Genomic DNA, 42,987 nt, shown 5'->3' with positions numbered 1-42,987 from the left:
ACCTGGGCCACCACCGACAGCTTAAAAGCCAGACTGTAGTCCCGCTGCGTCCGCTTGATCCCTTGCTCCATTTGGCACCTCTTCGCGTCAGCGAAAAAGTGTCAACCTATTTCAGGACGGGTCACGGGCAATAAAAAAGCCGCTCCGAAGAGCGGCTTTTCGATGCGCGTGCGGCGCGTGCCGGCGTTACTTGACCGTTGCCTGCTGGCGCAGACCTTCCTCGAACGCCTGCAACTTCTGCTGCACGAGCTGCTGCGCGATCTGCTGCTTCACCTGCTCGAGCGGCGGCGGGGCGATGTCGCGGATGTCGTCGACGCGGATGATGTGCCAGCCGAACTGCGTCTTCACCGGCGTGTCGGTCATCTGGCCTTTCTGCAGCTTCTGCGCGGCCGCCGCGAATTCCGGCACGTACGCCTTCGGGTCGGACCAGTCGAGATCGCCGCCGTTCTTGCCCGAACCCGGATCCTTCGAGAACTGCTTCGCGAGATCCTCGAACTTCGCGCCGGCCTTGATCTTCGCGATCAGGTCCTTCGCCTGCTGCTCGTCGCTGACGAGGATGTGGTGCAGGTGGTATTCGCGATTGCCGCCGGCGCCCTTGACGAGGTCGTCGTAGCGCGCCTTCACTTCGGCGTCGGTCGGCTGGTTCTTCTTCAGGAAGCTCTCGATCATCGAGCGCAGCACGACGGTCTGCTGCGCGACGGCGACCTGCGCCTTCACGTCCGGACGGTTCGGGATGCCTTCACGGATCGCTTCCTGCATCAGGATTTCGCGGTTCACGAGTTCCTGGCGGACGGCCTGCTGCAGTTGCGGGCTGTCGGTCTGGCCTTGCTGGACGAGCTGAGCCACCATCGCGTCGGCGCGCGACTTCGGAATCGGCGTGCCGTTGACGACGGCGATGTTCTGGGCAAATGCCGGTGCCGCTGCAAAAGCAGCCGCCGCGACCCACAGGCGGGGGGATTTCAGGATCATCGGGAATTCCTAATGAGACTAGATTGAAGATTCGTTGAATTCTTCGGGCGTGTAAGCCACGATCGCGAGCGCGTGAATGCCGCGCTGCATCGCATCAGCGAGCGCATCATACACCAGCCGGTGCCGCGCGACGCGCGGCTTGCCCGTGAAGGCGGCCGACACGATCGTGACCGTGAAATGGCCGCCGGCGGACGCGCCGGCGTGGCCCGCGTGCTGCGCGCTGTCGTCGCGCACGGTGAGCGACAGCGGGGCGAGCGCGGCGGTGAGGCGCGCTTCGATCAGCGCGATGCGTTCGTCGGGCGACGCGTGGAGAAAGGCGTCCGTCATGTCACTCGTCCTTCAGGTATTTCGTGAGCCACAGGCTCTGCAGGATGATGAATACGACCATCGCGCCCGTCGTGCCGAACAGCTTGAAGTTCACCCATTGCGATTCGGTGAAGTTGTGCACCACGTACAGGTTCGCGACACCGAGCACCGCGAAGAACAGCGCCCAGGCGACGTTCAGCTTGTCCCACACGGGGTGCGGCAGCGTGAGCTGCTTGCCCATCATCTTCTCGATCAGGTTGTTGCCGAACGCATAGCGCGCGGCGAGCAGCCCGATCGCAAACAGCCAGTACAGCACAGTCGGTTTCCATTGAATGAATTTCTCGTCATGCAGGACGAGGGTGGCGCCACCGAAAACGACGATCACGCCAAGGCTGACCCACAGCATCGTGTCGACCTTCCGGTGCCGGAAGGCAACCCAGGCGACCTGGGCCAGCGTCGCGACGATCGCGACGGCGGTGGCGGTAAAGATGCCCCAGACCTTGAAGGCGGCAAAAAACAGGATGATCGGAAACAGATCGAACAGGAATTTCATGGCGCTCGCAGCTGCGTGAAAGGCCGCTTGCGCGGCCTTTCACCGTTGTAGGGACCCGCCAGGCACCGCCGGAGCGGATCGGGGCGGCGGCGCGAGGGGCGCCCCGCGGATCCGCCCGGCGCCGCTCATTCGTTTTCGGGTCGGGACTCGAAGTTTAACGCAGCCGAATTGATGCAGTACCGCAAACCGGTCTTGTCGCGCGGGCCGTCCTCGAAGACGTGGCCGAGATGCGCGCCGCAGTGGTTGCAGCGCACCTCGACGCGCACCATCCCGTGCGAGTAGTCGACCTTTTCGTCGATCACCTCGCCGTTGAGCGGCTTGAAGTAGCTGGGCCAGCCGCAGCCCGAGTGGAACTTGGCGCCGGATTCGAACAGCGGCGTGCTGCAGACGACGCATTTGTAGATGCCGTCGTCTTCGGTGTCGGTGTATTCGCCGGTGAAGGCGCGCTCGGTTGCCGCATGCTGCGTGACTTCGTACTGCATCGGCGTGAGCCGGCGGCGCAGCTCGGCGTCGTCCTTCTGGTACGGGAAGGTCTTGTCGTCGGAATCGTGGGACATGTGGGGTTCTCCTGATCGGTCGGTCGAGTCGCGCGGGTCGGGGCTCAGGACGAGCAGCTCACTTCGAGCGACCCGGCCCAGTCGGGCGGCAACGCCGCGTACGCTTCATGCTCCGGTTGTTCGTCGAACGGGCGGCGCAGGATCTGCGCGAGCCGCTCGACCTCCGAAAAATCCTTCTCCTTCGCGCGCCGGATCGCGACTTCGGCCAGATGGTTGCGCAACACGTATTTCGGGTTCGCGCGATTCATCGCGGCGGCACGTGCCGCGTCGTCGCGTGTTTCCTCGGACAGCCGCGCGCGGTAGAGGTTCGCCCACGCATCGAACGCGTCGCGGTCGATGAACAGGTCGCGCACGGGCGCGTCGCGGCTCGCGTCGTGCTTCGAGATCTGCGCGAGCCGGCGGAACGTCAGCGTGAAATCCGCGTGGCTCGCATGCATCGTCTCGAGCAGCTTGTTGGCGAGCTCGGCATCGTTCTCGCGTTCGAGCGCCAGGCCGAGCTTCGCGCGCATCGCACGTTCGAGCGCGGGGCCGAAACGTTCCGGAAATTTTGCGAGCACGGCCTGCGCGTCCTCCACCGCACGCTCGGCGCGCGCATCGTCGTCGGCGATGCCGTGCTGCAGGCCGATCAGCGGCAGCAGCGCCTGCGCGAGGCAATAGCAGTTCCAGTGCGCGATGCGCGGCTGCATCCGATATGCGTAGCGGCCGCTCGTATCCGAGTGGTTGCAGATGTGGTTCGCGTCGAACGCATCGACGAAGCCGAACGGGCCGTAGTCGATCGTCACGCCGAGGATCGACATGTTGTCGGTGTTCATCACGCCGTGGCAGAAACCGACGGCCTGCCACTGTGCGACGAGGTCGGCCGTGCGCAGCGTCGCGGCCTCGAGCAGCGCGAGGTACGGATCGTCGGCGTGGCGGCAATCCGGATAGAAGCGATCGATCACGTGATCGGCGAGCTGGCGCAGCAGGTCGGGGCGATCGTTCGAGAAGAAGTGCTCGAAGTGGCCGAAGCGCACGAAGCTCTCCGACACGCGCGTGACGACGGCCGACGTCTCGATCTCCTCGCGCACCACCGGCTGGTCGGAGCCGATCACCGTCAGTGCGCGCGTGGTCGGGATGCCGAGGTGATGCATCGCTTCCGAGCACAGGAATTCGCGGATCGACGAGCGCAGCACCGCGCGGCCGTCACCCATCCGCGAGTAAGGCGTGCGGCCGCTGCCTTTCAGCTGCAGCTCGTAGCGGCGGCCGTCCGTGCCGGTGCGCTCGCCGATCGTCAGCGCGCGGCCGTCGCCGAGCTGGCCGGCCCACACGCCGAACTGGTGGCCGGAATACACCGCCGCATACGGCATCGCGTGCGCGGGCCAGTCGCGCGTCGGATTGCCGGCGAACAGCTCGGCGAAGCCGGGCTGCGCGGCGATCGATGGCGGCAGGTCGAGCAGTTGCGCGACTTCGTCGGAAAAGCCGACGACATACGGCGCGGCAAGCGGCGCGGCCGGCAGCCGCGTATGAAACGCGTCGCCGAGCGTGACGAACGCGCCAGTGGCGGGCTCGCCGAGCGTGGCGGCGAGGTCGGGGAGGGTGTCAGCCGGATCGGCTGCGCTTCGGGAAAACGACATGTTGAGCGCCTCTGGGTAAGCCGATATTGTAAGGCGGCGCCGCGCCGCCCGCATGGTGGTCCGCGCACCGTGCGCCACGCCCGTCCGGGGCCGCTGACGGGCGCGCCGCAGAGGCACCGATTCGCATCCTCACGGAGAACAAGACGATGGGTAAGCCGTTGCTGGGCCAGATGATGGACATGCCGTTGCTGGTGTCCTCGCTGATTTCGCATGCCGCGCGGCACGCCGGCGATACGGAGATCGTGTCGAAGCGCGTGGAAGGCGACCTGCATCGCTACACGTACCGCGATTGCGAACGCCGCGCGAAGCAACTGGCGCAGGCGCTCACGCGGCTCGGCGTCGAAGCCGGCGATCGCGTCGGCACGCTGGCGTGGAACGGCTACCGGCATCTGGAAGCCTATTACGGGATCGGCGGGATGGGTGCCGTGTGCCACACGATCAACCCGCGCCTGTTCCCCGAGCAGATCGCGTACATCGTCAATCATGCGGAAGACCGCTACGTCTTCTTCGACATCAATTTCGCGCCGCTCGTCGAGGCCATTGCGCCGCAATGCCCGCACGTGAAGGGCTGGGTCGCGATGACGGACGCCGCGCACCTGCCGTCCGGCACGACACCGTTCCTCTGCTACGAAACGCTCGTCGAAGCGGAGGATGGCCGCTACGACTGGCCGCGCCTCGACGAGCAGCAGGCGTCGGGGCTCTGCTACACGTCGGGCACGACCGGCAACCCGAAGGGCGTGCTGTATTCGCACCGTTCGACCGTGCTGCACGCGTACGGCGCCGCGCTGCCCGACGCGATGAACCTGTCCGCGATGGACGCCGTGCTGCCCGTCGTGCCGATGTTCCACGTCAACGCATGGGGGCTGCCGTACGCGGTGCCGCTCACGGGCGGCAAGCTGGTGCTGCCCGGCAAGGATCTCGACGGAAAATCGCTGTACCAGCTGATGGAGACCGAGCGCGTGACGTTTTCCGCGGGCGTGCCGACCGTGTGGCTCGGCCTGCTCAACTACATGCGCGAGGCCGGCGTGCGCTTCTCGACGCTGAACCGCACGGTGATCGGCGGCTCCGCGTGCCCGCCCGCGATGCTGCGCACCTTCGAGGACGAATACGGCGTGCGCGTGATTCACGCATGGGGCATGACCGAACTGTCGCCGCTCGGCACGCTCGCGAAGCTCAACTGGGCGCAGTCGCAGCGGCCGCTCGACGCGCAGCGCAAGCTGCTCGAGAAGCAGGGGCGCGTGATCTGCGGCGTCGACATACGGATCGTCGGCGAGGACGGCCGCGAACTGCCGTGGGACGGCGTCGCGTTCGGCGAACTGCAGGTGCGTGGCCCGTGGGTGATCGATCACTACTTTCGCGGCGAATCGTCGCCGCTGTCGGACGGCTGGTTCCCGACCGGTGACGTCGCGACGATCGACCCCGACGGCTTCCTGCAGATCACCGATCGTAGCAAGGACGTGATCAAGTCGGGCGGCGAGTGGATCAGCTCGATCGACATCGAGAACGTCGCGATCGCGCACCCGGGCGTGGCCGAGGCCGCCTGCATCGCCTGTGCGCACCCGAAATGGACCGAGCGCCCGCTGCTCGTCGTGGTGCCGCGCGAAGGGGCGAACCTGAGCCGCGACGCGCTGCTCGCGTTCTACGAAGGCAAGGTCGCGAAATGGTGGATTCCCGACGACGTCGTGTTCGTCGAATCGCTGCCGCACACCGCGACCGGCAAGCTGCAGAAGCTGAAGCTGCGCGAGACGTTCCGCGACTACGTGTTGCCGACGGCGGTCTGCGAGCCGTAACTCGAGTCCGGGCCGGAAGCGGCTCGTGAGCCGGTCGCCCGATCCGTCCCCGGATCGGGCGACCGGCATCGGGAACAAAATTCAAATTGAACGACCGTGCTTTTTCGTTGTATGCTGCCTCCGTTCATCAGGACATGCGGCTGTTCGACCGCGCACAATGAAGCGCAGCCACCCCGGCGCGCGATGCATGGAGGCAGGCAGATGGCAGTGGATTACTCGACTCGCGACGGCGTGGCCGTCCTTACGCTCAACAATCCGCCCGTCAACGGGCTCGGCCTGTCGACCCGTCAGGGCGTCATGGACGCGCTCGATCGCGCCGCGCAGGACCCGTCGGTGACAGCCATCGTGCTGACCGGCGCGGGACGCGCATTCTCGGGCGGCGCCGACATCACCGAATTCAATACGCCGAAGGCGCTGCAGGAGCCGACGCTGCACACCGTGATCCGCGCGGTGGAGACGAGCGCGAAGCCCGTCGTCGCGGCGCTGCACAGCGTCGTGATGGGCGGTGGCCTCGAGCTCGCGCTCGGCGCGCACTATCGCGTCGCGGCACCGGGCGCGCAGGTCGCGCTGCCCGAAGTGAAGCTCGGCCTGCTGCCGGGCGCGGGCGGCACGCAGCGCCTGCCGCGTGCGGTGGGGCTCGAAACCGCGCTGAACATGATCGTGTCGGGCGCACCCGTGCCGTCGGAGCAGCTGGCGAAGAGCGGGCTGTTCGATGAAATGGCCGATGGCGACCTGCTCGGCGCGGCCGTCGCATTCGCCCGCAAGGTCGGCGCGCAGAAGGGGCCGCATCCGCGTGTGCGCGATCGCAAGATTGTCCATGAGAACGCCGCCGGCTTCATCCAGTTCGCGCGCAATTCCGCGAAGGCTGCCGCCCCGAATTTCCCCGCGCCGCACAAGTGCATCGACGCGATCGAGGCCGGCGTGCTGCACGGCTTCGACAAGGGCAGCGTGGCCGAGCGCGAGGGTTTCGTCGCGCTGATGATGACGCCGGAAAGCCGCGCGCTGCGGCACGCGTTCTTCGGCGAGCGTGCCGCGAGCAAGATTCCCGACGTGCCGGCCGATACGCCGCTGCGCGAGATCCGCCGCGTCGGCGTGATCGGCGCGGGCACGATGGGCGGCGGGATCGCGATGAACTTCGTCAACGCGGGGCTGCCCGTCACGCTGCTCGAGACGAAACCGGAAGCGCTCGAGCGCGGCGTTGCGACGATCCGCAAGAACTACGATGCGCAGGTGAAGAAGGGCAAGCTCTCGCAGGAGAAGCTCGACGCACGCATGGCGCTGATCACGCCTACGCTGTCCTATGACGATCTGAAGGACGCCGACCTGATCGTCGAGGCCGTGTTCGAGGAACTCGGCGTGAAGGAGCAGGTGTTCAAGAAGCTCGACGAAGTCGCGAAAGCGGGCGCGATCCTCGCGTCGAACACGTCGACGCTCGACGTCGACAAGATCGCGGCGTTCACGAAGCGTCCGCAGGACGTCGTCGGCATGCACTTCTTCAGCCCGGCGAACGTGATGAAGCTGCTCGAGGTCGTGCGCGGCGCGCAGACCGCGAAGGACGTGCTCGCCACCGTGATGGCCGTCGCGAAGAAGATCCGCAAGACGGCGGTCGTGTCGGGCGTGTGCGACGGCTTCATCGGCAACCGGATGATCGAGCAGTACATCCGCCAGGCGCTCTTCATGCTCGAGGAAGGCGCGCTGCCCGCGCAGGTCGATCGTGCGATCGAGAAATTCGGTTTCGCGATGGGACCGTTCCGGATGAGCGACCTCGCCGGCAACGACATCGGCTGGGCAATCCGCAAGCGCCGCTACGTCGAGCAGCCCGAGCTCCACTACTCGAAGATCGCCGACCGCCTGTGCGAACAGGGCCGCTTCGGCCAGAAGACGGGCGCCGGCTGGTACGACTACGTGCCGGGCGATCGCAAGGCGAAGCCGTCGTCGCTCGTCGACGAGATGGTCGTCGCGTATTCGAAGGAGCGCGGTGTCGAGCGTCGCAAGATCGGCGACGACGAGATCGTCGAACGGCTCGTGTTCGCGCTCGTCAACGAAGGCGCGAAGATCCTCGAGGAGAAGATCGCGTCGAAGGCGTCCGACATCGACATGGTCTACCTGACCGGCTATGGCTTCCCGCTGTGGCGCGGCGGCCCGATGTTGTACGCGGACGTGGTCGGCCTCTACAACGTCGAGCGCGCGATTCGCCGCTATGCGGCGGCACCGAACGGCGACGCATGGCAACTCGCACCGTCGATCGCGGAACTCGCGAAGGCCGGCCGCGGGTTCAACGGCTGACGCGCCGGATCGCGGCGCCACGCACACCCGGAGAAACGCAATGAAACGCACCGACGACGTCCTGCTCGTGATCGACGTGCAATACGACTTCATGCCGGGCGGCGCGCTCGCGGTGCCCGACGGCGACGCGGTCGTGCCGGTGATCAATGCGCTCGCGCAACGCTTCGACCAGGTCGTGCTGACGCAGGACTGGCACCTGCGCGAGCACGTGTCGTTCGCGGCGAATCACCCGGGCCGCGAACCGTTCTCCACGCTCGCGCTGCCGTACGGCGAGCAGGTGCTGTGGCCCGTGCACTGCGTGCAGGACACCGACGGCGCGGCGTTGCATCGCGATCTCGATATCCCGCATGCGCGGCTCGTGATCCGCAAGGGCGGCGACGCGCAGGTCGACAGCTACTCCGCGTTCGTCGAAGCCGACCGCACGACGCGCACCGGGCTCGCGGGCTATCTGCGCGAGCTCGGCGCGAAGCGTGTGTGGTGCTGCGGGCTCGCGACCGACTATTGCGTCGCGTGGTCGGCGCTCGATGCGCGCGCGGCCGGTTTCGAAGCCGCGGTGATCAACGATGCGTGCCGCGCGATCGACCTGAACGGGTCGCTCGCCCACGCATGGCAGCAGATGCAGGCAGCGGGCGTCGCGCATGTGACGTCCGCGGGCGCGCGCCCGGCGGCGTAGCGCAATTCCCCATCCGATTCAGGTGAAGCAGGACCGAAGGAGACTCGCATGACCGAAGCCGTAATCGTATCGACCGCCCGCACGCCGCTGGCGAAATCCTGGCGCGGTGCGTTCAACATGACGCACGGCGCGACGCTCGGCGGCCACGCGGTCGCGGCCGCTGTCGAACGCGCGAAGCTCGACCCCGCACGCGTCGAGGACGTGATCATGGGGTGCGCGAACCCCGAAGGCGCGACCGGCGCGAACATCGCGCGGCAGATCGCACTGCGCGCGGGGCTGCCCGTGACGGTGCCGGGGATGACGGTGAACCGTTTCTGCTCGTCCGGGCTGCAGACCATCGCGCTGGCCGCGCAGCGGATCATCGCGGGCGAAGGCGAAGTGTATGTCGCGGGCGGCGTCGAATCGATCTCGTGCGTGCAGAACGAGATGAACCACCACATGATCCAGGAAGGCTGGCTCGTCCAGCACAAGCCCGAGATCTACTGGAACATGCTGCAGACGGCCGAGAACGTCGCGAAGCGCTACGGCATCTCGAAGGAGCGGCAAGACGAGTACGGCGTGCAGTCGCAACTGCGCGCGGCGGCCGCGCAGGAAGCCGGGCGTTTCCGTGACGAGATCGTGCCGATCACCGTGCTCGCGGGCGTGGCCGACAAGGCGACGGGCCGTCTGTTCACGAAGGAAGTGACGGTCTCGGCGGACGAAGGGATTCGCCCCGACACGACGCTCGAAGGCGTATCGAAGATCCGGTCGGCCGTGCCGGGTGGCGTGATCACCGCGGGCAACGCGAGCCAGTTCTCGGACGGCGCGTCGGCCTGCGTCGTGATGAGCGCCGACGCCGCGCAGCGCGAAGGGCTGCAGCCGCTCGGCGTGTTCCGCGGGTTCGCGGTGGCCGGTTGCGAGCCGGACGAGATGGGCATCGGCCCCGTGTTCGCGGTGCCCAAGCTGCTGAAGCAGGCAGGGCTGAAGGTCGACGATATCGGCCTGTGGGAGCTGAACGAAGCGTTCGCGGTGCAGGTGCTGTACTGCCGCGACACGCTCGGGATTCCTGAGGATCGTCTGAACGTGAACGGCGGCGCGATCGCGGTCGGCCATCCGTACGGCGTATCGGGCGCACGCCTGACCGGCCATGCGCTGATCGAAGGCAAGCGGCGCGGCGTGAAGTACGCGGTCGTCACGATGTGCATCGGCGGCGGGCAGGGCGCGGCCGGCCTGTTCGAAATCCTCTGATCTTTGGCACGGAGCGGCCGCGGTTTCGCTTCGGCGAGACAGGCGGCCGCGACGCGAATCGGCGCGACTGATCCGCCATTCGAAACAATCGGGAAGCAAAAGGCATGCGCCCGGCAATGCCGTTTCCCCTTACTTGTCAAACGAATTGCCCCACCTATACTTGCTCTGACATTTGCCTTTCGGCACGATGGGCCGGATCGTGCGTCGTGCGATCCGTGCCGCGAAGGTTCGAACCAACGCAGCAGACCGACCGGGGACCGAATGAGTACGACCTATGCAGCCGGGGAACCGCCGCGCGTCGTCAGCGCGGCCGCAAGGCTCTACGCGAAATGCCTGCTGGTCGGATTCGCGTTGCTGCCCGCCTATCTGATCGCCTATCTGTGGTTCTTCAGCGACCCGCACGTCGTGTTCGAGAACCACGCGTTCCATGAAATCGCGATCGCCGCCGCGACCCTCGAAGGCGCGTTCGTCACCTACGTGACGTGGGTCTGCTACCGGTCGTCCGGCGAGCCGCTGTTGCGCTGGCTGACACTGGGCTTTCTCGGCTTCGCGATGATCTATGCGCTGCACGGTGCGTTCACCGGAATGGCGCATCACAACATCTGGCTGTTCCTGCTGTACGGACCCGCGTCGCGGCTCGTGATGTCGATCCTGCTGCTCACGGGCCTGCTGTCGTATTCGCGTCCGCCCGATCGCCTCGAGAAGCGCACGAGCGTGCGCACGTGGCTGCCGTGGATCGTGTTCTTCGTGATCGTCAACGTGGCCGTGGCGTACATCGCGTATTCGCCGGTCGCGGGCGCGCCGGGCACGCGGCTGTCGATGGAAGGCGGCGCGCTCGTGTTCTCGCTGCTGAACGTCGCCGTGCTGCTCGCGCGACGGATCCGCTCGCCGCTGATGGTGATCTACGGCGTGTCGATCATGGCGTTCGCGCTGTCGTCGCTCGCGTTCATTCTCGGCAAGCCGTGGAATCACATGTGGTGGCTCGCGCATGCGATTTTTGCCGGCGGCTTCTTCCTGCTCAGCTACGGTGTCGTGCAGGCGCTGCAGACGACGCGCTCGTTCTCGGCGATCTACAGCCAGGAGGACCTGATGAGCCGGCTGTCGGAATCGATGGCGCGCACCGAGAGCGCGTTGCAGGAACTGCGGCGTACGAACCAGAAGCTCGAATACATGGCCGCGACCGATCCGATGACGGGCGCGTCGAACCGGCGGCAGTTCATCGCGCAGGTCGAGCGCGAGATGGTGCGGGCCGAGCGCGACGGCACACCGTTCTGCCTGCTCGCGCTCGATCTCGACAATTTCAAGAACATCAACGATGCGTACGGGCATCAGATCGGCGACGAGGTGCTGCGCGGCGTCGTGCGCCAGTGCCTCGATGCGATCCGGCCCGCGGGCGGCCTGGCGCGGGTCGGCGGCGAGGAGTTCATGGCGCTGCTGCCGGACATGCCGCTCGAAGGCGCGCGGATGACGGCCGAACGCGTACGCTCGTCGATCGCGAGTTCGCCGTTCGGGCTCGATTTCAAGCGCGTGCAGGTGACGGTCAGTGTCGGTGTCGCGCAATACGGGGCCGACGGCAGCACGGTCGATGCGTTGCTGCGCGTGGTCGACGAACGGTTGTACCAGGCGAAGCGGGAAGGGCGGAACCGGGTCGTGGCGCGGTGATACGGGTTGGCGCGGCACACGGGCGCGGGTGAACGGACGCAGAACATTCGGCCGCCCGGGCGTACAGAAGCTGTGTCCAGCGCCTCGATTTCTGACGAAGCCCCGGAGGCGGTCACGCCCCGGGGCTTTTGCATGCCCGGTCGGCACGCGACTGGCGACGCGCTACCGCGCTGCCAGCGCCGCCGCGCTCAGCTTCGGCTGCGCATCCTGCATCCGCTGCGACGCCTGCCACCAGTACTTGCCCGCGCGCTGCTGCGGGTCGCGGATCGCGAGATACGTCGTACTCCAGAGCTGCGCCGCGTTCGCCTCGGTGGCGTCCGCGCTGCGCGTGCCGAATGCATCGGTCTGGTACTTGCCGTTCACGTACGACCACGTCCACATCTCCGACGTGCGCATGTCGCGCCCGTTCGAGATCACCTGCCAGATCGTCTGCCGTGCCTGCGTGAGCAGCGTGCGTGTCGCGGCCGACAGGTCCTGGCGCGCGAGCTGGCGATCGAGCCCGGCCACCCACATCGCCTGCTGCCAAGACCAGATCACCGTGCCGTGATACGCGGAACTGGTGAACTTCGGCCACAGCGCCTGGCTTGCATACGCCGGATTCGCGATCAGCATCCCGGCATCGGTCACGAGCCCGGTCGGGAACGGCCGCGTGACGTCGGTGACGATCCGCTGAAGCTCGTCGTCCGGCGGCGTGCCGAACAGCAGCGCGAAGCCGCCGTCCGAATTCATCACCGGAACCGGATTGCCCTGCTGATCGAGCGACAGCGCGTAGAACGCCAGCGGTGTGCCCGGCGCGGCGCCGGCCGGCACGCCGGCGGACGGCGCATAGGCCGACACGTCGGTGGCTGCCTGTGTGGCCGGCACGCTGACCTGGAACAGCGGCGGTGCCTGGGTTTCCCACGTGGCCGCCTGGTTAGCCGTGTTGGCGAGCGTCGCGCGCTGCCCGGCATCCAGATACGGATCGAGCAGGCCGCGCGCGAGGAATGCGTTCGCCGCGCGCAACGCGGCCGGCACGAGCACCGCGTTGACGTCGTACGGATAGACGCCGCCGCCGAGCCCGTCGGTGCTGTCGCGCCAGTTGCCGACGATTTCGCCGGGCCGCAAGTGGATCAGGTTCGCGACCGTCGGCTGTTGCGCGAACGGCTGAGCGGTCGTCGCGACGTGCAGCAGGTTGACGACCAGGCGGCTGCCATTGGTCTGCCCGTCGCTGCCGCGCTGGGCGAGATAGGCGGCCGCGCGGGCCTGGCCGCGCGTATCGTCGATCAGCCACGCGGCCGCGATCGGCGCGAGCAGGTAGTCGCTGTCGATCATCTTGTAGTCGTAGGTCGGCGTCGGATCGTTCGGCCGGCCGTTCTTCTGGTTGTCGACGAGGGCGAATTCGCCGATCCCTTCCTCGTGCGCGACCTTGCCGTCGGTCGACAGCCGGCTCAGCACCGACGACAGGCCGGCCTCGATCGCCGCGGGTTCGAGCACCGGCATCAGCATGCGCACCGAGATCAGCGTGTCGCGGCCGAAGTAGGTGTCGTACTGCCACGAGCCGGCCAGCAGCTTGTCGTGGAAACTCAGGAACTCGAGCACGTTCTGGCTCACCGGGTCGGGGTTCACCGAGGGCCCGAGCAGGTCGGCGCGCGTGATCGGCGACAACGGCGTCTCGCCCGACAGTGCATCGACATGCAGCCGCAGCGTGTGCGAGCCCGCCGGTGCGCTCAGGACGAGCTTGCCGCCCACTGCCGGCGCGATGCTGCCGCCGTCGCGCAGCGTGATGCGCAGTGAATAGCCGGGCGCGCCGTCGATCCGGTCGCGTTGCCATTGCGCGGCGCTGCCCTGAACCGTCGGCGCGGCGAGGATCTCCTGCGGAATCGTGGCGCCGCCGTTGAAGTCGCGCAGGAATCGCACGTTGCTGAGCACGCCCTGCCGGATCGTCAGCGTGTTGGTGTCCACCGACACGTCGGCGCCGATGCCGTACAGCGGACGGCCGTGCGTGTCGGGTGCCGATAGCGCGGACGGCGGCGTGTCGAGGCTCCAGTTCACCGGCTGCGCGGTGTCGTCGAACCACAGCCCGGTGCCGCTGTTGCCGGCGGGGAAGACCACGAGCAGACGCGGCTTCGTCGACGAGCGCGCGAGCAGGTGTGCGGCGACGTTGTCCTGCCGATAGAACGCGTTGATCTGGCCGCCGGTGTCCATGCGGAACGACAGTGCGGCGTTGTTCGACGGCGGGTTGCTCGATTTGACGTCGTCGTCATTGCAGGCCGCGAGCAGGCCGGCGCAGATGAATCCGAGACACAGCGACTTCGCAAGGCGATGCATGTTGATGTCCCTCCTGATGACTGGCGATTTTTATGAGAATTATCGAATGAGTGGGTACTCGATCTGCTTCGTCCGGTATTGCGGAATTCCTGGTAAATTCGGAATTAATCCGGGCATGCTTTTGAGGTGAATTGAATGGGAAATAACCGATTGATGGTTAATGCCGGAATTGAAGGCAAAAGGAGGCGCTGCCCCGGCAGGCATGAAAGACTTCTCTGCTGATGTTCCAGTGCCGTGCCGACATGGGTGCGTGCGCGGCGTGAAAAACGAAACGTAAGCTATCGTAGGCGATTCTAAAGTTCGGATAAAGTCGAAGTCAATAATGATTTTATGGTTTCAGAATAATGTTCTGGAGTGAGGTCGCAATTATTGCTTGTCGGGTCGGTAAAATGTGCGGTTTTGCCAAAATAGAGATGTGCTGATTATCGAGTTTGGTGAAAAATGGATTGGCAATCGATGTTGGTATTGGTGATTGATTCCGAACCGGGATCGAATCGTGGCGGTTGGCCTGTCGGCGTGTCTCGGGCTGTGCAAACGAAGGAGCGGAATGCGGAGAATTCGGCGATACGGAGCGCGGAGCAACCGGCATTCCTGCGACCGGACCGGTAGATGATCGCGAGAACCAGACTCCATGCGATCACGTCAATGGCGTCGGGAAGTTTGGTAGGCTTGAGCATCGCTTCCGTTTACCGAATTGGCGCAGTCGGTCATTGATGCGATTCGATATCCGTCTTTTGCGGGACTGACGATCTTGCGACAGAGCGACTCTCCATCGATGGCCGATGGGGGTGACGTCGCCTTCACTCCGGAGAATGCGCCGTGCTGCACGTGCCCGACGATTCAGTGGTCGTATTGGTTGATTTTCAGACGCGGCTGATGCCGGTGATCCACGATGGGGTGTCCGTCGTCACGCAGGCTGTCCGACTTGCCCGTATTGCGCAGATACTCGCGGTGCCGGTGATGGGTACCGAGCAGAGCCCCGTCCAGCTGGGCCGGAACGTACCGGAGATCTCGGATCTGTGCTCCAGCACCGTCGTCAAGGATCATTTCGATGCGTGCGCGGAGGGTCTGGTCGAGGCCTTGCCGGACGGGCGCAACAGCGTCATCGTCGCCGGTTGCGAGGCGCACGTGTGCGTGTTGCAAACGGCGTTCGGGCTGTTGCGCAGCGGCCGCAAAGTGACGGTGGTCAGCGATGCCGTGGGGTCGCGCAGGACGATCGACCGGGACGCGGGGATCGCCCGGCTCGCGGCGGCGGGAGTGCAAATCGCGACGGTCGAGATGATCGGATTCGAATGGCTGGGTTCCAGCCGGCATCCGCGTTTTCGCGATGTGCTGCTCCTGATCAAGTGAGCCGCGGCGCTCGTGCGCTGACGGGAACAGCGTTCCTGGAGTCGGATGCGTGAATCTCGGGATGTCGGCGCATTGGCGCCGTCAGGTTTGGCCGGCTGGCTGCCGGCGGTCGCGGGCGGGACCGTCGCGTTGGTGGGCGAGACGGAGAAAAATTGGGCATCGTGCGCGAGTGCCCGGTCGTGAACTTCCGACAGCGCGACGACAGTCCTTGTTGAACTGTCGCGCCGGCTCGAAACCTCGCCGTTGCGGGGCGGCGAGGTTTCTCGGTCGCCGCCGGCGTTCAGGCCGCTGCCGCCTGATGCGCCGAGTCGCGCTGCTCGCCACCCAGGATATCGATGAGGCTGGCCAACATCCGCGCCAATTCACCGGTCATCAGCGTGACATCCGAGTCGAAGCGTTCATCGTCGTTCTGCGCGGTCGGATCCGCCGCTTCCTTGATCACGTCGAGCGGCGTCACGCGCTTGATCGTCAGCGACGGCGTCAGCACGAAGGAGATCCGGTTGTCCCAGGTCATCGCCAGGCGCATGCATTGTTTGCCGGCCTCGATGTGCCGGCGCATGTCGTTCGCTTCCAGCGCGTGGCCGACGTATCGCACCGTGGCGCCGCCTTCGCCGCTCGAGCGCAATTCGGCGTCCTGGTCCACGGTGAATCCGCCCGGCGCCTCGCCGGACAACAGCCAATCCGTCATCGCGGCGACCGGCGAACGCACCACCTGAACACCGGCAAGCGGCAACTGATCGATCGATTTGACGAGCAGGCCGCGAACGTCGTCGGCAACAGCCTGTGAAGCCGCATCGATGACGAGCCAGCCGTTCACCGTATCGATCCACACGCGGGTATCGCGCTGAATGGTGAACGCGCGCGGGAGCAGTTCGTCGGTCACCTGCTCCTTGAGTTCGCGCAGCTGCTTTCGTCCGACCTTGAAGCCCTGCTGCTCCTCGATTTCAAGCGCGCGGGCCTTGGTCACCTGGGTGACGACCGACGCCGGAAGCAGCTTCTTCTCGGCACGAAACGTCAGCAACATCTGCCGGTTGATCGAATACACGAGTGCGCCGTTGTCACGCGGCGACGCCCATCCATGGCTCTGCATCTCGACGCTGGTGCCCGGCTGAAACGCATGGGGCGCCAGCCATTTTTCCATCTGATCGGGGGTAACGGCCCAAGGTGCCGGAAGACGATGAAGCTGAAGGTTCTTGAACCACATAGGAGTACGGGCAAAGCGCACCATTCTATATGACGGTGATGCTTCGGGTGCGGATTCGCTCGTGCGATTTGACGGTCCGATCGTTGATGATGTAGTGCCGGGTAGGTGGGCATCGCTCACCAAATTCGCCACGGAACGGAAGTCACGCCCTGCTCGAAAAGTTGCTTTTCCTTCGCCGATGGCAAGGAGATTCTCCTTCCCGGCAATTCTGTACTTGTACGGCCACCGCCTGGAGCCGGACGGATGGTGCCCGATTGGCAAGGGTGACAGGCAAGTCGCCGAACCGGAACGAACAGGAGCAACCGAAGTGCTCCGACATATCGTCATGTGGAAGTTGCATTGAAATATCAACGATTAATCTATTGATATTTGAGGAAATTCAACTTCCATTGATCGATTGATACCCCCCGTCGATTCCCCCTTTTTCCTCGCTGGAGCAGAAGCCGGGAGGGATGAATTTCCGTACCTCCAGTGGTCTTCTTCAGTTTCTTGGAATACCGCCGATAACCCTCTTGGACCGTCTCGTGCCAGAGGTGTCCGTTTCAATTACCGCCCTCACTTTCCCCCCGAGGGCGGGATTTTTTGCATGTAGGGCGTGTCCGTCAAAGTCGCTTTGGTCCCAAATATTGATCAGCTATATTGAAAGTGTCTCGGGGATGGGACACAGGACGGGGGGCAAAATGAAATACACGCACAATGAGAACGCAGGCCCCATCTGGGGTGTTGTCGGGGGTCTTCTTTTGACCGCAGTTGGGCTAAGCATGGGACTCTTTCCCAAGCTCCTGGATAGCACCGGCTCGCTGAACGATTTCGTCTCATCCGGCGTTACGATGCTTGGAATCTTTCTATGCGTTTACGCTGTCCGCGAGACGCTGCGGCAGCATCATCGCTGAAGGCTAATGCAGGCACTGGATGTGTCGACGAGTAGGTCGTCCACGATGATCTCGCCTGCAGAACGGCCGGCGCGCAACGCATCGAGGCTGTCGGCAAACGGCTTGCCTTGATCGTCAGCCAAGCGAATCGGCGCTAGGAAAAAAGATCGTGTGTTTGCTGCGCGCACCTGGACTATTGCGAGGTAGCCGGGCGGTGTCTCGCAAGTGGCCGAAGATTCTCGAGACACTTCGGTCTTATGTTCGCAATGAACGTCGATCGTATATCCACGGTAGGTGTATGAGCTGGTCATGTTCGCCTCGCTGCGGGTAGAGCGACGTCCGAAGGTTTGCACGCGGAAGTATAGCTACGTGCCCTCGAAAAGCGACATGAATCTTGCCTATGGGCGCCAGTCGTTGCCGTAGGCCAACTCGATGATTTTCTTCGTAGGAATGCTCGCCCGCAATTTTGCGACGTCATCGTGACGGAACAGTTTGCAGCGGGCGATTTCGTTGTTTGGTTGCGGCTTCAGGTCGGCGCTGAGTTCACCAATAAACACGTGGTGCAGCTTTGAGAGACCGCCGAAGTGCATGGCATACGTAAGGTCCAAGCCGACCAAGCCGGTCTCTTCCTGCAACTCTCGATGCGCCGCTTCTAGAGGCGTCTCGCTGGCTTTAATTGTCCCGCCTGGCAGTGCCCATCGGGATGCCGCGCGCGCGACCAGCAACACACGGTCCCCTTGGAGGCACACTACTGTTGCGCGTTCTTTTATGGGTACATCGACGCAATCTTGGACGCTCATGACGGCTGCGGCTTGAGTATTTTTAGTATTCTAGCGCGGTGGTCCTGATTGCCTGTCCGATGTCTGCCGTCGGGCAGCGAGTTCCATAGGCAGCAGGTCATCGTCGACGCAGCGGGCTCGTTACTCATGTCATCGACCGATTTCGAAGCAAGTCTCATTGCCCTTGCGCGGGAGTCGTCATGGTTTTGGCCTGCACTGGTTGCGGTTCGAGCTCTCAATCTACCTTCTTGGTGCATCGGTGCGGGTGCGGTCCGAAACCTTGTGTGGGACTCGTTGCATGGGCTGGACGCGCCGTCGGCATTGTCTGACATCGATGTTGCGTACTTCGACGGAACAGATCTTTCTGCCGAGCGCGACGCGACGTTTGAGTTCCTGCTGGCGGCCACGCACCCCGAGCTTCCTTGGGAGGTGACCAATCAGGCCGCTGTACATCTCTGGTTCGAGAAAACCTTTGGGCATCCAGTGCTTCCGTTCAGATCACTGGCACAAGCGATTGCGTCGTGGCCAGAATACGCGACGGCGGTCGGACTTACATTGCTGAACGACGGGACAATCGATGTCTGTGCGCCATACGGACTCGATGACCTCTTTTCCATGGTGGTGCGACGCAATCCAGCGCGCGTCAGCATGGATACCTATCTTCGGCGAATCCAGCAGAAAAGATACAAGGACCGCTGGCCCCGTGTGACCATCATCGTTTAGAAATGCCACAGGCAGTCATGAGGAGTGTTGCCGACGGAAGTCCATCATCATTGGCCAATCGACGCGAGAGGATTCCTGAATGCTCACAACAGCGTTCGTCGTTGAGGTTCCTGCAGCCGAGTCAACTGTAGCGGATCTTCGGAGTCGGTTTGATGCTACCTCCGACCCGGGCGTGCCGGCGCACGTCACGGTTCTGTTTCCCTTCATGCCGCCTGACGAAATTACGCCCGACGTCCTTCGTCAGGCGCAAAGCGCGCTGAGCGTTGTGCAGCCGTTCGAATTTTCGTTGAGGAAGGTCGAGCGGTTTGCAGTCACCACTTATCTTGCTCCCGATCCGCCGGAACCGTTCGTCGCCTTGACGACTGCGCGGGTCGAGCGCTTTCCCATGTTTCGCGCCTATGGTGGTGCACACGATGGCATGGTTCCGCATCTGACTGTCGCGCACGGGGATGCCGCGACAGCCCATCTGGTGGCCGTCGAGCTCGAACATCGTCTGTCTGCGCGTGAGGTGATTCGAACGTGCTGTCACTCCGTCGCCTTGCTGGAGAACGCGTCGGGCCGCTGGAGGAAGATGCACGAGATTGCGCTTCCAACGGTTGATGTGTAGTCCGGCCAGTTCCCGGCGGTCACGACCGGCGGCCACCGGCCGCCAGGCGCCATCCGCACGCGTCGTCGACCTGCCTTCCTGTCGTTCCTGCTAGCGGAATTGACGTTGGAGAGCCACCAATGAAGGCCGGCGCACCCAGGTGCGCTCTCTGCCTCCTACCTGGCCGTACTCGTCGACGTGTCGCACCGCGCGTTTCAATTTCGAAACGATCCGATGCGTCTGAAAAGCGACGCGCTCGGCCGGCTCGTGCCGGCGATGCCGCCGCACGGACACTGGGCGCTCGCAGCAGCGGCAATCGACATAGGCCGTCGCACGATAGATGCGGGCCTGTATCAGCGCTGAAACACATTCATTCGGCCGGCGTGCCCATTTCCGTATTTCTGGCTTCAAGTCCCCATGCACGCCCATCCGGCATTGATGGCACGCCACTTGCAATGGGGAATGGGTTCAGGCGCGTGATTTCATGGAAACCGCCGCGGTTGACCGAAACCTGGCGCACGGAGTCTTCGGGGGAAGGTCGCGTCGCCTGATCTACGGTTCGGTCGTGCGTATCTCCATCGTGACGAGACGCATTCGAGTTCGCCTTTTCTTGCGAACTGGCTACGGGCGTGAGCGAACCGCAGTACGGAGAACGTTGCAAAAAGCAACTGATCGGCGTCGGGGAGCAAGAACTATGACATTCACGTTTACGCTGATTGATCTCGCGGGCTCAATTGCACTGGTGCTACTGGGCACGCAAATGGCTCAGACCGGCGTGCAGCGCGCATTCGGCGCTGAACTTCGGGCACTTCTGGGGCGGATGCTTCACGGGCGATTTCCTGCCTTCTTCGGCGGCCTGGGCGTCACGGCGGTGCTGCAAGGCAGTGCGACAACGGCAGTCATGACGCGGGAGTTTGCAACGGAAGGGCGCGTCGACCTGGCTTCTTCGCTGGCCGTCATGCTTGGCGCGAACGTGGGTGCGACATTGATCGTGCAGGCGCTTTCGTTCGCAGTCGAGACCGTGTCGCCTGCACTGGTCCTCGTTGGAGTGCTGATGTTCCGGAAGGCATCCAACACACGCGCGCACGACTTGGGGCGCATGTTCATCGGTCTGGGCCTGTTGCTGCTCGCATTGCATCACCTGCAGGAATTGATGACAGACTACGAGGATGCGCCGAGCCTTCGGATGTTGCTGGGTGCTGCCTCGACGGAACCGCTGGTCGATTTCCTGCTGGCGGCTGGCCTGACTTGGGCCGCCGATTCGAGCGTCGCAGCCGTTCTCCTGATCGTGTCACTCTGCGGGCAGAACGTGGTTCCACCCGATACAGCTTTCGCATTGGTGTTGGGTGCGAATCTGGGTGCTGCCATCCACCCGGTGCTGGACGGAACCGTCACGCACGATCCGGTGTCCAGGCGCGTGCCGGTTGGCAATCTGCTCATCATGTCGGTCGGTGTCGGGCTTGTTCTTGCAGCCCTCACGCCGATCGGCTGCGTCATGGTCAGAATCGAGCCGGACAACGGGAGGGTGGTGGCCGATTTTTATACCCTGTTCAATCTGTCACTGGCCTGCCTGTTCCTGCCACTGCTTGCTCCATACGCAGACCTGCTGAGCCGGCTGCTGCCGTCGCTTGTGACGGTTTCAGACACCCCTCCGCCCGAGCATGTTGATCCGTACACGCGGCAGGTGCCCGATGCAACACCCGGTCCGGGCGTCCGCGACGTGCTTCCCGTCACCGCTACGCAATTCGGGAGGCTCTCACAATCTTGTTCTGAATCGAGCGGATGCGACGGAATGCTGGTTACGAAGGTCCGCACCCACGATGACATTCTGGATAACGTAAACGTTGTGCCCAGGACGCGCGCGACATTTCCCGATATTGGTCAACTTCCCGGATACGATGAACGGCGCCGGCATGAAAGCGGTGGCCGATTACGCGAGGACGCGCAGAAGGGTGTCGAAATCAGGGAGTGCACCGATCACACGCTTCAGCATGTGACTACCGATGGCAGCGTGCAGACGTACTATCCGGCGAAGTCGCTGTGGCTCACTCTGCAGGACATTCAGGTCATCAGGCGATTGGAGCCAGCTGGCGGGGCAGCGCATTCGATGCTGTCGACCTATGTCCAGGGGACTGCGAGTCTGGACGACTGCTGTCTGTCGATCATTGGGGATGGGCAGAGCGATACGCGTACGGTACACATCACCTTCGCGGCTCGCGAGATCGGCGAGACTGAACGGCGAGGCCTTCGCAACTTGCAGGACGCACTAGGCATCGCCCACTCGGACGATCCGCTTGGCACGGCAAGGCTCGGCTACAACGAGTCCGATGAGGAGATGCTGGAGCCGGCTCAGTGGTGGGCAATGTGCGACGTGCCGGCGAGCAGCATGCAGGCACTTGCCGACGGCGTCGAGGCGGGACAGGTCACCGCCGTCAGGGCCGGGCTGTGCCTGCGGGACGTCTACACGTCGATCCCGTCCGGTGCTGCGCTGACGAGTGGATTCCGCGCGTTCCTCAGGCCCGGCGAGGATGGCAGCACATTTGAAACACCGGCAACTGCCAGCGGATATGTCGTGTATCTCGCCATTGATTTCCCGAAGGTCAGCCTGCCGGGAGATGGCCGCTTAGCGCAGATGCCGCTGCGCACGGACGGCAGGAATCCCGTCGTGGCGCTGACGGAACGGCTCGACAAGGTGTTCGCTGGCTTGAAGTGGCTCGCTGCGCTGGTCGCGATCCTGGTTGTCCTGCTTCTGATCAAAGGGAGGTGACTACCCAAGTAGCTTTAGACCTGATCCGATGCTGGCTGACGGATCAGGTCTCGACTTAGGCAGATGATTGGGCGATGGACGTTTCGTGCGATGTGATGGAACGAATCCATGCTTGTACTTCTGTCTCTGCCCATAGTGAGAGATTGCGAACTTTTCGTGGTCTCGGGAAACTACTTTCCTTCATCATGTCGTAGATCGTCGTCTTGCCCAAGCCGACCATGTCCAGAACGGTCGGAAGTCGCAACAGTCGTTCGGTGGTGGTGCTCAATTCTCTGTACCTCGTTATTCGGTGACGGGCTGAGTTGCACGGGCGAGTTGCATTAGCCCCGTTTCAAGCGTGATCGTAGCGGTCGCGGCCCAGGTGCGCGCATCCTGCGCCGCCTTGTGGCGAGCGAATGATCCGATCTCGTCGGCCATCAGGTTCAGCAGCTCGACGTCGGCCGCGTGCGAGATCTCGCTGATCAGTGAGCGGATCTTGATGCGAAGGGCGTCGAGTTGCGCGAGTCTGACTTGGCGGCTATTCGCCAAGGCTTCGTTCGTCTGGATAGGTTTGCGCCGCGCGAGCGGCGCTTCGTCTTTCTGGATCGCTTTTGCGGGCGTCAGCCCGACGTTGTTCGACTGCATCGAAGTGCTGCTGACGCTCGCCAGTGCGTTAGCCGGGCGCGAGGTCATCGGGCGGCCTCCTGCGCCGTCTCGGGCGTCCAGTCGGGGTAGGGCAACTGGAGGATGTCGTCGAGCCACTGAAGAACGACCGGCAGATCTCTTTGTCGCTTGATGTTTTCACTGGCGAGAACCTTTCTAAGCCACCGAGCCCCTTCTTGAACCGCCTGCATCCGCGTCGGATAGCTCGTGGTGCCGGGGCCATATTTCAGTGGCGTCGATGCGAAGCTGTCGTCGAAGTTGTACATAGCCGCGCAAATCCACTGATCCACTTTCGGTTGGGCCACGTAGATCTCGGCGATCGGTTTCTTCGTCCGCTTGCAGTTGGGTGAGCGAAGCGTATCGGTCGCGACACAGCGGCCGTCTTGATCCGGTGCGGTCACGGGGTAGATTCGTGGTTTTTGCGGAGTGTCGAGGAGATCGGCGAGCGGCGAGAGCGCTGTGTGGACACCGCGGATCGTTCCGGGGGATAGCTTGCCGAAAACGGGGTCGTGCAGGACCGCCTGCAACGCTTGCAAAAGTTGCTTTGCACACGCGTCGTTGATCTTTGCTGCTTTGGCCGCTGCCGGCTCGGTGCTCGACGTGCCGCCGGTCAGGTGCTTTTTCGTGACCTTGTTCCTACCGGCTTCCTTCGCTTTCGACGGCCCGGACACGATGCGTTCAAGCGCCTTGTCGCCGCCGTGCGTGTGGATCTCTTCGATCGCGACGGTGCCTGCGATCGAGCCGTTGCGGACGAGGTCGTGCAGTTCGGTGGGTGCCTTTTCAAGCAGTGCTGCATCACGGATCGACTGCTCGGAAATGTTCAACTGGGCGCAGATGTCGTCCGCGTTCATTTTGTGAACGTCCCGCAGTTCAGCGATCGAGGTCGCGAGATCGAGCGGCGACGATGGCTTTGAGCGATTGCTCAAGTAACCGTCGACGACCATCTTCGGTCGCTTCACTTCGCGAGAATCCAGCACGACAATCGGAATCTTTCCCAGATCCTTCCCGGCCTTAATCGCCGCGCCTGCTGAGAGGTAGCGGTGCTGCCCCTTGAAGACGTAGAAGTAGTCTTCCCCGTCCGCCTTGCGCACATAGCAGTGCAGCGGGGCGGCCTTGTCGTATCCGTTCTGCATCATCAACGCGGTCAGCTCCTTGACCCACTCCGGATCGACCGGGCGAACGTTGTCGCGTGGGTCATAGCGGAGCGATTCGTAAGGCGTCATCCACAGGTCCGCCGACGTTGCACCGGCAGCGGCTGCTGCAGCTTTCGTGTTCGCGGTCGCAACCGATGCTGCGAAAGAATGTGATCAGGCGGTGGCTGATGCCGCCGCTGCTGGTGGAGCTGCTGATGGGCTGCGTAAGCAGGTCGCCGCGCTTATCGCCGACGTCCGGCGTGCCGGCGCTGCCGGTGGAAGCACGACAGCCGGTGCCCCCTCGATCTGCTTGCCGATGTGTTCGGCCGGGCTGACGAGCGCGCGGGAGAGTTGGCGAGGATCGCTGACGAGCGCGGCGTCGCCGGCCGGCAGTGCGAGCGGAGTTACGACGCGTTGAGCAGCGACACGCAAACTAATCTGCCGCAGTAGCGCGGCAATCGAGGCCGAGCGGTCTCGAGAGAAACAAGGCGGCCGGAAAGTGTGCAGCGATACGCTTCCCGGTTGCCTTTCGGCTGTCTGTGTCAGTGAATCGGCCGAGGCCATGCTACCTACGGGTAGGTGGACCGGATTCTCTGAAAGATTTGCTGGCAATTTTTGCTGCGATTGAAGGTGTGTAATGGCCTGTAATTGATTGTTGAGGAATCAGTGGATAAGGTGAGGGTGATTGTTTTTTTATTTTAATAAATGAATTTATTAAATTTAAGGCGATGTATCGGGGGGCTTTGGATTGGCTTTTTATGTTGAGTGGTGGTTGAGCGGATTGAATGTCTTGCGGTTGTGAAAATTTAACGCTTCATTTCGGGGGATGTATGAATTCATATGGCGACGTCAGTGCCTTGGTGTTCGAGTTGGCTAACGAGGGAGTGCATGTCCGTTCGAAATCAATGTCATTGAAAAGTGTTAAGAGATCATCTCTGCTAGTCAGTGCATGCTGGTCTGTGATGCTAATCTTCGCTTTATTTTTTGTAATCAATGTTGCGCATGCGGAGGAGGCAGGCGGGCCAAGTGCGTCGAGGCAAGGTGAAGATGTTCAGGCGAAAAATCCGAACCCGAAAGAGCAAAATCTTGATGGTTGGATAAATTGCAACGATGCCCATCGTTCGAAGCAAGCGTATCATGATGTGACATTCAATAATTGTAATGGCTCTTACGAATTAAAGATCACGCGAGGCGACTACCAGTGTATGTATGGACCCGGAAACCAATCTCTTGATATTCCGGCTGGTTCGGCATATCAAATAAATTTGAGTGATAATGATTCGTGGCCGTCGTGTTCTCAGACGCAGAAATATGTGAAGTGGAGCATTGTTGCCGTGGGTGGGCCAAGTAATCCGGTTGAGTGGCATCACGACTATAATGTTTGGGGGTTTCCGGGGCAGTGGACTTCACAAATTGACAGCGGAGCTATAAATGGTCCGGGCCTGCCCTATAAGGCAACATGTGACGGAACTGATTGCCTACGCACTCCGGCCTACGCAGGTTCCGGTCGACCGCAGGTCATTATCTACTTCAACTGATGCGGCGCGGCCCGTGGGGCTGTTCTGGGTGATGATGCCGGTGCGATTAATCGTGTCGGCATCGCGTTCACGGGCAGGCGGCAGTGCCAATCGAAGCGAGTGCCCTCGATCATGCCGGAGCTGGTCGAGCGTAAACGAGTCGGGATAGCCGTTCATCTTCAATTCCAGCTCGGCAGCGCAGACCATTTTCTCCATGAGCCGCAGCGTCCGGCGCACGTGCACGACTTCCAACACAAAGCGCTGTTCGATCGTGAGTGCCCGATTTTTCTTGTAGGCGGTCGCGCTCCATGCGTCGCGCAACTCCTCCCATGTCAGGCGTTGGAACTCAGGCAGCTTAGTTGCCTTGTCGGAGCCGCGATCGGGTTCGCCGGGGACGTCGTGGCGCCTGCATTTCATGGTTTCGCGTGCACGCCACTCGTCAGAGAACGGAGCAACGGATGCGCGCGAATTACCCATGCGTCCGGCCCGCATGATCTCCTTGTCGATCTTGTTTGACAGGCGGCGCAGCGGGGCCGCGTATTGCAGCTCGTCGGCACGATCGAGGTACGCGATCATTCTCGTGGCATTGCCGGTCAGGGTGCTTATCTCACGCAGCGCAATTCGTAGGTGTGGCACTTCGAGAATCAGCCGATGGACATCGGCATACGTCGATCGCGAAGAGATTCGCCTTCCCGGCAATTCTGTACTTGTATCGCTAGAGTTTGGAGCTGGGCGGATTCACCAAGATACAGTCCATAGCCATCAGTAAGTTTGGTAGGCTTGTTGTCTGCCTTCGCTTGTCGGATCCTGATGCCGCTAAGCGGCGCGGTGAAGAAGGGGGTATCGTCCCCGGATGCTTGAAATGATACCCCCGGTAATACCCCTGCTTTCTCGGCTAGACGCATTGTCCGGCGAACGCAAGCGAACGGCCGAAGGGCGTAAGATGCCCGATTGGCAAGGGTGACAGGCAAGTCGCCGAACCGGAACGAACAGGAGCAACCGAAGTGATCCGTCATATTGTCATGTGGAAGTTGAAAGAATCGGCCGAAGGCGCGACGCGCGCACAGAACGCGCTGAAGCTGAAGGAAAAGCTCGAGGGCTGCCGCGACCTGGTGCCGGGCACGCTGCAGATCGACGTCGGCGTGGCGACGCCCGGCCTCGACGCGACCGCCGACATCGTGCTGGTATCCGATTTCGCGGACAAGGCCGCACTCGATGCCTACCAGGTGCATCCGGTTCACCAGGAAGTGAAGAAATTCGTCGTCGCGGTGGCTGAATCGCGCGAGTGCGTCGACTACATCGTCGACAGCGCACGATGAGCGACGCGGCAACCCCGACGGACGGCCCGTCGATCGAAAGCCCGTTCGTCGACATGCTCGGCGTGCAGCTGGTGTCCGCAAAAGACGGCGCAAGCGAGATTGTGCTGCCGCTCGAAGAGCGGCACATGAACACGTGGAGCATCGCGCACGGCGGCGTGACGATGACGCTCGCGGACATCGCGCTCGCGATGGCCGCACGCAGCCTGACCGACGACGGTATCGGCGTCGTCACGGTCGAGATGAAGGTGAACTTCATGCAGCCGGGGCGCGGCGAGTTGCGCGCTTACGGGCGTGTGATGCATCGCTCGACGACGATGGCCTACTGCGAAGGCGAAGTGCGCGACAGCGACGGCAATTTCGTCGCGAAGGCGCTCGGCACGTTCAAGTACATGCGGCGGCTCGCGGTGGGCCGCGACATCAAGCGGCAACGTTCGCGCACGGCGCCGGACGCCCAGCCCGGCCCGAGCGACGCGTAAGCGCCCGGACGCACGGCGGCCCTGCCTCTTAACCGGCAGGGCCGTTTTGTTTTGCTGCGTGCATCGCCCACCGCGGCATGTCGCAACGTACGGCGCATCACGCCCGCCTGACGCGCGCATGGCATCATGCACGCTTGTCCGTTCACGGTGCCCCGCAGGCGCCGTCCTCACCGATGCCGCTGAATCCGAAGATCGCCCAGGTGCTCGACATGATCGAGCGCGCGAAACGTCCGTCCTATCACCACCAGACGCCGCAGCAGGCGCGCGCCGCGTATGAGAAGAGCGCGCCGATCCTCGACGTCGCACCGGCGCCGATGCATTCGGTCGAGGCGTGCGTCGTGCCGACGCGCGATGGTCGGACGATCGGTGCGCGGCTGTACCTGCCGGTCGCGCCGAGCCTCGCGGAGCCGCTGCCCGCACTCGTCTACTACCACGGCGGTGGCTTCACGGTCGGCAGCGTCGATACGCATGACGCGCTGTGCCGGATGTTCGCGCATGATGCGCAATGTGCGGTGCTGTCGGTCGGCTACCGGCTCGCACCCGAACACAGATTTCCGACCGCGGTGAACGACGCCGACGACGCGCTGCAATGGCTGCATCGCGAAGCGGCCACGTTCGGCATCGATGCCGAACGGCTGGCCGTCGGCGGCGACAGCGCGGGCGGCACGCTCGCGACCGTCTGCGCGGTGCTCGCACGCGATGCGGGCATCCGCCTTGCGCTGCAGATGCTGATCTACCCGGGTGTGACGGGCTTCCAGGACACCGAATCGCACGCACGGCTCGCGAACGGCTACTTGCTGACGCAGGACACGATCCAGTGGTTCTTCACGCAATACGTGCGCGATCGGGCGGACCGCGACGACTGGCGTTTCGCGCCGCTCGACGGCACGCGCGATGCGCCGTCGTTCGCGGGCGTCGCGCCGGCGTGGATTGCGACGGCCGAATACGATCCGTTGAGCGACGAAGGCGCCGCGTATGCGGAGAAGTTGCGCGGGGCGGGAAACGCGGTCACGCTGGTCTGCTATCCGGGGATGATCCACGAATTCTTCAAGATGGGCGGCTACGTGCCCGAGGTGCGGGCCGCGCATGCCGACGCGGTCGCGGCGTTGAAGGCAGCATTCGACGACGTTTGACGGTGGTTGTTTGGCGGCGTCCGCGCCGCATGGGAGCTGCGATGACGAATGGCGTGGTGGAAACGGGCGACTGGACGGTACTCGGCGGCGACGCCGCGCGGATCCGCGACGCGGTGTTCGTGCGCGAGCAGCAGATACCGCCGGAATGGGAACTCGACGACGACGATCCGCTGTCGCTCCATGCGGTGGCGTACCGCGTCGATGCGGCGACCGGCGCGCGCCGCGCGGTCGCGACGGGGCGGCTGCTGCCGTCCGGCACGATCGGCCGCGTCGCGGTGCTGGCCGATGCGCGCGGGCAGGGCGTCGGGTCAGCCGTGCTGAACGCGCTGCTGGAGGCGGCGCGGCGCCGCGGCGAAATCGTCGTGCGGCTCTACGCGCAGGATTCGGCCGTGTCGTTCTACCTGCGGCACGGCTTCGCGGCGGTCGGTGAACCGTTCGTCGAAGCCGGCGTGCCGCACGTCGAGATGGCGCGCGCGCCGTAGCGCAGCGCCTGCTCGCGCGCTCAGCGCCGCGGCGTCGCGTCGAGGTCGAACGTGAACGCGCGTTCGAACGTGCCCGGGCGAACGGTGCGGTGCGAGCCGTCGTCGTCGCAGCGCTCCTTGATCTCGACCGTCAGCCGCACGCCTTCCTTCATCGTGACGCGCAGCGCAGTCGTGCCGCGCGTACCGTATTCGGGTGTCTCGATAAATGCAGCCGACAGCGCACGCTCGCGCTCGATCGGAATGCCGGTATGCGGCAGGGCGTCGTCGTCCGCGACATGCGGGTCGCGCATCAGCGCGATCAGCTCGTCGAGCGACGGGGTCGGATTGTCGGTGAGCAGCGTGCCGAGCTCCGCGCGCTTGCGCACCACTTTCGGCCAGGGCGTATCGAGACGCGCATTCGATAACGCATGCACGCCGGGCGCGATTGCGACGGGTGCGGCGACACTGCTTTCGCCTTCGGGCGCGCGATTGCAGAACCACGCGAGCTCACGCCGTCGCCAGTCGCCGACGAGCAGGTTGAAGCCGTTGTAGACGGCCGCATGCTCGGCGAGCTGCCCGAGGTAGTCGAGCGGCGCGACGGACGGGCCGCCGAGGAAGTCGGACACGAGCTTGCCGCGGGTCGGTGCACCCGCGCGGATGTCGAACGGCGCGCGGTAGTTCGTCAGCGCGGCGAAACGGCCGTCGCGCGATACGCCGAGCCACGTGCCGCCCGCTTCGAGATCGCGGCCGGCCAGCACGCCCGGGACATCTTCCCACCACGAGAGCGGCGCGCTCGTCCGGCGAAAGAACTCGTCGCGGTTGGCGGTGAGGGTAAAGACGGGACCGGCGGCGGCATCGGGCTGCCAGTCGAAGGCAATCAGACACATCGGGCGAATCTCTCGCAGGAAACATCGGGCGCCGGCTGCGACTCGCGAGCCGGCGCCCGAACGGGTTGTCAGTGCATCACGCTTCCGTCGGCCACGCGTACGGCAGCGTATCGAACGCGAGCGCCGGGCCGTCGGCCGCACCGAGGTGCACCGTGCCGTTGTCGAGCGCGGCGAGCTTGATCTCGACGAGCGCGTCGACACCGCCCGCGGGCGCGGCCGCCGCGTTGACGATCATCCCGCAGGGCTGGCCGGGATCGTCGCTGTGGAACAGCTCGACGCCGGCATGCACGGTATCGGTCTCGCCCGCGACGTGCGCGAGCGCCGTGCGGCGCTTGATCGTGCCGCGGTACTGGCTGCGCGCGACGATTTCCTGGCCCGGGTAGCACCCTTTGCGAAAGTTGACGGCGCCGATCACGTCGAAGTTGACCATCTGCGGCACGAACTGTTCGACGGCAGGCTGCGTGATGCGCGGTTCGCCCGCGCGGATGTCGAGCCAGTCCCAGACGGCCGGCGACACGACCGGCAGCGACCCGCCGAGCGCGGCGATGCGCGCGTCGACTTCGGCGCGCGGGCCGATCCACACATAGCGCTTGCGGCCGGCTGCATCGGGCACGCGGATCAGCGTGCCGGCGGGGCCGTCGACCTTCACGTGCACGCCGTCCGGCAGCGCATCGAAGATGCCCGACAGCGCGTCGCGCACGTCGCCCGCGAAACCGACCACCGCGAGCGCGTCGCTCGCATCCGTCAGCTTCGCTTTGGCACGCAGCACGAACATCGACAGCCGCTTCTGCACGGCCGGCTGCACGTCCTTCGACACCAGCAGGCGCACGCCGTGGCCGGCGCGCCACGTGAGGAACGAGCCGAGGAGGCGCCCCTTCGGCGAGCAATAGCCGGACAGCCGCGCGCTCGCGGCGTCGAGATGTTCGATGTCGTTGGTGAGCTGGCTGTGCAGGAACGTCGCGGCATCATCGCCGGCCACGTCGATCACGCCGAACTGCGGCAACGGCATGCAGGCGCCCGGCGCATCGAAATCGGCGGCGGACGGACGGGGGAAAACGGGGAGCGAGGCGGGTGCGGCCTGGACTGCCGGTGAAGCGAACGGTGTGCTCATGGAATGAGGGAACAGTCAACCCTGACTTTGACGGAGGCGAGCAAGTATTATATGGGTCTTACCTGAGTCACGTTTCCATGTCCCTACTGAAGAAATGCGCCGCGACAATCGTGGCGCTGGCCGTCGTTGTGGCCGCTGCCGGCGCGGGCGGCGGGTATTACTGGGCAACCCGGCCGCTGCTGCTGGGTTCGGCATCGCTCGACGTCACGATCAAGCCGCGCAGCAGCGTGAAGAGCGTCGCGCTGCAGTTGAAGCGTGGCGGCGTGCCGGTCGAGCCGCTCGGCTTCGTCGCGATGACGCGCGTGCTCGGGCTGTCGAGCCGGCTCAAGTCCGGCAACTACGAATTCAAGACCGGCATCACGCCTTACGAGGTGCTGCAGAAGATCGCGCGCGGCGACGTGAACGAATATGTCGCGACGGTCATCGAAGGCTGGACCTTCAAGCGGATGCGCGCGGAACTCGACTCGAACCCCGATCTTGCGCACGCGACGGCCAGCATGAGCGACGCCGAGCTGCTGCGCGCGATCGGCGCGTCGGACAGCGCGGTGCAGCGCGGCAGCGGCGAGGGGCTGTTCTTCCCCGACACCTATTTGTTCGACAAGGGCACGAGCGACCTGAACATCTACCGGCGCGCGTACCATCTGATGCAGACGCGTCTCGACGAGGCCTGGGCCGCGCGCGTGCCGGGCCTGCCGTACAAGACGCCTTACGAAGCGCTGACGATCGCGTCGATCGTCGAAAAGGAAACGGGCCATGCGGCCGACCGCGCGTTCGTCGCGGCCGTGTTCGCGAACCGGCTGCGCATCGGCATGCCGCTGCAGACCGATCCGTCGGTGATCTACGGGCTCGGCGATGCGTACGACGGCCGCCTGCGCAAGCGCGACCTGCAGGCCGACACTCCTTACAATACCTACACCCGACGCGGGCTGCCGCCGACGCCGATCGCGTTGCCGGGCGTGGCCGCGCTGCAGGCGGCGATCAATCCGGCACCGACGAGCGCGCTCTATTTCGTCGCGAAAGGCGATGGCACGAGCGTGTTCTCGGACACGCTCGGCGACCACAACAAGGCCGTGGACAAGTACATACGAGGTCAATAATGGCGAGCGGTAAATTCATCACGTTCGAAGGCATCGACGGGGCGGGGAAGACCACCCACCTGCAATGGTTCTGCGAACGCCTCCAGGGCAAGCTGGCCGCGGCCGGTCGGCAAGTCGTCGTCACCCGCGAGCCGGGCGGCACGCAGCTCGGCGAGAAACTGCGCGAGATCCTGCTGAACCAGCCGATGGATCTCGAGACGGAGGCGCTGCTGATGTTCGCCGCGCGCCGCGAGCATCTCGCGCTCGTGATCGAGCCGGCGCTCGCGCGCGGCGACTGGGTCGTATCCGACCGCTTCACCGATGCGACATTCGCGTACCAGGGCGGCGGCCGCGGGCTGCCGCGCGACAAGCTCGAGACGCTCGAGCGCTGGGTGCAGGGCGGGTTCCAACCCGATCTGACGGTGCTGTTCGACGTCGCGCCGCAAGTCGCGAGCGAGCGCCGCGGTGCCGCGCGCATGCCCGACAAGTTCGAAAGCGAATCCGACGCGTTCTTCTCGCGCACGCGCGGCGAGTACCTGCGGCGCGCGGAAGAGGCGCCGCACCGCTTCGCGATCGTCGATGCGACGCAGACGATTCCCGAGATCCGCCAGCAGCTCGAACGCGTGCTCGCCGCGCTGTAATTCGCAAGGAACGCACCCCATGATCTATCCGTGGCAAACCGACGACTGGAACCGCCTGCAGCAACTGCGTGCGCAATGGCCGCACGCGCTGCTGCTGCATGGCCAGGCCGGGATCGGCAAGCTGCAGTTCGCGCAGCATCTCGCGCAGGGCTTCCTGTGCGAATCGCCGCAGCCGAACGGCGAGCCGTGCGGCGCCTGCGCGGCCTGCACGTGGTTCTCGCAGGGCAACCATCCGGATTACCGGATCGTGCTGCCCGAGGCGCTGGCGGGCGAGGCGCCGGGCGCCGCGGACGACGCGAAAGCGGCCGACGCGGACGAAGGCGGCAAGAAGACGCGGGCACCGAGCAAGGAAATCAAGATCGAGCAGGTGCGCGCGCTGCTCGACTTCTGCGGGGTCGGTTCGCACCGCGGCGGCGCGCGCGTCGTCGTGCTGTATCCGGCCGAAGCGCTCAACGTCGCCGCGTCGAACGCGCTGCTGAAAACGCTCGAGGAACCGCCGTCCGGCGTCGTGTTCCTGCTCGTGTCGGCGCGCATCGACCGCCTGCTGCCGACCATCGTCAGCCGCTGCCGGCAGTGGCCGATGGCGGTGCCGGCGCCCGACGCGGCCGCGGCCTGGCTTGCCGCGCAGGGCGTCGATCACGCGTCGGCGCTGCTCGCCGAGGCCGGCGGTGCGCCGCTCGCCGCGCTGGCACTCGCGAGCGACGAGAACCGCCCGCTGCGCGACTACACGCTCGGGCAGCTCGCGGCCGGGGCGGCCTGCGACCCGTTCGCATGCGGCGAGACGCTGCAGAAACTGCCGGTGCCGCTGGTGCTCGGCTGGCTGCAGCGCTGGCTGTACGACCTGCTCGCCCAGCGGATGGCGGGCGCGCCGCGCTACTTCCCGATGCACGCGGCGGCGCTCGCGCGCTGCGCGGAAGCGGTCGATGCGAACGCGTTCGCCCGCTTCATGAAGGCCGTGACGCGGCAGCGGACGGTCGAGAACCATCCGCTCAACGCGCGGCTCGTATTCGAGGAACTGTTTCTCGGATATCGGGAAATGTTCGCGTGATCCGGCATTGTTTCTCGCGGGTTGCGAAACGATGACGGGCCCACGCCGCGACGCGACCGTCGCCGTCCGGCCCGCGAACGCCGCCCGTTGCCGCCTGACGGCGCGCGCATGAGCGCCCGCCTTACGTATTAGGAAACACGATGTTCGTCGACTCTCACTGCCATATCAATTTCAAGGGCCTGGCCGACCGCCTGCCGGCCGTTCTCGAGAACATGCGCGAGCACGACGTTACGCACGCGCTGTGCGTGTCGGTCGATTTCGAGACGCTGCCGGAGGTCCTGGCGATCGCGGACGCGCACGACAACGTCTATGCGTCGGTCGGCGTGCATCCCGATCACGAGGACATGCACGAGCCGACGCTCGCGGAGCTCGTCGAGCTGGCCGCGCACCCGAAGGTCGTCGCGATCGGCGAAACGGGCCTCGACTACTACCGGCTCGAAGGCCGCTCGATCGACGACATGGAATGGCAGCGCGAACGCTTTCGCACGCATATCCGCGCGGCGACCGCGACGATGAAGCCGCTGATCATCCACACGCGCTCGTCGTCGGAAGACACGCTGCGGATCATGGCCGAGGAACGTGCGGGCGTGCCGGGCGGCGTGATGCACTGCTTCACCGAGCCGTGGCCGGTGGCCGAGCAGGCGCTCGCGCAGAACTTCCATATCTCGCTGTCGGGCATCGTCACGTTCAAGAATGCAACCGACGTGCAGGACGTCGCGCGGCGCGTGCCGCTCGACCGGCTGCTGATCGAGACCGACTCGCCGTACCTCGCGCCGGTGCCGTATCGCGGCAAGCCGAATGAACCTGCGTACGTCAGCCATGTCGGACGCTTTATCGCATCCGAGCGCGGGATCGCCGTCGAGGCGCTCGCCGATGCGACGACGCAGAACTTTTTCCGGCTGTTCAAGATCGCCCGCTAACGACGGGTGCGCAGCCGACAACCCAGGGAAGGAGCCCACAACAATGACGAAGCCGACCAACCATCTGCCGAAACGTGCACTCGTTGCCGCCGCGCTCGTCGCGAGCGGCCTGTTCGCGGCAGCCGGCGCGCATGCCGAATCGCTCGATGCGATCGTCAAGGCCGTCAAGTTCGACGACATCGCCGACATCGGCAAGCAGCTCAAGAGCGGCAAGCTCGACCCGAACACGATCGCGCCGAACGGCGACCCGCTGATCGTGATCGCCGCGCGCGAGAAGTCCGACAAGGTCGCGGCGGCGCTCGCCACGACGCCGAACGTCGACCTCGAGAAGGAAGACAAGGCCGGCGAAACCGCGCTGATGCTCGCGTCGCTGAACGGCGACGTCGGCCTCGCGAAGCTGCTGATCGACAAGGGGGCGGAAGTCAGCAAGAAGGGCTGGGCGCCGCTGCACTACGCGGCCACCAATGGCCAGGATGCAGTGGTGAAGCTGCTGCTCGACCACGACGCGTACATCGATACCGCCTCGCCGAACGGCACGACGCCGCTGATGATGGCCGCACGCGGCAACCATCCGTCGACGGTCACGCTGCTGCTCGACCAGGGCGCCGATCCGCAGGTGAAGAACCAGCTCGGCATCACCGCGCTCGAATTCGCGAAGCACTACAACGCGCCGGACGCGATCGAGATCCTGAGCAAGCGGACGACCCGCATCGGGGCATCGACGCCGGCAGAGGCGCAAAAGAGTGCAAAATGACGGTTTTCGGTGCGGCAGACGGTGCCCGCCCGGCCGGATTCCGGCCGGAGCAGGGCGTCCCGGCGCCGCGCCGGCCAAGGCAGCAGGCGGTCTCGGGCCGCATTGACATAAGGAACACCATGTTGCGCGCAATGTTTTGTGCCGCGGCGTTTGCCGTGCCGTTGTCGGCGGCGGCTTTCACGGGCGCTGATCTCGACCGGCTGTGCGCGAAGACGGACGTCAAGTCGCGGGCGTCGTGCGCGGCCTACATCGAAGGCGCCGCCGACGGCGTCTACAACACCATCGATGCGATCGGCGGCACGACGGGGCCGCGGGTCGGCCAGTATTTCTGCCTGCCGCCCGACATCCGGGCGCAGCAGATGACCGACGCGGTGCGCAAGTACATCGCGGAAAATCCGAAGCTGGCCGACTACAACGCGAGCACCGCGGTGTCGCTCGGTCTCGGCAAGGCGTTTCCCTGCAGGAGCGGCAGCTGACCTGACGCCGTGTCCGGGCCCGCGCGCGGGCCGGGCGTCGCCGACGCATCCAGGACGAGGCGTGCGCGCCTCATTACCCAAGGGCGCCGATGATTTCAATCGAGGAACTGCAGCGCATCACCGATGCGCCGCTGCATTCATGGCTCGGCACGCTGGCCGTGTCCATCATCGTCTTGCTGGTCGTCACGGTCGTGCACCGTCTCGGCGCACGCATCGTCAAGCGCATCGCGCAGCCGTATCCGTTGATGAGCGCGATCCTGCGCTACATCGACCGGCCGTCGCTCGTCGTGCTCGCGCTGCTTGCGCTCGAATTCCTGTGGGTCCAGGCCGACGACGGCATGTCGTTCGTGCGCGGCATGCGCACGGCGGCGGCGGTCGGCTCCATCGTTTCGCTCACGTGGCTGCTGGTGCGGCTTGCGGCCGGCGTCGGCGACGCCATCATCCAGGCCCATCCGATCGATACGGCCGACAACCTGCAGGCCCGGCGCATCCATACGCAGGCCAAGGTACTCGTGCGGACCGTGATGGTGCTGATCGTGATCATCGGCACCGGCGCCGCGCTGATGACGTTCCCGAACGTGCGCCAGGTCGGCGCGAGCCTGCTGGCGTCGGCCGGCGTCGCGGGCCTGGTCGCCGGTATTGCCGCACGGCCGGTGCTCGGCAACCTGATCGCCGGGCTGCAGATCGCGCTCACGCAGCCGATCCGGCTCGACGACGTGGTCGTGATCCAGGGTGAGTGGGGGCGCATCGAGGAAATCACCGGGTCGTTCGTGTCGGTGCGGCTGTGGGACCAGCGGCGCCTCGTCGTGCCGCTGCAGTGGATCATCGAGAACCCGTTCACGAACTGGACGCGCAGCAGCTCGGAAATCATCGGCACGGTCTATCTGTCGGTCGATTACCGCACGCCGCTCGCGCCGTTGCGCGAGGAGCTCGCGCGGCTCGTCCACGCGGCGCCGGAGTGGGACGGCCGCGTGCAGGTGCTGCAGGTGACCGACGCGACGGAGCGCACGATGCAATTGCGCGCGCTCGTCAGCGCGGCCGATTCGTCGTCGTGCTGGGACCTGCGCTGCCGTGTGCGCGAAGGGTTGATCGCGTACCTGCAGGATCGCTATCCGCAATGCCTGCCGCGCAGCCGAATGGAACTGTATCCGCACGATGCCGCGCCGGATGCGCCGAATCCCGAACGGCCGCACGCGCGCTCGCCTGCCGCCAGCACGGCGGCCAATACCGCGGCCGACCCGCAGACCGCCGAAGGCCGCTGACAGCGGCCCGCATGCTCATCCTCCATCGTCATGACCGCGCTGAACACGCTCGCCATCGCCAATTACCGCTCGCTGCGCGAGCTGATCGTGCCGCTCTCGGCGCTCAACGTCGTCACGGGGCCGAACGGCAGCGGCAAGTCGAGCGTGTACCGCGCACTGCGGCTGCTCGCCGACACCGCGCAGGGGCGCGTGATCCCGTCGCTCGCCCGCGAAGGCGGGTTGCCGTCGACGCTGTGGGCCGGCCCCGAGCGCTTTTCGCGGGCGATGCTGGACGGCGACGCACCGGTTACCGGCACGGTGCGCAAGGGGCCCGTGAGCCTGAAGCTCGGCTTCGCCTGCGACGATTTCGGCTATGCGATTGATCTCGGCATGCCGGTGAAGAACGACGCGACGCAGTTCTCGCTCGATCCGGTGGTGAAGCGCGAGTGCATCTGGGGCGGCGCGATGTTGCGCCCGTCGACGCTGCTGGTCGACCGTCAGGGCCCGCAGATCCGCGCGCGCACCGCGTCGGGCGACTGGCAGACGATTCCGCAGCCGGTGGCGAGCTTCGACAGCATGATGACCGAGTTCGCCGATCCGACCGGCGCACCCGAGATGATCGCGGTGCGCGAACGGATCCGCTCGTGGCGCTTCTACGATCACTTCCGGACCGATGCGCAGGCGCCGGCGCGACAGTCGCACATCGGCACCCATACGCCGGTGCTGGCGGACGACGGCGCCGACCTGGCCGCCGCATTGCAGACGATCCGCGAGATCGGCGACGGCGCGGCACTCGATGCGGCGCTCGACGACGCGTTTCCCGGCGCGTCGGTCGAGATCGACAATCCGGGCGGCCGTGGCCGCTTCGACGTGCTGATGCGCCAGCCGGGGCTGCTGCGGCCGCTCGCGGCGGCCGAGCTGTCGGACGGCACGCTGCGCTACCTGCTGCTCGCGGCCGCGCTGCTGACCCCGCGGCCGCCGGCGCTGATGGTGCTGAACGAACCGGAGACGAGCCTGCACCCCGATCTGCTGCCGGCGCTCGGCCGCCTGATCGCGCAGGCGGCGCAGCGTTCGCAGGTGCTCGTCGTGTCGCACGCCGCACGGCTCATCGCGACGCTCGAGCGCGAGGCCGGCTGCGAATCGCTGGTGCTCGACAAGCAGCTCGGCGCGACCGGGCTTGTCGATGCCGATACGCGCGACCTGCCGCCGTGGAAGTGGCCGTCGCGCTGACGGGCAGGGCGGCGGCGCGCGTTCGGGCGCGATCGGCGCATAGGGGGCCGGATCGGCCCGACAGGCGGAATGTATCCTGCCTGTAACAACACCCATAAAATGAAAGACGGGCGGTTCCGCGCGGCGGGATCGCGAATAATGAAGGGATATCCGGCCGGCGCTGCATGGGGGGCGGGGCGTGAAAGCCCGAAGGCCCGCCGGCCGTGCCGCAACGGACAGGACACAGGAGACGTGGACCATGAGAATTGCCCAGATCGCGCCGCTGACCGAATCGGTGCCGCCGAAGCTGTACGGCGGCACGGAGCGTGTCGTGTCCTACATCACCGAGGCGCTCGTCGAGCTCGGCCATGACGTGACGCTGTTCGCGAGCGGCGATTCGACGACGCGGGCGAAGCTCGAGCCGGTCTGGCCGCGCGCGCTGCGGCTCGATTCGTCGATCCGCGACCGGGTCGCGCCGCACATGCTGCTGATGGAGACGGTCGCGCGCCGCGCGAAGGACTTCGACGTGCTCCATTTCCACATGGACTACTACTCGTTCTCGGTCTTCAACCGGCAGGAAACGCCCTACGTGACGACGCTGCACGGCCGGCTCGACCTGCCCGAACAGCAGCCGGTGTTCGACACGTTCAACACGGCGCCGGTGATCTCGATTTCGAACGCGCAGCGCCAGCCGCTGCCGCAGGCGAAATGGCTGACGACGGTCTACCACGGGCTGCCCGATACGCTGTACATGCCGCAGCCCGTCGAGCCGCGCTATCTCGCGTTCCTCGGCCGCATTTCGCCGGAGAAGCGCGTCGACACGGCGATCCGCATCGCCCGCCAGTGCGGGCTGCCGATCAAGATCGCCGCGAAGATCGACGCGGCGGACGAGGAATACTTCGAGCGCGAGATCAAGCCGCTCTTCGCGCTGCCGCACGTCGAATTCATCGGCGAGATCGCCGATCACCAGAAGGCCGAATTCCTGTCGGGCGCGCATGCGCTGCTGTTCCCGATCGACTGGCCGGAGCCGTTCGGCCTCGTGATGATCGAGGCGATGTCGTGCGGCACGCCGGTGATCGCGTTCAACCGCGGCGCGGTGCCCGAAGTGGTGGACGAGGGCGTGTCGGGTTTCATCGTCGAGGACGAAATCAGCGCGGTGGCCGCGGTGAACCGGCTGCACCTGCTGCCGCGTGCGCGCGTGCGGCAGCGCTTCGAGGAACGCTTCACGTCGCGCCGCATGGCGCAGCAGTATGTCGACGTCTACCAGTCGGTGATCCGTGCGCAGAAGCGCTCGCGCTTCAAGGTGATCGACTCGACGACCTGACGCGCGACGCGCACGAAGCCTGCGGATGAAAAAACGGCGATGCCCGCAAGGACATCGCCGTTTGTGCATGGCCCGCGCGCGGTGCGCACGGGCGGTGCGCGAGCGTCAGATCTTCAGCTTCGTGACCTTCGTGCCGTTGATCGACACGTCGCCCATCAGGCCCGCGTTCGTCAGCACGACGACCTGGACCGGCGCGGTGGCCGTGTTGGAGTCGACCGCGCCGTTCGCGCCCATCTTCACGAGCGCGACCGACGCGCCGGCGCCGGCTGCCCAGCCGTCCGAGCCGCGGAATTCGTCGAGCGCTTCCTGCGTCATGAACAGGAACACGATCGCCTTCGACTGCGCACCGGCCTGCAGGCCGACCGACAGCGACGACGTGTTGTAGTAGCCGACCGTGCTGCCGCCGACGCGCAGTGCGCCGTTGCCGGACTGGCCGCCGACGATGAAGCCGGCCTGGATGACGTCCGGGAAGACGAGCACGCCGCGCGACTTCGCGACGAGTTCGCGCGAGCCCTTGACCGTGGAGTACATGCGCGACAGCGTGGCGTCGACGCTCGAGTCGATTGCCTGACGCTTCGACGCGTTCGTTGCGGCGTTGTCCGGCTTGTCCGGGGTGGTGGTGCAACCGGTGAGCGCGAGGCTACCGACGATGAGCGCAGCGGCGGCTTTCAGCACAAGATTCCGTTTTTGCATCGTTCTTCTCCATCGGATGATGTTCGGAGTGAGTCTCGCTCAGGGAGCGGATCACGTCGGCAGTTATATCACAGCGGATTACAGCCTCTTTTCGTTGCGACGTGAAAAAGCGTCAAATCGCTCGGGGATGTCGCGGCGCGCCAACGGACGAACCGGCACCCGCGCGCCGACGTCGTATCGGCATGCGGGAAACACGATGGTCGATCGGATGGCGGCGCCTGCCGCGCGCATCAGTGCGTGACGGGTGGAACAGGCGGCTTGATCGGCGGGCGGCGCAGCGCGCGGCGGATCAGCGCGATCACGACGCCGCAGGCGAACAGGAACGCGGCCGGCACGACCCAATAGCCGACGAACGCATGCCACAGATAGCCTGCGAGCGTATTGCGGCGCACCACGTATTCGTCGCGGGCCGCCTGCTGGCGCGGCGCATTGGCGGCGAGCACGTCGGCCGGGCAGCCGGCCGCGCGCGCCTCGTCAGATTCCCCGTGGCACTTCGCGGCGGCGCCGGCGGCCTGCTGCGCATCGGTGAGCTGCCAGGTGGTCAGCGCGAGTTGCAGGTCCGCCTTGTTGTACGCCATCTCCTCGCGGATCTCGCGCACGGCGACGATCGCGACGGGCACGGCCCAGAATACGATCACGATCAGCCAGCGGCGGAACCAGCGGTGTTGTCTCCATGCCATCCATGCCTCCGTTTGACGCGTGTGCGCGTCTGTCTCGAGGGCGGCCCGATGGCGCTTCTTGTACTTGGATGGGCCGCGTTGCAGCCATCATAGAAGAAAACGCGGCGAATTGCCGCACCATGTGGCGGCGCCGGCACGGCCGGCTGGAAAAGCGGGGCGGGAGACTGTTGCAACGGCGCGGCAGCGGGGCCGGGCGGGGCGCGTCGATGCGCGTGCAACGAAAACAAAAATGCCGCGCCCGCCGAAGCGGTGCGCGGCATTCGATACGGGAGCGCCGGAACTCAGGCGGCCGGCTGGCTGCTCAGGCAGCTCTTCATGAACGCCTTGCGGTCGTCGCCTTTCTTGCCGGTGGCCTGCGTGTTGCACGCCTTCATCTTTTCCTGCTGCGACATGGCCTTCGCGGGCTTCGCCGACAGGCAGTCCTTCATGAACGCCTTGCGTTCGTCGCCCGTCTTGCCGGCTGCCTGGGTGTTACAGGCCTTCATCTTGTCCTGCTGGCTGTTCGCCGCGAACGCGGGGGAAGCCAGCATGCCGCCGAGAAGCACTGCGGCTACGAGCGATTGGATTTTCATTTCGACACTCCCATGGGGTGAATTGCGTGTGATCGACGCCGCCACGAAGCACCGTGCAATGAGGATAGGGTCGCATCGCACAGCGCGCTCCGATTATGGCAAATCAATGTGAAAACACCAAAACGGCACTTTCTATAACGTTGCGGACGCCACGGCCGTTGACGGCACGCGTCACCGGACGATCGGGACAAACCATGATGCGCGGCGGCCGGCCTCGGTCGCCACGCCGGAACCCGGCCGCAAGCCTTTACAATCGCGGCCATGAACACTTCGAATTCCGCATCCCCTTCGTCCGCGGCGGCCCTGCCGCGCATCGCCGTGCTCGCCACCGGCGGCACGATCGCCGGCGCCGCGCCCGACGCCGCCAGCACGGCCGGCTACCAGGCCGGCGCGCTGGGCGTCACTTTCCTGGTCGACGCGGTGCCGGCGCTCGCGTCCGTCGCGCGCGTCGACGCCGAGCAGATCGCCAGTATCGACAGCAAGGATCTCGCGCTGCCGCTGTGGAATACGCTCGCCGCGCGGATCGACGCGCTGATGGCCGACCCGGCGGTCGACGGCATCGTGATCACCCACGGCACCGACACGCTCGAGGAAACCGCGTATGCGCTGCACCTGGTCGTCGACGGCGACAAGCCGGTCGTGCTGACGGCCGCGATGCGGCCGGCGACCGCGCTGTCTTCCGACGGCCCGCTGAACCTGCTGAATGCGGTGACGGTGGCCGCGCATCCGTCCGCGCGCGGGCAGGGCGTGCTGGTCGCATTCAACAACCGGATCCACGGCGCGCGCGACGTCGTGAAGACGAGCACCTATGCGGTCGATGCATTCCAGTCGCCGGAACTCGGCGCGCTCGGCTGGGTGCAGGACGGCCGGGTCGAATTCGCCCGCCGCGTCACGCGTTCGCGCGACACGCCACTGGCGATCGCCGCCGCGTGGCCGCCTGTCGAAGTCGTCGCGAGCTACGCGGGCGTGACGCGCACGGCCGTCGATGCGCTCGTCGCGGCCGGCGTGCGCGGTCTCGTCGTCGCGGGCACGGGCAACGGCTCGATCCATGCGACGCTGCAGGCGGCGCTGGCCGATGCGGTGAACGCGGGCGTCGCGGTGGTTCGCGCGTCGCGCGTCGGGTCCGGGCACGTGATGCGCAACGGCGCCGCGAGCGACGATGCGCTCGGCTTCGTGAGCGCAGGGTCGCTGAACCCGTTCAAGGCGCGCGTGCTGCTGATGCTCGCGCTCGCGAACGGCATTCACGGCCGCGACGCGCTGCAGCGCGTGTTCGATACGCTGTGACCGGCTGACCGATACGCGCGGCGCGGGCCGCGCGCGTCATGTCAAGTCCTGGAATAGGTTGACAGTATCCAGGCGCTAGAACGCCCGATGCACCGCATCGGGCGTTTTGTATTTCAGAGCCGTATGCGGTCGCTCATGGTTGTAGATGTGCACCGACTGTTCGACC

The 42,987-nt window shown here is 65.2% G+C and carries 42 protein-coding genes and 1 pseudogene; 24 read left to right on the top strand and 19 right to left on the bottom strand.

The window, feature by feature from the left end; translation table 11 throughout:
* Positions 1-186: 186 nt before the first annotated feature.
* The 5 genes from LGM56_RS36050 to LGM56_RS36030 all read right to left on the bottom strand — a co-directional run bounded on the left by LGM56_RS36050 (position 187) and on the right by LGM56_RS36030 (position 3,998).
* Entirely contained in the window at positions 187-969 is a 783-nt protein-coding gene (locus tag LGM56_RS36050) for a peptidylprolyl isomerase (RefSeq protein ID WP_089495040.1), read from the bottom strand.
* Positions 970-987: 18 nt separating this feature from the next.
* A complete protein-coding gene (locus tag LGM56_RS36045) occupies positions 988-1,296 on the bottom strand; it encodes a BolA family protein (protein WP_059678099.1) in 309 nt (102 codons plus the stop codon).
* Position 1,297: 1 nt separating this feature from the next.
* Positions 1,298-1,828: a septation protein A gene (locus LGM56_RS36040; RefSeq protein ID WP_011352350.1), complete on the bottom strand. Its 531-nt coding sequence runs from the start codon at positions 1,826-1,828 to the stop codon at positions 1,298-1,300.
* Between the two features lie 125 nt (positions 1,829-1,953).
* A complete protein-coding gene (gene msrB, locus LGM56_RS36035) occupies positions 1,954-2,385 on the bottom strand; it encodes a peptide-methionine (R)-S-oxide reductase MsrB (RefSeq protein ID WP_089440292.1) in 432 nt (143 codons plus the stop codon).
* A gap of 44 nt (positions 2,386-2,429) precedes the next feature.
* Entirely contained in the window at positions 2,430-3,998 is a 1,569-nt protein-coding gene (locus LGM56_RS36030) for a protein adenylyltransferase SelO (RefSeq protein ID WP_226208141.1), read from the bottom strand.
* 146 nt (positions 3,999-4,144) lie between these two features.
* On the opposite strand from LGM56_RS36030, the gene LGM56_RS36025 reads away from it, so the two are divergent.
* From LGM56_RS36025 to LGM56_RS36005, 5 genes are all read left to right on the top strand, one after another.
* Positions 4,145-5,788 (top strand): 3-(methylthio)propionyl-CoA ligase, encoded by a 1,644-nt coding sequence (locus LGM56_RS36025; RefSeq protein WP_226208140.1) that lies wholly within the window; start codon positions 4,145-4,147, stop codon positions 5,786-5,788.
* Between the two features lie 201 nt (positions 5,789-5,989).
* Positions 5,990-8,074, top strand: coding sequence for a 3-hydroxyacyl-CoA dehydrogenase NAD-binding domain-containing protein (locus tag LGM56_RS36020; protein WP_226208139.1), 2,085 nt, complete (start codon positions 5,990-5,992; stop codon positions 8,072-8,074).
* A gap of 40 nt (positions 8,075-8,114) precedes the next feature.
* Positions 8,115-8,747 (top strand): bifunctional nicotinamidase/pyrazinamidase, encoded by a 633-nt coding sequence (gene pncA, locus LGM56_RS36015; protein ID WP_226208138.1) that lies wholly within the window; start codon positions 8,115-8,117, stop codon positions 8,745-8,747.
* A gap of 48 nt (positions 8,748-8,795) precedes the next feature.
* Positions 8,796-9,974, top strand: a complete 1,179-nt coding sequence (locus tag LGM56_RS36010; RefSeq protein WP_069248202.1) for an acetyl-CoA C-acyltransferase — start codon at positions 8,796-8,798, stop codon at positions 9,972-9,974.
* A 261-nt stretch (positions 9,975-10,235) separates the two neighbouring features.
* A complete protein-coding gene (locus LGM56_RS36005) occupies positions 10,236-11,636 on the top strand; it encodes a GGDEF domain-containing protein (RefSeq protein ID WP_089495035.1) in 1,401 nt (466 codons plus the stop codon).
* A 162-nt stretch (positions 11,637-11,798) separates the two neighbouring features.
* On the opposite strand, the gene LGM56_RS36000 is transcribed toward LGM56_RS36005, so the two are convergent.
* Complete coding sequence (locus LGM56_RS36000) at positions 11,799-13,943, bottom strand: hypothetical protein (protein ID WP_226208137.1); 2,145 nt, start codon at positions 13,941-13,943, stop codon at positions 11,799-11,801.
* A gap of 819 nt (positions 13,944-14,762) precedes the next feature.
* Here LGM56_RS36000 and LGM56_RS35995 point away from each other — a divergent pair.
* Positions 14,763-15,293 carry an isochorismatase family protein gene (locus tag LGM56_RS35995; RefSeq protein ID WP_226208136.1) on the top strand — a complete coding sequence of 177 codons (531 nt, stop codon included), beginning with the start codon at positions 14,763-14,765 and terminating at the stop codon, positions 15,291-15,293.
* Between the two features lie 280 nt (positions 15,294-15,573).
* On the opposite strand, the gene LGM56_RS35990 is transcribed toward LGM56_RS35995, so the two are convergent.
* The 3 genes from LGM56_RS35990 to LGM56_RS35980 form a co-directional block, all read right to left on the bottom strand.
* A complete protein-coding gene (locus tag LGM56_RS35990) occupies positions 15,574-16,497 on the bottom strand; it encodes a recombination-associated protein RdgC (RefSeq protein WP_226208135.1) in 924 nt (307 codons plus the stop codon).
* 883 nt (positions 16,498-17,380) lie between these two features.
* On the bottom strand, positions 17,381-17,680 hold the full coding sequence (locus LGM56_RS35985) for a hydrogenase maturation factor (protein ID WP_226208134.1): 300 nt from the start codon (positions 17,678-17,680) through the stop codon (positions 17,381-17,383).
* An 87-nt stretch (positions 17,681-17,767) separates the two neighbouring features.
* Positions 17,768-18,169, bottom strand: a complete 402-nt coding sequence (locus LGM56_RS35980; RefSeq protein ID WP_069248196.1) for an NUDIX hydrolase — start codon at positions 18,167-18,169, stop codon at positions 17,768-17,770.
* A 126-nt stretch (positions 18,170-18,295) separates the two neighbouring features.
* On the opposite strand from LGM56_RS35980, the gene LGM56_RS35975 reads away from it, so the two are divergent.
* From LGM56_RS35975 to LGM56_RS35965, 3 genes are all read left to right on the top strand, one after another.
* On the top strand, positions 18,296-18,871 hold the full coding sequence (locus LGM56_RS35975; RefSeq protein ID WP_226208133.1) for a nucleotidyltransferase family protein: 576 nt from the start codon (positions 18,296-18,298) through the stop codon (positions 18,869-18,871).
* A 79-nt stretch (positions 18,872-18,950) separates the two neighbouring features.
* Positions 18,951-19,478 (top strand): 2'-5' RNA ligase family protein, encoded by a 528-nt coding sequence (locus LGM56_RS35970; protein ID WP_226208132.1) that lies wholly within the window; start codon positions 18,951-18,953, stop codon positions 19,476-19,478.
* 673 nt (positions 19,479-20,151) lie between these two features.
* A complete protein-coding gene (locus LGM56_RS35965) occupies positions 20,152-22,224 on the top strand; it encodes a Na/Pi cotransporter family protein (RefSeq protein WP_226208131.1) in 2,073 nt (690 codons plus the stop codon).
* A 55-nt stretch (positions 22,225-22,279) separates the two neighbouring features.
* Here LGM56_RS35965 and LGM56_RS37070 read toward each other — a convergent pair whose 3' ends face one another.
* The 3 genes from LGM56_RS37070 to LGM56_RS35950 are packed head-to-tail and all read right to left on the bottom strand — an operon-like array spanning position 22,280 to position 24,089.
* Positions 22,280-22,468 carry an AlpA family phage regulatory protein gene (locus LGM56_RS37070; RefSeq protein ID WP_226208142.1) on the bottom strand — a complete coding sequence of 63 codons (189 nt, stop codon included), beginning with the start codon at positions 22,466-22,468 and terminating at the stop codon, positions 22,280-22,282.
* Positions 22,469-22,506: 38 nt separating this feature from the next.
* Entirely contained in the window at positions 22,507-22,848 is a 342-nt protein-coding gene (locus LGM56_RS35955; protein ID WP_089495302.1) for a hypothetical protein, read from the bottom strand.
* A 44-nt stretch (positions 22,849-22,892) separates the two neighbouring features.
* Positions 22,893-24,089 carry a ParB/RepB/Spo0J family partition protein gene (locus LGM56_RS35950; protein WP_226208129.1) on the bottom strand — a complete coding sequence of 399 codons (1,197 nt, stop codon included), beginning with the start codon at positions 24,087-24,089 and terminating at the stop codon, positions 22,893-22,895.
* A gap of 58 nt (positions 24,090-24,147) precedes the next feature.
* Between LGM56_RS35950 and LGM56_RS35945 the strand changes: the two are divergent.
* Positions 24,148-24,449: pseudogene (locus LGM56_RS35945) on the top strand (DUF2514 family protein); the annotation flags it as partial.
* Positions 24,450-25,477: 1,028 nt separating this feature from the next.
* On the opposite strand, the gene LGM56_RS35940 reads toward LGM56_RS35945, so the two are convergent.
* Complete coding sequence (locus LGM56_RS35940) at positions 25,478-26,092, bottom strand: hypothetical protein (RefSeq protein WP_226208128.1); 615 nt, start codon at positions 26,090-26,092, stop codon at positions 25,478-25,480.
* 428 nt (positions 26,093-26,520) lie between these two features.
* On the opposite strand from LGM56_RS35940, the gene LGM56_RS35935 reads away from it, so the two are divergent.
* The 4 genes from LGM56_RS35935 to LGM56_RS35920 all read left to right on the top strand — a co-directional run bounded on the left by LGM56_RS35935 (position 26,521) and on the right by LGM56_RS35920 (position 28,926).
* Positions 26,521-26,835: a Dabb family protein gene (locus LGM56_RS35935; protein ID WP_027787175.1), complete on the top strand. Its 315-nt coding sequence runs from the start codon at positions 26,521-26,523 to the stop codon at positions 26,833-26,835.
* Entirely contained in the window at positions 26,832-27,311 is a 480-nt protein-coding gene (locus LGM56_RS35930) for a PaaI family thioesterase (RefSeq protein ID WP_046545900.1), read from the top strand. The genes LGM56_RS35935 and LGM56_RS35930 overlap by 4 nt, the downstream gene beginning before the upstream one ends.
* Positions 27,312-27,484: 173 nt before the next feature.
* A complete protein-coding gene (locus LGM56_RS35925) occupies positions 27,485-28,444 on the top strand; it encodes an alpha/beta hydrolase (RefSeq protein WP_226208127.1) in 960 nt (319 codons plus the stop codon).
* A gap of 41 nt (positions 28,445-28,485) precedes the next feature.
* A complete protein-coding gene (locus LGM56_RS35920; protein ID WP_069248160.1) occupies positions 28,486-28,926 on the top strand; it encodes a GNAT family N-acetyltransferase in 441 nt (146 codons plus the stop codon).
* 20 nt (positions 28,927-28,946) lie between these two features.
* Here LGM56_RS35920 and LGM56_RS35915 read toward each other — a convergent pair whose 3' ends face one another.
* Both LGM56_RS35915 and LGM56_RS35910 read right to left on the bottom strand, forming a co-directional pair.
* Positions 28,947-29,792 carry an NRDE family protein gene (locus tag LGM56_RS35915; protein WP_089495027.1) on the bottom strand — a complete coding sequence of 282 codons (846 nt, stop codon included), beginning with the start codon at positions 29,790-29,792 and terminating at the stop codon, positions 28,947-28,949.
* 76 nt (positions 29,793-29,868) lie between these two features.
* Positions 29,869-30,903: a YgfZ/GcvT domain-containing protein gene (locus LGM56_RS35910; RefSeq protein WP_226208126.1), complete on the bottom strand. Its 1,035-nt coding sequence runs from the start codon at positions 30,901-30,903 to the stop codon at positions 29,869-29,871.
* 77 nt (positions 30,904-30,980) lie between these two features.
* Here LGM56_RS35910 and mltG point away from each other — a divergent pair, with 77 nt between their 5' ends.
* From mltG to LGM56_RS35865, 9 genes are all read left to right on the top strand, one after another.
* Entirely contained in the window at positions 30,981-32,000 is a 1,020-nt protein-coding gene (mltG, locus tag LGM56_RS35905; protein ID WP_124583698.1) for an endolytic transglycosylase MltG, read from the top strand.
* Positions 32,000-32,620 carry a dTMP kinase gene (gene tmk / locus LGM56_RS35900; RefSeq protein ID WP_069248156.1) on the top strand — a complete coding sequence of 207 codons (621 nt, stop codon included), beginning with the start codon at positions 32,000-32,002 and terminating at the stop codon, positions 32,618-32,620. Before mltG ends, tmk begins: the two co-directional genes overlap by 1 nt.
* 19 nt (positions 32,621-32,639) lie before the next feature.
* Positions 32,640-33,668, top strand: coding sequence for a DNA polymerase III subunit delta' (locus LGM56_RS35895; protein WP_226208125.1), 1,029 nt, complete (start codon positions 32,640-32,642; stop codon positions 33,666-33,668).
* Between the two features lie 140 nt (positions 33,669-33,808).
* Complete coding sequence (locus LGM56_RS35890) at positions 33,809-34,588, top strand: TatD family hydrolase (RefSeq protein ID WP_089495023.1); 780 nt, start codon at positions 33,809-33,811, stop codon at positions 34,586-34,588.
* A 43-nt stretch (positions 34,589-34,631) separates the two neighbouring features.
* Complete coding sequence (locus LGM56_RS35885; RefSeq protein ID WP_089425602.1) at positions 34,632-35,342, top strand: ankyrin repeat domain-containing protein; 711 nt, start codon at positions 34,632-34,634, stop codon at positions 35,340-35,342.
* Positions 35,343-35,461: 119 nt separating this feature from the next.
* On the top strand, positions 35,462-35,818 hold the full coding sequence (locus LGM56_RS35880; RefSeq protein WP_059506076.1) for a Rap1a/Tai family immunity protein: 357 nt from the start codon (positions 35,462-35,464) through the stop codon (positions 35,816-35,818).
* An 89-nt stretch (positions 35,819-35,907) separates the two neighbouring features.
* Complete coding sequence (locus LGM56_RS35875; RefSeq protein WP_089495022.1) at positions 35,908-37,080, top strand: mechanosensitive ion channel family protein; 1,173 nt, start codon at positions 35,908-35,910, stop codon at positions 37,078-37,080.
* A 30-nt stretch (positions 37,081-37,110) separates the two neighbouring features.
* Positions 37,111-38,289 carry an AAA family ATPase gene (locus LGM56_RS35870; protein ID WP_226208124.1) on the top strand — a complete coding sequence of 393 codons (1,179 nt, stop codon included), beginning with the start codon at positions 37,111-37,113 and terminating at the stop codon, positions 38,287-38,289.
* A gap of 238 nt (positions 38,290-38,527) precedes the next feature.
* Positions 38,528-39,592, top strand: coding sequence for a glycosyltransferase family 4 protein (locus LGM56_RS35865; RefSeq protein ID WP_124583686.1), 1,065 nt, complete (start codon positions 38,528-38,530; stop codon positions 39,590-39,592).
* 105 nt (positions 39,593-39,697) lie between these two features.
* On the opposite strand, the gene LGM56_RS35860 is transcribed toward LGM56_RS35865, so the two are convergent.
* The 3 genes from LGM56_RS35860 to LGM56_RS35850 all read right to left on the bottom strand — a co-directional run bounded on the left by LGM56_RS35860 (position 39,698) and on the right by LGM56_RS35850 (position 41,537).
* Positions 39,698-40,285, bottom strand: coding sequence for a YSC84-related protein (locus LGM56_RS35860; RefSeq protein ID WP_069248150.1), 588 nt, complete (start codon positions 40,283-40,285; stop codon positions 39,698-39,700).
* Between the two features lie 230 nt (positions 40,286-40,515).
* On the bottom strand, positions 40,516-40,965 hold the full coding sequence (locus LGM56_RS35855) for a hypothetical protein (protein ID WP_179254817.1): 450 nt from the start codon (positions 40,963-40,965) through the stop codon (positions 40,516-40,518).
* A gap of 281 nt (positions 40,966-41,246) precedes the next feature.
* Positions 41,247-41,537, bottom strand: a complete 291-nt coding sequence (locus LGM56_RS35850; RefSeq protein ID WP_043188161.1) for a PsiF family protein — start codon at positions 41,535-41,537, stop codon at positions 41,247-41,249.
* A 261-nt stretch (positions 41,538-41,798) separates the two neighbouring features.
* Here LGM56_RS35850 and LGM56_RS35845 point away from each other — a divergent pair, with 261 nt between their 5' ends.
* The gene (locus LGM56_RS35845; RefSeq protein ID WP_226208123.1) at positions 41,799-42,821 is read left to right on the top strand and encodes an asparaginase; all 1,023 of its coding nucleotides are present in this window, start codon (positions 41,799-41,801) and stop codon (positions 42,819-42,821) included.
* Positions 42,822-42,896: 75 nt separating this feature from the next.
* Here LGM56_RS35845 and LGM56_RS35840 read toward each other — a convergent pair.
* Positions 42,897-42,987, bottom strand: a 91-nt coding sequence (locus tag LGM56_RS35840; RefSeq protein WP_206139067.1) for an integrase core domain-containing protein, incomplete at its 5' end; no start/stop codon positions are given.

The organism is Burkholderia sp. AU38729, from assembly GCF_020419725.1.
Classification (GTDB): Bacteria; Pseudomonadota; Gammaproteobacteria; order Burkholderiales; family Burkholderiaceae; genus Burkholderia.
The sequence above is the reverse complement of the archived record's forward strand: the minus strand, read 5'-3'. Positions and strand labels throughout refer to the sequence as shown.

Excerpts from the sequence above, each read along its gene's own strand:
- LGM56_RS36050 (WP_089495040.1), bottom strand. The coding sequence starts at position 969 with ATGATCCTGAAATCCCCCCGCCTGTGGGTCGCGGCGGCTGCTTTTGCA.
- LGM56_RS36045 (WP_059678099.1), bottom strand. The coding sequence starts at position 1,296 with ATGACGGACGCCTTTCTCCACGCGTCGCCCGACGAACGCATCGCGCTG.
- LGM56_RS36040 (WP_011352350.1), bottom strand. The coding sequence starts at position 1,828 with ATGAAATTCCTGTTCGATCTGTTTCCGATCATCCTGTTTTTTGCCGCC.
- msrB (WP_089440292.1), bottom strand. The coding sequence starts at position 2,385 with ATGTCCCACGATTCCGACGACAAGACCTTCCCGTACCAGAAGGACGAC.
- LGM56_RS36030 (WP_226208141.1), bottom strand. The coding sequence starts at position 3,998 with ATGTCGTTTTCCCGAAGCGCAGCCGATCCGGCTGACACCCTCCCCGAC.
- LGM56_RS36025 (WP_226208140.1), top strand. The coding sequence starts at position 4,145 with ATGGGTAAGCCGTTGCTGGGCCAGATGATGGACATGCCGTTGCTGGTG.
- LGM56_RS36020 (WP_226208139.1), top strand. The coding sequence starts at position 5,990 with ATGGCAGTGGATTACTCGACTCGCGACGGCGTGGCCGTCCTTACGCTC.
- pncA (WP_226208138.1), top strand. The coding sequence starts at position 8,115 with ATGAAACGCACCGACGACGTCCTGCTCGTGATCGACGTGCAATACGAC.
- LGM56_RS36010 (WP_069248202.1), top strand. The coding sequence starts at position 8,796 with ATGACCGAAGCCGTAATCGTATCGACCGCCCGCACGCCGCTGGCGAAA.
- LGM56_RS36005 (WP_089495035.1), top strand. The coding sequence starts at position 10,236 with ATGAGTACGACCTATGCAGCCGGGGAACCGCCGCGCGTCGTCAGCGCG.
- LGM56_RS36000 (WP_226208137.1), bottom strand. The coding sequence starts at position 13,943 with ATGCATCGCCTTGCGAAGTCGCTGTGTCTCGGATTCATCTGCGCCGGC.
- LGM56_RS35990 (WP_226208135.1), bottom strand. The coding sequence starts at position 16,497 with ATGTGGTTCAAGAACCTTCAGCTTCATCGTCTTCCGGCACCTTGGGCC.
- LGM56_RS35985 (WP_226208134.1), bottom strand. The coding sequence starts at position 17,680 with ATGACCAGCTCATACACCTACCGTGGATATACGATCGACGTTCATTGC.
- LGM56_RS35980 (WP_069248196.1), bottom strand. The coding sequence starts at position 18,169 with ATGAGCGTCCAAGATTGCGTCGATGTACCCATAAAAGAACGCGCAACA.
- LGM56_RS35975 (WP_226208133.1), top strand. The coding sequence starts at position 18,296 with ATGTCATCGACCGATTTCGAAGCAAGTCTCATTGCCCTTGCGCGGGAG.
- LGM56_RS35970 (WP_226208132.1), top strand. The coding sequence starts at position 18,951 with ATGCTCACAACAGCGTTCGTCGTTGAGGTTCCTGCAGCCGAGTCAACT.
- LGM56_RS35965 (WP_226208131.1), top strand. The coding sequence starts at position 20,152 with ATGACATTCACGTTTACGCTGATTGATCTCGCGGGCTCAATTGCACTG.
- LGM56_RS35955 (WP_089495302.1), bottom strand. The coding sequence starts at position 22,848 with ATGCAGTCGAACAACGTCGGGCTGACGCCCGCAAAAGCGATCCAGAAA.
- LGM56_RS35950 (WP_226208129.1), bottom strand. The coding sequence starts at position 24,089 with ATGACGCCTTACGAATCGCTCCGCTATGACCCACGCGACAACGTTCGC.
- LGM56_RS35940 (WP_226208128.1), bottom strand. The coding sequence starts at position 26,092 with ATGATCGCGTACCTCGATCGTGCCGACGAGCTGCAATACGCGGCCCCG.
- LGM56_RS35930 (WP_046545900.1), top strand. The coding sequence starts at position 26,832 with ATGAGCGACGCGGCAACCCCGACGGACGGCCCGTCGATCGAAAGCCCG.
- LGM56_RS35925 (WP_226208127.1), top strand. The coding sequence starts at position 27,485 with ATGCCGCTGAATCCGAAGATCGCCCAGGTGCTCGACATGATCGAGCGC.
- LGM56_RS35920 (WP_069248160.1), top strand. The coding sequence starts at position 28,486 with ATGACGAATGGCGTGGTGGAAACGGGCGACTGGACGGTACTCGGCGGC.
- LGM56_RS35915 (WP_089495027.1), bottom strand. The coding sequence starts at position 29,792 with ATGTGTCTGATTGCCTTCGACTGGCAGCCCGATGCCGCCGCCGGTCCC.
- LGM56_RS35910 (WP_226208126.1), bottom strand. The coding sequence starts at position 30,903 with ATGAGCACACCGTTCGCTTCACCGGCAGTCCAGGCCGCACCCGCCTCG.
- mltG (WP_124583698.1), top strand. The coding sequence starts at position 30,981 with ATGTCCCTACTGAAGAAATGCGCCGCGACAATCGTGGCGCTGGCCGTC.
- tmk (WP_069248156.1), top strand. The coding sequence starts at position 32,000 with ATGGCGAGCGGTAAATTCATCACGTTCGAAGGCATCGACGGGGCGGGG.
- LGM56_RS35895 (WP_226208125.1), top strand. The coding sequence starts at position 32,640 with ATGATCTATCCGTGGCAAACCGACGACTGGAACCGCCTGCAGCAACTG.
- LGM56_RS35890 (WP_089495023.1), top strand. The coding sequence starts at position 33,809 with ATGTTCGTCGACTCTCACTGCCATATCAATTTCAAGGGCCTGGCCGAC.
- LGM56_RS35885 (WP_089425602.1), top strand. The coding sequence starts at position 34,632 with ATGACGAAGCCGACCAACCATCTGCCGAAACGTGCACTCGTTGCCGCC.
- LGM56_RS35880 (WP_059506076.1), top strand. The coding sequence starts at position 35,462 with ATGTTGCGCGCAATGTTTTGTGCCGCGGCGTTTGCCGTGCCGTTGTCG.
- LGM56_RS35875 (WP_089495022.1), top strand. The coding sequence starts at position 35,908 with ATGATTTCAATCGAGGAACTGCAGCGCATCACCGATGCGCCGCTGCAT.
- LGM56_RS35870 (WP_226208124.1), top strand. The coding sequence starts at position 37,111 with ATGACCGCGCTGAACACGCTCGCCATCGCCAATTACCGCTCGCTGCGC.
- LGM56_RS35865 (WP_124583686.1), top strand. The coding sequence starts at position 38,528 with ATGAGAATTGCCCAGATCGCGCCGCTGACCGAATCGGTGCCGCCGAAG.
- LGM56_RS35860 (WP_069248150.1), bottom strand. The coding sequence starts at position 40,285 with ATGCAAAAACGGAATCTTGTGCTGAAAGCCGCCGCTGCGCTCATCGTC.
- LGM56_RS35855 (WP_179254817.1), bottom strand. The coding sequence starts at position 40,965 with ATGGCATGGAGACAACACCGCTGGTTCCGCCGCTGGCTGATCGTGATC.
- LGM56_RS35850 (WP_043188161.1), bottom strand. The coding sequence starts at position 41,537 with ATGAAAATCCAATCGCTCGTAGCCGCAGTGCTTCTCGGCGGCATGCTG.
- LGM56_RS35845 (WP_226208123.1), top strand. The coding sequence starts at position 41,799 with ATGAACACTTCGAATTCCGCATCCCCTTCGTCCGCGGCGGCCCTGCCG.